We start from the raw sequence: 56,224 nt of genomic DNA, 5'->3' as shown, positions 1-56,224 counted from the left end.
GATGTGCCGACACGCTTCGGCCTCGCCACGCGCGAAGTCGATGGCGACTGGCGCGATCATATGGAAACGCTGGACGGCCCGCCGGTCAAGCTGCGCACTCAGGTGACCGAAGAACGTCCCCGGACGATCCTCAGCTTCAATCAATCGCCCGATATCGCGTTCGATCGGTCCGTGAACGCTTACCGGGGGTGTGAACATGGCTGCGTCTATTGTTTTGCCAGGCCGACGCATGCCTATCACGATCTGTCTCCCGGTCTGGACTTCGAAACGAAGCTGTTCGCCAAGCCCAATGCCGCTGAAATCCTGCGGGCCACTCTCGCCAAGGCGAAATATCGGCCGCGGCACATCGCCATGGGGACGAATACCGATCCCTACCAGCCGATCGAGCGGGATTATCGCATCACGCGCGAGGTGCTCGAAGTCTGTCTCGATGCTCGTCACCCCGTGACGATAACAACCAAATCGGATCGTGTTTGCGACGATCTGGATCTGCTTCGTGCTATGGCCGAACAGAGGCTGGTTGCGGTCGCAATATCGGTAACCAGCCTCGACCCCAGGCTATCGGCCAAACTGGAACCCCGTGCGGCGGCCCCGGCGAAGCGTCTGGCCGCCCTCGCCAAACTCGCCGAAGCGGGCATACCCGTCCATTGTTCGATAGCTCCCGTGATCCCGGCCATAACCGATGAATTCATGGAAGACATCGTTCAGCGGGCGGGCCAGCTCGGCATCGGCAGCGTCGGCTGGATACCCCTGCGCCTCCCGCACGAAGTCGCGCCCCTCTTCCGGGAATGGCTCTCGGTCCATTTTCCGGAACGCGGCGACAAGGTCATGAACATCGTCCGCTCGATCCGTGCCAAGGACGGGCAGGCGCGGGACAACGATCCCGATTTCTTCACCCGCATGAAACCCACCGGTGTCTGGGCCGATCTCTTCCGCGCCAGGTTCCGCCTCGCCTGCAAACGCGCAGGCGTGGGCAAATCGAAATTCGAACTGGACTGTACCCGGTTCCGCCCGCCGGCCGTCGGCGGTCAGTTGCGGCTATTGTGAAAATTTCCGCAGGCTTAGAGGCTAGAACCCGTCGCCCATCGCTCCTGGCTTGAAGCGAACCAGCCTGCTGTCGGCCAGCGCGGCGGTGCGATTGACCACGGCCTTCTGATACTCGGGATCTTTTACCATCTCGAAGAACGCGGCCGCACTGGGATATTGCGCGATAAAGCCATCGTGCCAGCGCATCGCTTCCGGCCCGGTCAGCACCGCCTCGAATGCCCCGCGCCAGACGATTTCGCCGCCCACGCGGCGGAAGATCGGGCCGCTGGTCTTGCCATACTCCTTGTAGGCCCGGCGCCCGCTCCAGTCCTTGCCGGCATTGTCATGGCCTTCGGGATATTCCGCCTGGTCCCGGTACTGCAGCAGGTTCAGCATATGGATCGGCTGATCGCGCGGCAGGTCCTTGAATGCTTCGAAATTGGTCTTGCTCGGGTCGATATAGCTTTGCGTCATGGTCCGTCCTCCTCAGCCCAGCGTATAGTCGCTGAAGCGCTCGCGCAGGTCTTTCTTACTGATCTTGCCGGTGGCGGTGTGCGGGATGTCGTCGACGAATTCGACCGCATCGGGCAGCCACCATTTGGCGACCTTGTCGGTAAGGAATGCGGTCACGTCCTCGGCACTGCACTCCGTCCCGGATTTCCTGACCACGAACAGAACGGGCCGCTCGTCCCACTTGGGATGGGGCATGCCGATAGCCGCCGCTTCCGCCACGGCCGGATGGCCCACCGCCGCATTTTCGAGCTCGACCGAGCTGATCCATTCGCCGCCGGACTTGATGACGTCCTTCGTGCGGTCGGTAATCTGCATCGTCCCATCGGGATGCAGGATCGCCACATCGCCGGTATCGAACCAGCCGTCCGCATCGGTCGCGTCCTCTTCCGCCTTGAAATAGCGCTTGATGATCCACGGCCCGCGTATCTGCAGCGCACCGCTTGCCTCGCCATCGCGCGGAAGAACGGTCGACCGGTCGTCCAGATCGACCGTACGCAGTTCGACGCCGAAGATCGGCCGCCCCTGCTTCATCGTCTTTTCCACCTTCTCCTCGAAGGTCAGTTCGTCCCAGTTCGCCGTTGGACCGCCGACCGTCCCGATAGGCGAAGTCTCGGTCATTCCCCATGCGTGCTGCACGCGCGTACCGTTCTTCATCAGCCGTTCGATCATGAACCTCGGTGCAGCGGAACCGCCGATCGTCGCCGATTTGAGCTTGGGCAGATCCTTGCCTTCCGCATCACAATACTGGAATGTCGCCAGCCAGACGGTCGGCACACCTGCGCTGTCGGTCACTCCCTCACGATCCATCAAGTCGCACAGCACCGCCGGGTCGTTCACGGCGGAAAAGACGAACTTGATCCCCGCCATCGCCCCCGAATAGGGCAGGCCCCAGCTGGCGGCGTGGAACATCGGGACCACCGGCAGCATGACGGACGATCCGCTGAAATTGAATGCGCTGGTCTGCAGCCCGGCCATCGCGTGCAGCAGCGTGGAACGATGTTCGTACTGAACACCCTTGGGATTGCCGGTGGTGCCGCTGGTGTAACAGATCATGCAGGGATCGCGTTCGTCCCCCTCGACCCATTCGAACTCGCCGTCCTGCTCGCCAATCCAGTCTTCGAAACTGGTCGTATGCTCGCCGCTGTCGAAGCAGATGTAATGTTCGACCGTCGGCCATTTGTCGCGCATCTTGTCGATGATCGGCTGGAACGCCGCGTCATAGATCATGACTTTGTCTTCGGCGTGATTGACGATGTATTCGAGCTGGTCCTCGAACAGACGTGGATTGCAGGTGTGGAGCACCCCGCCCATGCCCGCCACGCCGAACCAGCTCACCAGATGGCGGGAATGGTTCATCGCGAGACTTGCCACCCGATCGCCCTTTGTCAGGCCAAGCGCCAACAGCGCCTGAGCCATCTTCTGCGCGTCCAGATGGATGCCCGCCCAGTCCGTCCGCGTTTCGGTGCCATCGGCCCAGTGGGTCACGATTTCGCGACCGGATGCTTCCCGAGCCGCATGATCGATCACATGCGATATTCGCATGCTCCAGTCCTGCATCGCACCAAACGCCATAAACTCTCCTCTCACCCGTCGGTTCGACCGTCAGGCAACGAGGCGCAAGTTTGCCTTTCCTCGTCGCGCGGTCAGTTGCACCTTGGCAAGGCCGGGCACACTTGCCAAGCGTTCGGCGAGGTCACCATCGATAGAAAATGCCCGCCCCAGGCGCATGACGGGCGGCGCCAGATCGCCGGTGAGCAGCGTGGCCATCACCTCATCGCCCCCTGCGCCGTCTTCACCGAGTTCGATTGCCAACTGGTTCAGCGCGTCGACGCTTTCTACCTCGAGCGTCAGCAACATCGCCATGCTTCCCCGGACGGCATCGAGCGGGACGGCATGCCGCACGGTTATGCGGGGCGGCTCATCGGGGCTCGGACTGTCGAGCTCCACATCGAGCTTCACACAGGTTTGCTTGTCCGCCCATTCAAGGAATCTGTCGACCAGACCTTCTTCAAAGCAGGCGGCGCTGAACTGGCCCGAGCTATCGGAAAAGTCCGCGCGGATAAACGGCTTGCCGCGCTTGGTAGTGCCTTTGCTGGCTCCTTCGACCTGCACCGCCATCACGGCGGTCATCCGTCCGCCACCGGGAACGCCCCCTGTGATCAGAGATGCGTGCGAGCGGGCGCCCTGCGCGCTGGAAATTTCCCGATAAACCGCCGTGGCATGTTCCTTGAACGAAAACCCCATGTTCTCTTTCTCACGGTGACGCGCTTCACTGAGCGACCAGTCCTCGACTTCCTTGAGGCGCAATGTATCCTCGACCGGCGCGGCCTCGCCTCCGAACAATCCACCCTGACCGCTCGACCGCTCGCGCTCCGCGGCATCGGCCACTGCCAAAAGCATGTCGGCATTGGCGAACAGCTTGGCGCGGTTCGGTTCGAATTCGTCGAGCGCCCCGGCACTGATCAACGCCTCCAGCTGGCGAGAATTCATGGAGCCCTTGGGCAGACGCTCGAACAAATCTTTGAGGCTTTTGAAACGCCCTGCAGCCTCGCGCTCGTCGACGATCGCTTCCATAGCTCGCTCGCCGACGTTGCGTATGCCAGCCAATGCATAACGCACTGCATAACCGTCATCGGTTTGCTCGACCGAATACTCCGCTTCCGAATAGTTCAGCGACGGCGGCAAAACCTTGATGCCGCTACGCCGAGCATCGTCAACGAAGATCGCCAGCTTTTCGGATTGATGCATGTCGAAGCACATCGAGGCGGCGTAGAATTCTTCAGGATAGTGCGCCTTCAGCCAAGCCGTCTGATAGGCAAGCAATGCGTACGCTGCGGCGTGAGACTTGTTGAAACCATAGCCCGCGAACTTGTCGATCAGGTCGAACAGCGCGTTGGCCTCGCCCTTGTCGATAGCGGATACTCTCTTGCAGCCATCAACGAAACGTTCGCGCTGCGCATCCATTTCGGCCTGGACTTTTTTACCCATAGCGCGGCGCAGAAGGTCGGCGTCGCCCAGGGAGTATCCTGCAAGGATCTGCGCGGCCTGCATAACCTGTTCCTGATAAACGAAGATCCCGTAGGTTTCGGCCAGAATGCCTTCCAGCTTGGCATGCGGATATTCGATTTCAACCTGACCGGCCTTGCGCTTGCCGAACAGCGGAATGTTATCCATCGGGCCCGGACGATAAAGCGAAACAAGCGCGATGATGTCGCCGAAATTGGTCGGCTTAACCGCCGTCAGCGTACGGCGCATACCTTCCGATTCAAGCTGGAAAACCCCAACTGTATTGCCGCTCTTCATGAGCTCATAGACCTTGGCGTCATCGAGCGGCAGAAGCGAAAGATCGATCTCGATGTCACGCCGTTTGAGCAGGTCGGTCGCCTTCTTGAGAACCGACAGCGTCTTGAGACCGAGAAAGTCGAATTTGACGAGGCCGGAGCTTTCGACATTTTTCATGTCGTATTGCGTAACCGGCATGTCCGACCGCGGGTCGCGATAAAGCGGCACAAGCTGGGCAAGGGGTCGATCACCGATCACCACGCCTGCGGCATGGGTCGAACTGTTACGAGGAAAGCCCTCGAGCTGCATCGCGAGATCGACGAGGCGCTTCACCTCATTGTCGTTGTCGTATTCCCGTTTGAAATCGGCGGCCCCGTTCAGCGCCCTGGGCAGCGTCCAAGGGTCGGTCGGATGGTTCGGCACCATCTTGCAGAGGCGATCCACGTGCCCATAGCTCATCTGCAGGATGCGGCCGGTATCGCGCAGAACGGCGCGCGCCTTCAGTTTACCGAAAGTGATGATCTGAGCGACGTGATCGTGGCCGTATTTCTGCTGGACATAACGGATCACCTCGCCCCGCCGCGTTTCGCAGAAGTCGATATCGAAGTCGGGCATCGAAACGCGTTCGGGGTTGAGAAAACGTTCAAACAGCAGACCGAGCTGGATCGGATCGAGATCCGTGATGGTCAGAGCCCATGCAACGAGGCTACCCGCACCCGAACCACGGCCAGGACCTACCGGAATATCATGGTCCTTGGCCCATTTTATGAAGTCGGCAACGATCAGGAAGTAGCCCGGAAAGCCCATCTGATTGATGATATCAACTTCGAACTTCAGGCGATCGAAATAAATCTTTCGCTGGTCGTCGGACATCTCGCCATACGGTTCGAGACGCGCTTCCAGACCCCTGTGGGCATCTTCCGCCAACATGCGCGCCTCGCCTTCGAGGTCACCTGCAAGGCTGGGCAGGATCGGCTTGCGGTATGGCGGGGCATAGGCACAGCGTTGCGCCACGACGAGCGTGTTCTGAACAGCCTCCGGCAGATCGTCGAAAGCCTCGTCCATCATGTGATAGGTTTTTACATAGCTTTCCGGGTTCGACTTCGCCCGCTCGTCGGCGTCGATATGCGTGGATCCGGCAATGCACAGCATGGCATCATGCGCCTTATGCATGTGCGGCTCTGCAAAATTTGCAGGGTTTGTGGCGACGAGAGGGAGGTCACGGTCGTAGGCCAACTCGACCAGCGCTGCCTCTGCCCGCTCTTCCACCTCGTTACCACGGCGAGCCAACTCGATGTAAAGCCGTTCGGGAAACAACTCCTGAAGTTTTTGCAGCAGGATCTCTGCATGGCTCTGCTGTCCCTCGGCCAGAAGCTTCGTCAGCGCGCCCTCGCTTGCCCCGCTGAATGCTATGAGCCCACCGGTGTGGCCATCAAGATCGGTCAGGCGGACATGGGGTTCGAACTCGAGCGGGCGTTCCAGATGGGCGCGGCTGACGAGATGGCAGAGATTGTCGTACCCCTGCTCGTCCTGCGCGTAGAGTGGCAGGTAGTCGACCTGCTTGCCTTCGCTATCCCGCGCAACACCAAGAAGGGTCCCGATGATCGGCTGGATGCCCTCCGCCTTGCAGGCGTTCGCGAACATGACTGCGCCGTAAAGGCCGTTGCGATCGGCAATGGCGATAGCGGGAAAGCCGCGTTCCTTGGCCAATTTGGCCATCGCCTTCGGGTCAATCGCACCCTCCAGCATGGTGTAGGCGGAGAGGATGCGGAAAGGGACGAAGGGCTTGAACGACATGCACTGCAATATGCGTATTGCAGGCTCGATTCACCAGCCACTTCCGGCCTCACTTCTCCACAGCTCACCGAAAGATCAGAGGAGCTTCTCGATATCCTTTGCAATCGACTTGGGTGCGTCGGTCGGGGCATATCGTTTCACCACATTGCCCTCTCTGTCGATCAGGAACTTGGTAAAATTCCATTTGATTGTCTTCGACCCCATGAGACCGGGTTTTTCGGCCTTCATCCAGTCGAACAAGGGGCTCGCGTCGTCGCCATTCACGTCGACTTTCTCCATGAGGGGAAAGGTCAGCCCGAAGTTCACTTTACAGAATTCTGCAATTTCACTCGGGTTGCCCGGTTCCTGTCCACCAAACTGGTTGCACGGAAAGGCAAGCACTTCGAAACCCTGCTCCCGGTACTGCTGAAATAGTTCTTCGAGCCCCTCGTACTGAGGTGTGAACCCGCACTTACTCGCGGTGTTCACGACAAGAATGATCTTACCCAGCTTCTGCTTCAGATCGATCTGTTCGCCCTTGTAATTTACGACGGTGAAGTCCGCGATGGTTGTCATGGCAGGTCAGTCCTTCGAATCTGAGCTCATGGTAAGGCCGGGGTAAAACATTAACCCGGGAAGTCGTCCCGCGCGGCGAGCGCCTCTATCTCAGCCAGGTCAAGACGATGGTCTCCAGCCTTTTGAATGACGAAGCGGCCCCGCTCAGCGGGAGGATAGGCCATCACTTGCGAGACCATCTGGGCCAGAGTGCCTCCGCGCAATCCCTTGCCGCCGTCCAGAATACCCTGGCCGTCTTCGGCGGAATGAATCTCTGCGCGGTCGTCCCACTGCACGCCCTCGCGGTGGGTATCCTCGCCCTTGAATGTACTTGGATGGTCGGTCATCAAAATCTCCTTTCCCGATCAACGAGCAAAGAGCGATGTGGGTCCTCTATTCGAGCAACCCCTCTATTCGAGCAACCCTTCGTGCAATCGAACCACGCGGTCCATCTTCCGGGCCAGGCGTTCGTTATGCGTCGCGATCAGGGCCGCGCTGCCTTCGCCGCGAACGAGCGACAGGAATTCAGCCAAGACCTTGTCCGACGTCTTTTCATCCAGATTGCCAGTCGGCTCATCCGCGAGCACCAGATCCGGCTTGTTCGCAAGACCTCTGGCTACGGCCACGCGCTGCTGCTCCCCGCCCGAAAGCTGGCTGGGGCGATGGTCGAGCCGATGGCCCAACCCAAGCGCAGTCAACAATTGTTCTGAGCGCGCTTCTGCTTCGGCGCGCGGGGTGCCCGCAACCAGTTGCGGCAGGATCACATTCTCACGCGCATCGAAATCGGGCAGCAAATGGTGGAACTGATAGACGAACCCCAGATGTTCGCGGCGAAGCACGGTGCGCGCGCGCGAATCTGATTTCTCGGCAGATTGACCGCCGATCACGATCTCGCCGCCAAAGCCGCCTTCGAGCAAGCCAACAGCCTGCAACAGGGTCGACTTACCCGAACCCGAAGGGCCAAGAAGGGCTACAATCTCGCCGGGCATAATCGCCAGATCGACCCCGCACAGAACGTCGATCTTTACGCCGCCCTGCTGGAAGCTGCGTGTCAGTCTTTTAAGTTCGACAACTGGTTCCACACCGCGCCTATTCATAACGGAGCACCTGTACCGGATCGGTACTTGCGGCCTTCCATGCAGGGTAAAGGGTTGCAAGGAAGCTCAGCAGAAGCGCGAGCAGCACGATCATGCTGACCTCCATACCGTCTATCTTGGAAGGGATTGTCGTCAGAAAACGATACTGCGGGTCCCAGAGGTTTTGCCCGGTCAGCGCACCGATGACCTCGACGATCTGTTTGCGTCCGGCAAGTATCAGGAAGCCGAATGCAAGTCCGGCCAATGTCCCCATGGCCCCGATCGTAAAGCCCGTTGTCACGAAAATCTTCATCAGGCTCTGCCTGGTCGCGCCCATGGTGCGCATGATAGCGATGTCCCGGGTCTTTGCGCGAACCAGCATGACGAGGCTGGAAAGAATGTTGAATGCCGCAACCAAGACCATGAAACTCAATGCGAACGCCATTGCGGCTCGCTCCACCTGCAAGGCCTCGAACAGGGTCGCGTTTATGGTCTTCCAGTCCGATACCACCGCACGTCCCTGGAGCGAACGCTGTACAGGGGCAAGGATTTCGCCGACCTTGTCGGCATCGTTGACGGTGACCTCGATCATCTGAACGGTATCGCCGAGTAGCAGCAGCGTTTGCGCGTCCTGCATCGGCATGACCACGAAGGCCCCGTCGTAGTCGTAAACGCCGACTTCGAAGATTGCGGCCACTTCGTAACCGACCTGTCTGGGCAGTGTGCCAAATGGAGTGGAACGTCCTTGCGGATTGATGACGGTAATGGTGTCGCCGACGCGCGCACCGATATTTTCCGCGAGGCGAATGCCGATGGCGACCTTTCGCGCTCCAGGCGCAAGCTCATCGATATTGCCGCTCACGACCTTGGACGACAGATTGCGGATGTCCTGCGGGGTGTTGCCGCGCACCAGAATCGCCTCGACCCTTCCGTTGAAACTGGTCAAGAGGGGCTGTTCGATAAGAGGCGAGGCACGCACCACGCCCGGTGTCTGCCGCACTTCCTGAAGGATGTTTTCCCAATCGTCCATGCGCCCGCCGTAGGCCTGAACGATGGCATGGCCATTGAGGCCTACGATCTTGTCCAGCAGTTCTGCGCGAAAGCCATTCATGACGCTCATCACCACGACGAGCATGGCAACAGACAGCATCACGACGCCAATGGAGATGCTCGCGACAAGCGCAATAAATGCCTCGCCCTTGCCCGGAAGCAAGTAGCGTTTGGCGATGGTCCATTCGAAAGGAGAGAGGATCAAGACGTCCCTTGTCTTTGCCTGCAGGTAACAGGCCTGTAGGCAGACGAACCTTTCCGCGCAATGAAATCATGCGGCGGGACAGGTCAACCGTCGCACTGCCCTTGTAATCGACGCGTAACATCGCCATTGGAGCGCGCATCCCGATCAGCCGCGGCAGACAGGCCTTCCGATGAATATTACCCACCCGTTTCTCGACGAGGATGGCGACAAGCTGCGCGAAGAGTGTGGCGTCTTTGGTGCCATCAATGCGACCGATGCCGCTGCCGCTACCGCGCTCGGCCTGCATGCGCTTCAGCACCGCGGTCAGGAAGCTGCCGGCATAACAAGCTTCGACGGCGCCGAATTCTACACGCGCCGCGGCCTAGGTCACGTGGCGGAGAATTTCTCCTCACAAGAGGCAATCGCCGAATTGCCCGGTACGATGGCCGCAGGGCATGTGCGGTATTCGACGACGGGCGGTTCCGGCCTGCGCAACATTCAGCCGCTGTATGCCGATCTTGCGAGCGGCGGTTTCGCTGTGGCGCATAACGGCAATATTTCCAATGCGGGCATGCTCCGCGAAGATCTCGTCCGGCGTGGGTCGATTTTCCAATCGACCAGCGATACCGAAGTGATCATCCATCTCGTGGCAACCAGTCGTTATCCGACGACGATGGACCGGCTGATCGATGCCCTGCGTCTGCTCGAAGGCGCTTACGCGCTTATCGTCATGACTCCGGAAGGAATGATCGCCTGTCGCGACCCGCTCGGCATTCGTCCTTTGCAGATGGGCCGGATGGGCGATGCGACCGTCTTCGCTTCCGAAACAGTCGCCTTCGACGTCGTCGGTGCGCAATTCGTCCGCCAGGTCGAGCCAGGCGAAGTGATCAAGGTGGGTTTCGATGGCAACGTCGATTCGCTTCATCCCTTTGGCAATTACGCCCCACGGCCCTGCATTTTCGAGCATGTCTACTTCAGCCGTCCGGACTCAGTGTTCGACGGGCGCAGCATCTACGAAGCGCGCAAGGCCATCGGCGCAGAGCTGGCTCGGGAAAAGCCGATCGAAGCTGATCTCGTCATTCCCGTGCCCGACAGCGGCGTTCCGGCAGCCATCGGTTATGCGCAGGAATCTGGAATTCCTTTCGAGCTTGGGATCATCCGTTCGCACTACGTTGGACGCACCTTCATCCAGCCTAGCGACGGCGCCCGCCATGCCGGGGTCAAACGCAAGCACAATGCCAACCGGGCTCTTGTAGAAGGCAAGCGGATCGTGCTCATCGACGACAGCATCGTTCGTGGCACCACCAGCCTGCAGATCGTGGAGATGATGCGCGATGCTGGGGCTACGGAAGTTCACTTCCGCGTGGCGAGCCCACCGACGGCACACAGCTGCTTCTATGGTGTCGATACGCCTGAACGCAGCAAGTTGCTGGCAGCACGCATGGATGTCGAACCCATGCGCGAATTTATCAAGGCCGATAGCCTGGCCTTCGTGTCGATCGACGGGCTTTACCGTGCGGTTGGTGAAAAGCCGCGTAATTCCGCCTGCCCACAATTCTGCGATGCTTGTTTCACGGGCGATTATCCGACCTCGTTGACCGATCTGTCGCGGCGCGAGGATCGACAGCAGCAACTTGCGTTCCCGGCGGAGCAGGTCGCCTGATGACCAAACCGATGGAAAACCGCCTCGCGCTGGTAACGGGGGCCAGCAAAGGCATCGGCGCTGCGACCGCCACTGCACTCGCTTCAGCCGGGGCGCATGTGGTCCTCACCGGACGCGATGTCCGCGCTTTGGAAAAAGTGGAAGACTCCATTCACGAAGCCGGTGGCGCTTCGACAATCGCGCCGGTCGATCTGGCTGAAAGTGACGGAATTGCGCGCCTAGCCTCGGCGATCGGCAGCCGGTGGGATAGGCTCGACTATCTTGTTCTGTCAGCAGCTTATCTGCCAACCCTTACACCGGTTACGCAAATCGATGGGAAGCAGTTGAGCCAGGCGCTGACAGTGAATTTCCTTGCCTCCCAAGCACTACTCGCCAATTTCGATCCGCTGTTGAAGCGCGCCGACGCAGGGCGGGTTATAGGCCTGACAAGCAGCGTCGGTGCATCCCCGCGCGCGTACTGGTCCGCCTACGCATCCACCAAGGCCGCGTTCGACAATCTGCTCGAAAGCTATGCGCAGGAGGTCGAGAAGATTTCGAAGGTACGCGTGGCCGTGCTCGATCCTGGCGCGACTCGTACCGAAATGCGCGCGAAGGCTTATCCGGGTGAGGATCCGAAAACGGTAAAGGCGCCCGAAGAGGTTGCAAAGCGCTTGGTCGAGTTACTCGTTAACGATTTCGAGGGCTTCCACCGAGAGCGCGTCGAAGGCTGAATTAACCAGCCGTCCTAACGAATTTGCAACCCTGATACGCGATATTCGATAGTGCGCGTCGCGTATACGCGAGACGTTTCGATTTCGAATTTACCGCGGAAGGGCGAAAGCCATGATCCACCATACACACGACCGCTACTCCTTCGTAGCGCAGGAAGATCGCTGTGCTCCGCGTACGAAGCTCACCATCCCGGGCCAGTTGCGTGCTAGCGGCGGGCGGGCGTTTCAGACCGTTGTGCACGACCTCTCGATTTCGGGGTTTTCGGCGGCAGCACTCAATCGCATGCACGAAGGGCAGCTTTGCTGGCTTACCCTTCCCGGTCTGGAATCGCTGCAGGCGCAGGTTGTCTGGTGGGAAAGCTGCATGGTCGGCTGCGCTTTCAGCGAATTGCTGAGCCCGATTGTCCATGAGTCCATTCTTGCCCGGTATAGCGGCGACGGAGCTTACCGCTCCTACTGACATTCCGCTGCGAGTATAGCGAGTAGCACGTTGGGCGCCCCATCCGATGATCGGACAGGGATCTATCCGAATGGCGAGCGATGACGGCGCGCCCCGAGGCCACCGTCATCATTCTTCGCCGATCTATTCCTCAAGTGCTTCGGTGATTTTTCCAACCAACTCCCGAAATCCTTCTCGGTCGGTTCTGCTGGTCGCGGTCTCCCAGTTGCTCACAACCGCAACGACCAGCTTCTCTTTTGGTACGATCGTAATGGCCTGACCAAAAATACCCTGTGCGCCGTAATTGCCGCCTGGATAAGTCCACCACTGATATCCGTAGCCGAAACCTGGAGCTTGGGGACCAAAGTTGACCAGCGGCGATCCGGCGGTGACAAACCAGCCTTCGGGCACCACTCCTTTGCCTCCCTCGAGTGCAAACTGGCCCATTCGTGCATAATCGGCGAGCCGCAACGAAAGGCAACAACCGCCGATATTTCCGCCGGTCAGATCCTGCATCCAGAATAGGCCACCTTCGAAACCGGCCGGCTCAACGATCTTTTCCGCTGCATAGGCCGCGAGGGACTTGCCAGTCGCCTCTTCCACGATCAGCCCAAGAAGGTTGGTTTCGAGGGTCTTGTAGACCCATTTCTCGCCCGCAGGCGCTTCGCGCTGGAGTGTGCGGGCGTAGGTAACAGCCTGCGATTCGCCAGCTACTGGCGTGATGCCGAGCATCTTGGCAACATCGCTGTCGGGGTCGCTGTAATCCTCGTTCCACGCCACCCCCGAGGTCATCGTCGCGATCTGGCCGACGGTTACGCCTTCATACGCCGTGCCAGCGAGGGCCGGAATGATCTGGGTAACGGGAGTATCGATGCTTTCGATAAAGCCATCCTTGATCGCCGCGCCCAGCAGAGTCGATGTGAAGCTCTTTGCAACCGAAAAGCTGGTCCAGCGCCCGCTTGGACCGAAACCAAGACCGTAATCTTCGAACACGATCTTTCCATCTTTCAGCACCATAAACCCGGCAGCGTGACTGCTCGTCATATAGGTTCGGATCGAACTCTGAAGCGTGTCCGGCAAGGTCTGTGTCGAACGTGGCAAAGGGCGTGGGACAGATGCCGGAGCAACTTCGAGACCGGGGAAGTGCGCCTCCATGGCGCGAAAGGCTTCAGATCGGCGGTCGTCGCTCCAGAACAGTATGGAATCGCTTGGATCCAGGCTCGCCATATGCTCGGGCGTCGACTGCGTAACTGTTGGCGTTTGTGCTGCCGAGCCAAGCGTATCGGTATTAGTCGAAACGCAGCCGGCCAGCGCCAATGCGGCAGTCGAAATCAAGAGCCGTTTCATTTGTCTTCTCCCTGTTTGACTAGCGTGACCTGGTGCACGTCGATCCCGCCACCACGAAAACCACCTTCGCAATATTGCAGATAATACCGCCACAGATCGCAGAACCCATCATCAAACCCTTGCGGCAGCCGCCCTTCTGCCTGCGCGGCATCGAAGTTGTGACGCCACTCCTTCAGCGTTTCGGCGTAGTCCAGACCGAAGTCTTTCTGATCCTGCCACGACAAGCCTCGCTGTTCGGCAAGTTGCCGGAACTCGCTGGTTCTGATGAGAAGACCGCCGGGGAATATATAGGCCTGAATGAAGTCCGCGCTTTTCGCGTAGTCTTCGAACAGGTCGTCGCGCATCGAGATGTACTGGATGGCCGCCCGGCCACCCGGTTTCAGATTCCGCGCCACGCAATCCATGAAGGTGGGCCAGTATTCACGCCCAAGCGCTTCGACCATTTCGACGCTGACGATGGCGTCATATTGCCCGGCGGTATCGCGATAATCCTGCTTGCGGAAATCCACTGCGACGTCGTGATGGTCGCGCGCCCATGTCAGTTGCTCATCGGACAAACTGATCGCGGTGACAGAAGCGCCTCGAGAGGCAAGATGCGCGGCGAGCGCACCCCATCCACACCCTATCTCAAGCACTTTCGGCGCGTCGTTGATGCGCGACGCCAGTGCATCCCATTTACGCCGCTGCGCCGGTTCAAGCCCGTCGTCGCGCAACTCTAGAGCGGATGAGTAACTCATCGTCGCGTCGAGCCATGCCTGGTAGAAGTCGTTCCCCAGATCGTAATGCGCGCTGATGTTTTTCTGCGCGCCTTCATGGGTGTTTCGATTGATCAGATGGGCCAGCTTAAGCGCATGGCGAAAAGGGCCCTTGGCGCGCGCCGTATCGCCCAGACGCCCTGCATGCTGCATGAAAAGCGCGAAGAGCGGAACCGGATCCGGGCTCCACCATTCACCCGCTTCCCAAGCCTGGTACCAGCCGACCGAGCCATTGCTGGCGAGACGAACGAGAGCGTTCCAGCTGCGCAGCTGCACTTCGCAGTCGAAGCCTGGGGCACGGCCGCCGAGCACGCGACGAGTTCCATCCGGCAAAACACCGTAAATTGCACCGGAAGTCAGCGCGGCGTCTATCCGGTCCAGTATCTTGCCGAACCCCGGCGCGGTGATCCTGGCAAGCCAACCGGGCTTGCGCGCAAAACGCTGGGATCCGGAAAGCAGCTCGCGGCCGCGCTGGGTTGTCGGCATGTCCATCGCCGGTCCTATGGCGCGTCCGGCCGTCCCGCTCAAGCATCACTTGGCCGCGCGATACGCCTCCAGTGCCCGTTCGCGCGCCTCCTTGTGACCAATCATCTTGGACGGATAATCTCCGCGCTTTTCATCGGGCGGATCGTGAACACAATCGTCGGACAGGTCAGCCAGTTCGGGCACATACTCCCGGATATAATCTGCTGAGTTGAATTTCTCGCTTTGTGTGAGCGGCGCCATGATCCGCACGAACATATTGCTGTCCACCCCGGTACCGGAAATCCACTGCCAGTTGACGCCGTTGTTGCCGTAGTCCGCATCGACGAGACAGTCCCAGAACCATTGTTCTCCGTAACGCCAATCGATCAGCAGGTGTTTCACCAGAAAGCTTGCCGCGATCATCCGGACACGGTTGTGCATCCAGCCGGTCTTCCAAAGCTGTCGCATGCCGGCATCGACGATCGGATAACCAGTCATGCCCTTCTGCCAGCATTCCAGATCCTCTTCGATCAGGTGCCCCGCGTCCGGGTTGCGCCACAATTTGCGCTCATCGTAATCGCGGTAACTTTCGCGCGGATAGTCGGGGAATTGATCGATCACATTCTGCGCATAATCGCGCCAGATCAGCTCCTTCGCAAACGTACGCCATCCGTCGGAGCGCTTATCCTTGAGCTTGTGCCAGACCTGCGCCGGACTGATCTCGCCCCAGTGGAGGTGCGGCGACAGGCGGGAGGTAATGTCCTGCGAAGGCAGGTTCCGCCCCTCGTCGTAATCGGCCACTTCGTTGGCCCACCAATCGAGCCGATCGTGCGCTGCGGTCTCGCCAAAATCCCAGAAGTCGGTGATCCCGCCCGCCCAGTCTGGCTTTGCGGGCAGCAATTGCCAGTCATGCAGATCGGCACTGTCTGGCCAGCTATCGGGCGAATGAATCGTGCCTGGTTCCGGCAACGGATCGCGCGGCGGCATGACGTCAAGCATCGCCTTCGAAAAGGGCGTATAGATCTTGTACGGGCTTCCCGAACCGGTCGTCACACTACCAGGGGGAAGAAGATAGTTGCCGTCGTAGAGACAGAGCTTGCAATCGTCCCCTAGCGCATCGCGCAGTTCGTCCTCTGCCTCTTTCCACCAGGGTTCGTAATGGCGCATTGCATGGATGCAGGCCGCACCCATTTCATCGGCCAACGCGGCGAGCACCTGCGGTGCATCACCCCGGCGCAGCACGATGCGCGAACGATGCGCTCCCAAGCTGCGCGCCAAACTATCTAGCGAGTGATGCAGCCAGACCCTGCTCGCCCCGCCATAGGCATGGTCCCCGGCCCGATCGTCATCCAGAACATAGACCGGGACGACCGGACCGGCTTGGGCGGCGGCGTGGAAAGCGGGCTGATCGGCCAGACGCAAGTCGCGCCGAAGCCACACAATCTGAACAGAACTCATGCCTGCGGAACCCGGATCACGGCGCGCTTGTTCCTGACTGCATGAGCGACATCATTCACGATTCCGAGCATCTGGCCGCCGAAACTGTTGTTCTGCCGGAGCGCGGCTTCACGATTGACCGTGGCAAAGCCTTGTTGGCGGCAGCAATACTGTGGGTCGGCTGGGCGCTCATGGTCTATCTGGTCACACATGCACAGACCGGCGCATTCGATGAGTGGGGCCTTCATCTGTATCGTACCGGCGCCGCACTGGAACCCATCGGCAGTCCACGCATCCACGAGGCAGTCCGCGACGTGACTTCCCTGGGCGGCATCTTCCTGAGCACTCTGATAGTGATCGGCGCGGTAACGGCATTGCTGTTCCTGAGCTTGCGACGCGAGGCGTTCCTGTTCGCGGCGACCGTCTTTCTTGGCTGGATGCTCAACAATGTCATGAAATGGCTGATCGGGCGGCCACGCCCGGAAATCGTGCCACACCTGACCGAGGCTGGCGGCAACAGTTTCCCGAGCGGGCACAGCTTCGGATCGGCCATGATCTATATCGGTATGGCGCTGGCCTTCGCGTCGCTCAGCAACCGGCATTCGGTGCGCTATACACTGGTTGGCGCGGCGATGATCATATCTGCGATGATCGCCTGGAGCCGCGTGATGCTTGGCGTGCACTATCCGAGCGATGTCGTTGCTGGATGGATGGGCGGTGCTGCCTGGGCGTTCACGGCTGCCGCGCTGCTATATCGTCCGGTACGGGCAGTGGCGGATCACGAGTTGGGGGAGCCGAGCCCCCAGACCGTTCGTTGAAATAGCTGCTGCATACCTCCTGCGGCAGCGGAACGGAAAAGCGACCGGCGGCGCGCGGGTCCGTGAACCTTGCATCACGTAAGGTTAGTGACCCGTCGCTGCCCTGCTCGATAAAAGGGGTGCGCGACCAGAACAGAAATGCACCGACCTGGCTGTCGGTCTTGGCCAGTTCCGCCAGTTGACAGGACGGAAGGTAGACATCACCCAGATGTTCCACCTTCTGGCTGGCGGACGACCCCGAAAATCGTGGCAGGATTTCATATCTACCATTGGGATCGGGAAAGATGATATCCCTTTGCCAGAATGCGAACGGCACCGGTGAGGCGATCGGCTTGCCATAAGCGACGTTGAGATTGCCGAGTTCGCTCATGGAACGCGACGTAGCCCAGTTGCCGCCGATATAGGCCAGCGCGATCACTATCCCCAATTGGGCGGGCTGCATCCAGTTTCCACCGCGCTTCTCACGGCGAAGCGAAAACCACAGGGTGAAGCCCATAAGAGCCCACAACCACACATCGATGATGAACAGCGTATCACCGTAAAACCAGCGGTGGCTGAAGGGTTCGAGCAGGCGAATGCCGTATGAGTTCAGCCAGTCGAACGCCGGATGCGTCAAGCAACCGATAAGACTGAGCAGATAAAGCCATTTGAAATTCACCGGTCGCCGCGCGGCTGGCCGCCTGCCACGCCTTGCCTGCCAGCGATCAAAACCCCAGAGCAATCCAGCGAGGATCAGTGGCAGAAGCACCAAGGCGGGCGGACCGTGGGTAATACCACGGCGAAAGCCGAGATGTTCGACACCATCGAGCCAGAAAAAACAGGCCGCATCCACATCAGGCAGGTTCGCGCCGATGATCAGTGCGGGCATGGCCAGACCCGTCTTCTTCTTGAGACCTGCCTGACCGAGCAATGCCCCGACCAAGCTGTGCGTCAGATTATCCATCGGCGTTCAGATCAAGATTCGCGGGCATTTTCCCGCCGCAGGTTGACGGAGTTGACACAGTCCTGATGCAGGATTCCCCCCCACCAAATTTGGACGCAGGAGCCCTGCCCTTACGGACATATTCGCCAGAACATGACTGAAAGAAAACCATATCCAAGCGCGTAACTGGTACGCTGCAAGTAGGAAAGACACAAAACGGGGCGACGAAATATCGCCGCCCCGCAGTAAATCGGCTTCGATTCAATATTTACATGCTGGAAGAACCCGGCGTGCGCGAGCTGTCCCGGGCAGCCGAGAATTCGCCGTCGCTAAGGTAGCTGTCGCCATCTTCATCGAAGTAGAAGAATGTCTGTCCCGCTTCGTTGATCTGTGCCGTCGTAATGTAAGGCTTCGTCTGATCGTTGGAGACAGGTGTATTCGGATTGGCGGGTACAGCCCAAATCGCATATTCCGCAACCGACAGCTTCCCGTCCGAATTACGGTCAAGATAGGCAAAATCCATTTCCGAGCGCGGCGGTATCGGGTTCACGTTCGCATCATCGCTGGACTGCGACGCGTCCATAGAAGGACTGCTGTCACTTTCGCTCGCGCTGGCCATTTCCGCGTCGCGATTGGCGTCATATTCGTCGCTCACAGCCTGGCGGTCCATGGCATCATATGCAGTCTGCTGATTTTCGGACAGTTCGCCGCCTACTGGCATCGCGTCATCTGCCATCATGCCCGTTTCGGTCGCCATTTCGGGTGTGTCGGTAACGGCCGTCTCATCGGCGTCGTTATCCGCACAGGCGGAAAGGGCCAGGGCAGCACTGGTCAGGGCGAGAATAGTGAGATTTTTCAAAACGTCCTCCTGTTCTAGAGATCGTCGCAAAACGCGACGTCTTCACCTTCCCAACGGGACAGGAGGCTAATCGTTCATATTAAAGCAATATTCTGCCGAAGCGGTTTCAGACCGGGCCCTGAGCCGTGCCGCTCACCGTCCAGGTCTGTCCCTTGCCGAGCAGCTTGGCGAGATTGGCTTCCTTGCCTTCGCTCGCCGCAGCCTTTTCGGCCATAGCGGCAGCTTCGAAGGTCGGACGTGGATCGTCATAAAGCACGCCGAGCGCCATCGGGAATGGACCGAATGGCATTTCGACCAGCATATGCGCGATCGAGCGATTTGTGACATCGTGCACGATCACCTTCGCCGCTTCCCAATCGCCATCAGTCACATCGACCACTTCGAGGCTGAGAGTGTCATGGTTCAGGGCGATGCCCTTGGCGCCGCCGGCGAACAGCATGGGCTGGCCGTTTTCGAGCCAGAGCTGCTGATCTTCCGCGCCCTTGGGTGCCGCGAAGTCGTTGAACACATCCTTGTTGTAGACGATGCAGTTCTGGAAAATCTCGATAAACGCAGCGCCCTGATGGCCATGGGCCGCCTTCAGTACATCGGGAAGGTTCTTGGACACGTCGAACCCGCGCCCCACGAAGCGCGCCCCGGCACCGAGCGCAAAAGCGGCTGGACGTGCGGGATGATCGTAACTGCCGATGGGGGTCGAAGGCGACTTGGTCCCTTCCCGGCTGGTCGGCGAAGCCTGGCCCTTGGTGAGGCCATAGATCTCGTTGTTGAACAGCATGATCTGCATGTTCACGTTTCTGCGAAGAACGTGCATCAAGTGATTGCCGCCAATCGACAATCCGTCGCCATCACCGGTCACCAGCCAGATATCGAGCTCCGGATTGGCCAGTTTCGCGCCCGTCGCAAAAGCGGGCGCACGGCCGTGGATGGTGTGGAAACCGTAGCTCTCGACGTAATAGGGAAACCGGCTGGAACAGCCGATGCCGGAAATGAAGACGGTGTTCGCCGGATCCGCGCCAAGCTGCGGCAATGTGCGCTGCACGGCCTTGAGGATCGCATAGTCCCCGCAACCCGGGCACCAGCGAACTTCCTGGTCGGTTTCCCAGTCCTTGAGCGTGGTTTCGATCTTTACAGGAGCGTTCATTCTGCGCCTCCATCGGGGCTCGGCAACTGGTCGTCGTTGACCAGGACCTGCCCGCCTTCGTTATCGGGAATGCCATCGAAATATTTGCCGATCGCTTCTTCCAGTTCAGCGATCTGGAACGGCTGGCCGCTGGTCTTGGTCAGCGGCTGCGCATCGACGAGGAACTGGTCGCGCAGCACGGTCTTGAACTGCCCGGTGTTCATTTCGGGCACGAGGATGTTGTCGTATTTCCGCAGCAGCTCGCCGGTGTTGGAAGGCATCGGCCAGATGTGGCGGACGTGGATGTGGCTGACGTCCATACCCTTGCGGCGGCAATTGTCGACCGCGCGGCGGATCGGGCCGAAGGTCGAACCCCAGCCGACCACGGCCAGTTTGCCGCCGGCATCGTCGCCGTCCGGGCCGAGAGTGACGCCTTGCGGGGCCAGCTCCTTCGCGATCCCGTCGATCTTGTTCTTGCGCGCATCGGTCATGCGCTGGTGGTTGTCGGGCGAATAATCGATATTGCCGGTAAGCTCGTGCTTCTCGATCCCGCCGATGCGATGCATCAGGCCCGGTGTGCCCGGCTTGACCCAGGGGCGTGCGCCCTTCCCGTCCCGCTTGTAGGGCAGGAAATTCTCACCGTCATTGGGCTGGTCGAGGAATTCTACCGGGAACGGCGCGAAATCGGCCGGGTCCGGCACCTTCCACGGTTCGGCGGCATTGGCGATGTAACCATCGGTCAGCAGCATGACCGGGGTCATGTACTGTACCGCGATCCGGCAGGCCTCGATCGCGCATTCAAAGGCATCGCCCGGGCTGCTGGCAGCGATCACCGGCATCGGCGCATCGCCATTGCGGCCATAGACCGCCTGATAGAGATCGCTCTGCTCGGTCTTGGTCGGCAGGCCGGTGGACGGGCCGCCGCGCTGCGAATTGACGATGACCAGCGGCAGTTCGGTCATGATGGCAAGGCCCATCGCCTCGCCCTTGAGCGCAATACCCGGTCCCGACGAGGAGGTTACGCCGAGACTGCCGGCATAGCTCGCGCCGATGGCGGCACAGATCGCGGCGATTTCGTCTTCCGCCTGGAAGGTGGTAACGTCGAATTCCTTGAGCCGTGCCAGATGATGCAGGATCGCAGAAGCAGGGGTGATCGGATAGCCGCCGAAGAACATCGGCATTTCGGCAAGCTGCGCGCCTGCGACGAGGCCGAGGCTGACGGCTTCGGCACCGGTGACGGTCCGGTAGAGACCGGGGTCGCTAGGCACAGGTTCGATATGAAGCTGTTTAAGCGGGCCAGACAGTTCCGCCGTTTCGCCATAGGCATGGCCCGCGTCGAGCGCGGCGATATTGGCGTCGGCAATATCGGGCTTGGACTTGAACTTGCCCCTCAGCCAGTCGTGGATCGGCTCGCGCGGGCGATCGAACATCCACAGCGCAAGGCCGAGCGTCCACATGTTCTTTGACCGCAGAGCATCCTTGTTGCCGAGGCCATAAGGCTTGACCGCCTCGATAGTCTTTTCGCTGATGTCGAAGGCGAGCACATCGAACTTCGCCAGGCTGCCATCCTCCAGCGGATTGGCATCGTATTTCGCCTTGTCGAGGTTGCGCTTGGTAAAGGCACCGGTGTCGGCGATGATCAGCCCACCAGGCTTGAGCGCTGCTAGGTTCACCTTCAGCGCGGCGGGGTTCATGGCGACCAGCACATCGGGCGCATCGCCCGCGGTGTTTATTTCGCGGCTGCCGAAATTGATCTGGAATGCCGAAACCCCGAACAGCGTCCCTTGAGGAGCGCGGATTTCTGCCGGAAAATCGGGAAAGGTCGCCAGATCGTTGCCGGCCAGCGCAGTCGACAGAGTGAACTGCCCGCCGGTCAGCTGCATGCCATCGCCAGAGTCGCCGGCGAAGCGCACGACAACGCTTTCGGGATTTGCGGGGAGGCCGTCCTGGGTCAGGTCGGCGTCATTCGGGGCGACTGTCGCCATCCGGATCTTCCTTGTCTGCACCGCCAGTTTGCGGTGCCGTTTCTTCTGGGATGCGCCACCTAGGCCCCACCCCATCCTCTCGCAATGAAGTTTCTCTGCTAGGCCAAAAAAGACGCATGGAAAAGCGCTGTGAACAGGCTAAGTCCCGAAACGCAACGCAACTGGGAGAGATACCGATGGCCGATACCGAACATTACGTCCGCGACGATGTGCGCGGGTTTCTCGACATGCTCGAACAGATGGGCGGAAAGGGCGTGGAAGAAGTCGGTGCCGACGAAGGCCGTGCCCAGATGCGCGCCATGAGCGCAGTAGCCGAAGCAGAACCGCGCGCGATGGCGGTCCAGAAGGATCTGACCTGCCCCGGACCTGCCGGCCCGGTTCCCATCCGTTTCTACGACGTGAAGGCCGAACGAGGCCCCAGCCCCTGCGTGATTTTCATCCACGGTGGCGGCTTCGTGATCGGCGATCTGGACGTCTACAACGCGCTGTGCACCGAGATTTCGCATCATCTCGACCTGCCGGTGGTATCGGTCGATTATCGCCTTGCACCCGAAAATGCCTTCCCCGCTGCGCCCGACGATTGCGAAGCGGTGGCACGCTGGGTTGCATCATCGCCGGACGAGCTGGAGCGCGACATTACCGGGTTGATCATTACCGGCGACAGCGCGGGCGGCAATCTGACGATCGTCACCACCAACCAGCTTATGCGCGATCCCGCAGCTGTTCCGGTGATCGTCCAGGCGCCGATATATCCGGTGGCAAGCGACGTATCGAAGCACAAGAGCTTCTCGCTGTTTGCAGATGGCTTCTTGCTGACCGGCGCGGCGATGGCGTGGTTCACCGACCAGTACAAAGGCGATGCGAACGACCCGCGTCACACCCCGATGGTAGGCGACTGTTCCAATACGCCGCCGACGGTTCTGTGCACCGCGGGGCTTGATCCGCTGCGCGATTCCGGCCGGGAATACGCCGCACACCTGGTGCAACTCGGCACGGAAGTGGTCTTTCTCGAGTTCCCCGGCATGATCCATGGCTTTACGACGCTGCGAAAAGCGATACCGAGCGGCCAGACCGATCTCGAGGCCTTCCTCGATGCCGTGAAATTGATGGTGGAGCGTTACAGGTGAGCGAACTCGGGTACCGACCCTGCGTGGGCGTGATGCTGGTGAATGGCGATGGCAAGGTATTCGTCGGCCGCCGCATCGACAACAAGGAAGGCGACTGGTGGCAAATGCCCCAGGGCGGCGTCGATGAGGGCGAAGACCTCAAGGATGCCGCCTTGCGCGAACTGGGCGAAGAAACCGGTGCCAGGCCCGAGCACGTTACGATCCTGAAGGCGATGGATGAGCCGATACGCTACGATCTGCCGGAAGAACTGATCGGCAAGCTGTGGGGCGGGAAATATCGCGGGCAGGAACAGGTCTGGTATTTCGCCCGCTTCAACGGCGCGGACGAAGATATCGACCTGGAAGCGCACGATCCGCCCGAATTCTGTGACTGGAAATGGGTCGAACCCGAGCAGCTCCCGGAGCTGATCGTTCCGTTCAAGAAACGCGTTTACCGCACCGTGGTCGATGCCTTTCGCGAGCTGGTCTAGCTCAGTTCTGCTGCGTCGCCCCATCTTCGGGCAGCACTACTTCGGCCGTCTGAACGCGCTTGGGCGGACCGGCGGCGATGCTGGCGGAAAGCTGTTCGGTTTCGGCGCAGTTCTGGCCGCACATCGATTGGAGCTTGGCCAGATTGCCCTTGGCCTTTTCGACCGCGCCCTTTTCAACCATCGCCTCGCCTTCGCCCGCAAGGGCGGCGAGGTTGCGCGGATCCCGGTCTAGCGCTTCGCGGTAATAACGGATTGCCTTGCCCTGCAACTGGTCCGCACGCGCGGCTTCGGCGAGATGGAGAAGGATCGGCGTGTAACCGGGATCGACGGCGAGCGCGGCTTCATACGCATCGATCGCGCCCTGAACATCGTTCTGCGCAAGAGCTGCTTCCCCTTCCGCGATTAGCACCGCGGCGCGCTGAGCCGGTTCGCGTTGATCTGCCCAACCCACGCTCGAAGTTGCGGCAAGGGCCAGCGAAAGGGCAGCGGCGGCGGGTGCGAAACGCATGAGAGTCTCCAGCGGGGTATTCCGTCCAATGGGCGGCGTATCAGCCATAATCGGTATGGCTAACATGTTCATTCTGCACAGGCGATGAAAAAACCGTCGGTGCCATCATGAAACGGTGACAGGCGTATTCCTTTCCCGCGCGGGCGACCAAGAGGAAGGGTCAGCTCTTTCGGCCGAAGTTCGGAGTGGCGGCCGAGGAAGGCATCGAACTGCCCCGCCCCTTCTTCGTCCAGGAGGGAGCAAGTGACATACACGATCCGACCGCCAGGCTTGACGAGTTTCACCGCCAGATCGAGCAGGTAGGACTGGATGTCGGTAAGGCGGGCCAGTTCCTTTTCGTCGAGACGCCAGCGGGCTTCGGGATTGCGCCGCCAGGTGCCGGTGCCCGAGCACGGCGCATCGATCAGGACCGCGTCCGCCTGCCCTGTGAAATCTGCAAAAGCGTCAAGTTCCTGCGCCGGATTTAGCAGGATCGTCTGAATGTTCGTCGCCCCGGTCCGCTCGGCGCGCGGGGCAAGGCGAGACAGGCGATTGCGGTCCGTATCCGAGGCGATGAGACGGCCCAGATTATCCATCGCGGCAGCAAGAGCGAGCGTTTTGCCGCCGCCGCCAGCGCAAAGATCAATTACGGTTTCGCCCGATTGCGCCGCGACCGCCATGCAGGCGAGTTGCGAACCCGTATCCTGTACTTCGATCGCACCATCGCGAAATGCCGACCATTGTTTCACCTGGGTGCCCGGCTCCACCCGCAACCCATTCGGCGCCGCGGTCGTGATGGCAGGTGCCGGAAGCTCCAGAGTGGCGCGGTCGGCCTTGAGCGTATTGACCCTCAGATCGAGAGGCGCGCGTTCGAGCAGAGCCTCTGTTTCCGGCCCTGCCATATGGGATGCGGCCAAGCGCTGTTCGAGCCATTCGGGAGCAACCCCGCCCGGGGCTGCGCTTTCCCCGTCGCGAACGACCGCGGGCCCGTAGTTCGATCCGTCGAATAGAGCCGGAATGTTCTCGTCGACCTCGCCGAGGCGCAGCATAGCGGATCGCCCGCTTGCCGGCATCGGGCCACAGGCGCGGATAGCGGCAAACACCAACTCACGGATGGCACGGCGATCTTTCGATCCGGCGAACCGATTGTTGCGGAACCATTCCGCAAGGATGCGATCGGCCGGCGCGCCTTTGTTGCGCGCGGCTTCGATGATGCTGTCGAGCAGCTCTATCGAAGTCTGAACCCGTGCGGCGGGGGTCATGGCCTATCGCGTCGGATAGTTCGGCGCTTCCCGGGTGATGGCCACGTCGTGGACATGGCTCTCGGTCAGACCCGCATTGGTAATACGCACGAATTTTGCATTCTTGCGCAAGTCCTCGATCGAAGCGCTGCCGGTATACCCCATGGCCGCCTTTATTCCGCCGACGAGCTGGTGGATCACAGCACTTGCGGGGCCTTTGTAGGGCACCTGGCCTTCGATCCCTTCGGGTACCAGCTTCTGCTGACTTACGTCCGCCTGGAAATAGCGATCGGCGCTGCCACGCGCCATCGCACCGACGCTGCCCATGCCGCGATAGCTCTTGTAGCTGCGCCCCTGATAAATGAAGGTTTCGCCCGGGGCCTCTTCGGTTCCGGCGAGCATCGATCCGACCATGATCGTCGAAGCACCTGCGGCAAGCGCTTTCGCTGCATCGCCGCTGGTGCGCAGACCACCATCGGCAATGGCGGGTACACCAAGCTTTTCTGCTTCTTCCACGCAATCCATGATCGCGGTCAGCTGGGGTACGCCAACACCGGCCACGACGCGCGTGGTGCAGATGGAGCCGGGGCCGATGCCCACTTTCACGGCATCGGCACCTGCGCCGGCAAGCACCTTGGCCGCTTCGCCCGTGGCAATATTGCCGGCAATGACCTGAACGCTGTTGGAGAGCTTCTTCACACGCTCGACCGAACGAGCGACATCGCGGTTATGGCCGTGGGCCGTGTCGATGACGACAACGTCCACTTCGGCATCGATCAGCGCTTCGGTGCGTTCGAAACCCTTGTCGCCAACAGTGGTTGCTGCGGCAACGCGCAGGCGCCCGGTCGCATCCTTGGTTGCATCGGGATAGGCCACGGCCTTCTCGATATCCTTGACTGTGATCAGACCAACGCAGCGCCCGTTATCGTCCACAACCAGCAGCTTTTCGATGCGCCGTTGGTGAAGCAGCTTGCGCGCTTCTTCCTGGCTGGTGCCGAGCGGCACGGTAGCGAGGTTTTCGGTGGTCATCAGTTCGCTGACAGGCTGGCGCGGATTTTCCGCGAAACGAACGTCGCGATTGGTCAGTATTCCGACCAGCTTGCCGCTGCGATCCGTGACAGGGATCCCGCTGATGCGATGCTTGGCCATGATTTCCTGAGCCTGCCCCAGCGTTGCATCCGGGTGGATGGTGATAGGATTGACCACCATGCCGCTTTCATACCGCTTTACCGCGCGAACAGCGGCGGCCTGTTCGTCGACCTCGAGATTGCGGTGAAGAACGCCGATCCCACCCAATTGCGCCATGGCGATGGCCATGTCGGCTTCCGTCACCGTGTCCATCGCGGACGAGATGACGGGGATATTCAATGCGATTTCGCGCGTCAGCCACGTGGTCGTATTGGCCATGGATGGCAGGATCTCACTCTCCGCCGGTACAAGAAGTACGTCGTCGAAAGTAAGACCGAGGGGAATGTCGAGATGTGCCACGTAGAGAATCGCCTGCCGGAGGAAATGTGGCGGCCCATGTAACGACGGTTTGTTGCGGGCGCTAGTGGCTCAGGCCGAGTGGCTCCCTGCCGAGCTGCTACGGCGATGCCAGTACAGGCGCCCCAGCACCAGCAAAGCTCCGACAGGGAATAGAAAACGGATCAACACTGGTTCCCAGCTTCCGTCACCAGTCGAGAAGGACACGGTCGGCAATGCGATTCCGAAGAACCAGTACACTTCCTCTGGCGTCGACCAGACCGTTACTGCACCTCCAACCCCGACGAAGGCGAGAACCATCCACAACGGCTTCAGTGCGAGCCCGGGTTCGCGCAGCGCCAGCACCATTGCAGTCAGGCTGACCAAGAGGCACGCGAAAGCCGCGGCGAGGAAAGCGGTGAGTGACAAAGATACGATCTGTCAGTCCGCCGTCCAGCCGCCATCCACGCTCCAGTTGGCGCCGTTTACATTCTGCGCCTCGTCACGGCACAGGAACACAGCCATCGCGCCGATTTCCGCCGGTTGAACGAATTTCTTGGTCGGCTGTTTGGCGAGGAGCACCTCGTTCATAACCTGCTCGCGTGTCATGCCGCGCGCCTTCATCGTGTCCGGAATCTGGTTCTCGACGAGAGGCGTCCAAACATAGCCGGGGCTGATGCAATTGGCCGTCACGCCGTGCTCCGCCACTTCCAGCGCCACCGTCTTGGTGAGGCCGTCCAGCCCGTGTTTGGCTGAAATATAGGCGCTCTTGAACGGGCTTGCGACCTTGGAATGGGCGCTCGCAGTATTGATGATACGGCCCCAGCCCTTAGCCTTCATCCCCGGGATTGCGAGGCGCGTGGTATGGAACGCGGCGGTCAGGTTCAGCGCGATGATCGTATCCCACTTTTCGACCGGGAAATCTTCCACCGGTGCAACATGCTGCATACCGGCATTGTTCACGAGGATGTCGATCCCGCCCGCTTCTTCCATCATCGCTTCGATCTGCGATACGTCGGTCAGATCGGCCCCGCTGTGAGTTGCGCCCAGCTCGTCGCACAGTTTCGCGATCTCGCTATCGTCCCCGAAGCCGTTGAGTACGACGCTTGCGCCTTCGGCTGCGAGCGCCCGTGCGATCGCGAGGCCGATGCCGCTGGTCGACCCAGTGACGAGTGCGCGCTTACCATCGAGAAACATTTGAACCTCCGGCCGTTATAGGGAATATCGATTCAGGCCATCGCGCACATAGTGAGCGCTGTAAAGCCGACAGCACAGGGGGAACGGATGCGGCTAAATCCTTTCGATACCGGTAATATCAATGTCCGATCGAGCGGCGGAGGCATGCCCGGCGGCAAGGCGGGCGGTATCGGTTGCGGCACGATCATCATCGCGGCGCTGGGCTATTTCGTTTTCGGCCTGGATCCGATGCAGACTGCGGGAATGGTCGAGAGCGTGCAGCAAGGTCAGCAGCAGGCTGGGCCGGCCAATACCAATGAGCAGGAAGTCTGCACCAGCAGCGAGTATGCGACCGAAGCGTGTAATGCCCTGACATCGCTCAACACAACGTGGTCCCAGACCTTCCGTGATCAGGGATACGATTTCCAAGAGCCTACGCTCGACCTGTTCGGCGGCGGCGGCGTCCGTACGAAAGGGTGCGGAAATGCATCTTCGGCAGTCGGCCCGTTCTATTGCCCGGCAGACCAGACAATCTATATCGATACGAGTTTCTACGACACGCTGGAAAGGCAGTTGGGCGCTGGCGGGGATTTTGCCCGTTATTACGTTCTCGCCCACGAATACGGCCATCATATCCAGACGATAACGGGCATTTCCGACCAAATGCGCAGCCTTCAGCAGCGGAACCCGCGCCGGGCGAACCAGCTTCAGGTGCTGATGGAATTGCAGGCAGATTGTTACGCGGGTGTATGGGCCGGGAAGAACCGCAATCTGATCGAACCGGGCGATATCGAAGAAGGCATGAACGCTGCGGCCGCCATCGGCGACGATCGGCTAACGGGCGGACGGGTCTCGTCTGAAAATTTCACCCATGGTACCAGCAAGCAGCGCAGCGACGCGCTGCGCATGGGTCTGCAAGGTGATGACCGGGCCTGCGATCGCATCACGAACGTAGGCTGACCGTACTTCGAAAACCGAAAAGGGCGCGGCACAATGACCGCGCCCTTCGTCTACGCGCCTGTGGGGGACCTAGCGCGAAAGTCCGGAGATTTCGGCGTCGAGTTCACGCAGCGCTTCTGCGCGCTGACGATCGGAAAGGTTGCGCTCGAGGGCGAGTGCCTGCCGCGCAGCCTTCAGCGCCTTGAGTGCAATGCGATCGCCATATTCTTCGCAAACATACATGGTGGTGCGGCCCTGAGCGTCGGTGACCGATGTAACCGGCGCATCGTAACCGCGGCACTGGTTCACGACGCGCGGCGCCGAAGCACGGGCACGCGCAGCTACTGCGCGAGCCTGCACGCCTGCCGCGGTGGCCGATGCCATTGCGACCCGCATTTCGGAATTGGCGCGCGCTTCTGCTGCCCGCTCGCGAGCCAGCTCTGCGGCTTCTATCCGAAGTTCGCGCTGCTCGCTCAGGCGCTCCTGCAGATCGCTGTTCCGCTCTGCACGGTCTGCTTCCAGTTCGGCCATTCGCGCTTCGTGTTCTGCCATGGCTGCCTGGTGATCCGCTTCGTCGCCTGCGGTCATTTCCGACCATTCACTATCGCCGTAACGCACAGTCCGCCGCTCGGTCACATTGCCGTTGTCATCCACGCGCTCAATGCGGACCGTGCGATCGCCAGGTTCGACTGCCGCAACTTCCTGGGGCGATAGAGGCGCCGAAGGTGCAGCTGGCGAAAGCGGAGAAGCGGGAATCTGCGATTTGGTGGAGGGCGCAGCAATTGCTTCGGAATAGTAGACGCTGGCAGTCATCGGCAAAGCGACCAGAGCAGCCGCGACCGTGCCGCGTGCCACCAGGCGGCGCCGGCGCGAATGGTCCGTCATCGGCAGACTACGCAGGCGATGAATGATCGATTTGTCGCCGAGCACCGGACAGGCCATCGGCGCAGCCAGAGCGGGTCGCGGGGCAGGCCCGGAGCGGCGGGCATAGTCGGCGATAACCGCCGCATAGGCCGCCCGTTCGTCACGGCTGCGGCTGGCGACTACACGGGCGTCGCAGAATGCTTCCTGGTCCCGGCGCATGGCCGTCCAGCCCATCCAGCCGAGCGGATTGAACCAGTGCAACGCAAACAGCGGCTGGATCAACATGTTTGCAAGTATGTCGTGTCCGCGATGGTGGGCCACTTCATGCGCGATAGCGAGATCGCGGACCTGCCGTTCGCGGCTGACCATGAAGCCATCGGGAAGCGCAACGACCTTGTCTAACACGCCGAAAGCCATGGGACCTGAAATCGCAGGCGTTTCGATGAGGCGGATATTGCCCACCTCGCCCACCGGCCGCGCATCCACGAGCAGTTCCCTGCGCAATTCGCCATAGAGCCAGAAGCGACGGCCCATGAAGATCGCCGCGCCGACCAGCCAAACTATCACCAACGGAACCACGAAATCGATGGGAGAGCTCGCCGGCATCGGCATCGCCGGCGCGACGAATTCGGTGTAGGAAAAGCCGACGTCCACACCGGGTGCAGAAACCAGCCCCGACCGGACAGGCTCTATCAGTGCCCCGCTCTCGGACGAGGCAGGCCGCATCCATGCCGGAAGGGTCACGGGAGGGAATAGCAGACGCGCGAGTGGCAGAAACCAAAGGGCGTAGGCCGCGCCCGCACCAAGGTGCTTTGCCACGGGGCGGCGCAAAAGTAGCGCCAGCGCGATGAGACCACCGGTCCATAACAGCGTGTCGAAAAGGAACAGTTCCCAATAATCGCGAACAAGTTCGGTCATTTGCGCATCTCCCTCAAGAGCGCCTCGATTTCGGCAAGATCGTCATCGGTCAGCGCTTCGCTTTCCGCAAGCTGCGCAAACAATGGAGCTGCACGGCCACCAAATAGTCGATCGACAAGGCGACGGCTTTCGCCTCCGACATAATCGGAGCGTTCGATCAGCGGGCGATATAGAAATTTGCGTCCGTCGGGTTCGGTGCCGACAGCCTCTTTCTGAACCAGGCGACTAAGCAAGGTCTTTACCGTAGCGATGGACCAGTCGCGTTCGTCACAAATGGCGTCGCAGACGTCGGTCGCGGACACGGGGTTCTTGTCCCACAACACTTCCATAATGGCGTGCTCGGCATCGCTGATCCGCTCACCGGTATCCTTGCGCCTGGACATTGCCTGCTCCCATTGGTTCGATTGCTAGCGAAGTTTATATCGACTTCGATTACGCATGTAAACACTCGATTCCGTGTGATCATCGGTCTGGAACCACCTCCCCCGCGGTGCGCTGGGGAGAATACTCGACCAATAGGAAACCGGACCCGATGAACGACGACGATCGAAATGCCATTCTTGCCGCGCCGCAACTCCGCCTCGTCGGGAGTGTCGACGAGGCCATGTATGCCGAATTCCGCGATCAGCTGAGCGCAGCACCGAAGGAAGGCCTGCTCGTGATTGCGCTCACCACCTTGGGCGGAAATCCGGAAATCGCGAGAACGATGGCCGACGACGTTCGCCTCCTCCGCAATGCCGGTCGGACGATCTATTTCCTCGGAAAATCCGCTGTCTACTCGGCGGGCGCGACATTCATGGCCGGATTTCCCGTAGAATGCCGCTACATGACCGAAGATTCCTCGCTCCTTCTGCACGAGCGCCAGATTGCGAAGACGATCCAGTTAAACGGGCCGCTGAAAAGCTGCATTGCTCAGCTCAAAGCAGCGTTGAACGAAATCGAACATTCGATCGCCATCGAAGAACAGGGTTTCCGGGCGATCGTGGACGGGGCCGACGTCGAGTTCGAGGAGGTCCGCGACAAGGCGCCGGACAATTGGTACATTGGATGCAAGGAAGCCGCGGAGCGCGGCCTTATTGCGGGTGTGATCTGACAGGCCACCATGTCATGCTGACGGCATGATCCGTCGATTCGCCCTCGCCGCCGCCGCTCTACTGGTTACGTCTCCGGTTTTCGCCCAAAGCGAGCCGGAGGTACAAAGCCGTGAGTATGCCACGCAACTCGTCCTGATCGAGACCACGATGGGCGATATTACGGTATCGATCGAGACCGAGCGAGCGCCGGTCACCGCGGCAAACTTTCTCCGCTATGTCGACGAGGATCGGTTCGACGGCACGCATTTCTACCGCGCAATGCACCTCGATTGGGGTGAACCTCCCAACGGCTTGTTGCAGGGAGGCACGCAGATGAACCCTGATCGCGTCCTCGATCCGATCGCACATGAGCCGACCAGCCAGACGGGACTGAGCCACACGAATGGCGCACTATCGATGGCGCGCTACGATCCCGGGACGGCCACGGGCGACTTCTCGATCATGATAAAGGACCAGACGGGTCTCGATGCCGATCCCACCTCATCCGATCCCAATCTTCAGCTGGGCTTCGCCGTCTTCGGTTATGTCGTGGACGGTATGGATGTCGTGCAGGCGATCCATGCGTTGCCGCCCGACCCAGAAAAGGGAGAGGGCTGGATGAAGGGGCAATTGTTGGCAGAGCCTGTCGAAATCGTGGATATGCGCCGCGTAGAAGCCACCCAGCCCGACTAGCACACCTCAGCGGTGTTTAGCGGAGGCGGCCCCGGAGGGACTCGGGCGGGATGCATGTAGAATGGGTCCGACTCAAGTTCGTGGCTGTCGCCGTAAGCTTCGGCCAGGACCGCATAGAGCTGCGGATCGTAATCGGCCAGATCGCGAGCGTTCAGTATCCGGCGTCCATCGAAGGCCTGGAGACGGTTCGAATTGAACCAGAACTGCGTTCCTTCCGCCCAATATTCCTGTATCGTCGTGGTGTTGTATTCCTCAAACCACAGGTCGTTTGCCAAGGCATTTGCGTAGGCTGCCGTGACCCTTTCATAAAGGACCGGATCTGCACCCTCGATCGCGAACAGCACATTGTGGGCAAATTCGTGAACGAAGATCGTCTCGCCCCAATACCGGCTTATCGGCAGGCCCAAAACGTCCTCTTCGGACCCGACCATGCGTTCACCCCCGATTCCCCGCGCCCGTTCGTCCCAATATTCCCGGTCGGTCTTCGAGCCGATCCGTTCGTCGTAATGCTTCAGTTCGCATCGGGTCAGGCGCGGATCGTCACGGGCCGGCTTGGTCCAGTTCGCATTTTCCGGCAAATCAAGCAGCGCTTCGTCGCGGGAAATGAGCGCGATGCGATAATCGTTGGAAACGAGCCATGCCGCGAGATCGGGCCGGTGAGCGAGCATGCCGCGGACCATGTCGCGTGCCGCGAAAAGTGCCGCGTCCGGGACGCGGGCGGAGGAGAGGATAGGTATGCCCGCCGCGTCCACGTGCTTGCGGTAGAAAGGATCCGCCGCAAGCCGCGCGGTCGGCGCAGCTGCGATCGTTGCGCAGGCCGTCAGCAGCGTCGCAGAAACGATAGTGGCGAGAAACCGCATTGCCACGCCTAATCGTCGGGACGTTCCTGAGACAGTCGGCTCATCAGAATGGCTGTGCGCTGTGCCTGCCGAATGATGGAGCGCAGTTCGATCGTCTCACCTTCCGCGTGGCTTCCGGTGCCGGCCGGTCCCATTCCCGCGAGCCCATCGGTGTAGGGTGCAACGAAGCTGATATCGGCCGCCCCGCGAAGCGAAGGAGGATAAGGTTGCATCGCTTCGCGACCCAAGTCCGCGTTGATCAGATTGAGCTTGTCCAGCAACGCACGGTTACCATCGGTCGGTGCCATCGGGGGATAGCGAAACTCGATGGCAATCTGCGCCTCGGTTCCGGGGAGGTGGTCGGCAACGATAGCCCGCATTCTCTCGGCTACACGCTCGTTCTGTTCCTGCGTCAAAGCGCGCAGATCGCCGCGGGCTACCGCGGTAGAGGGAATGATGTTCGTCTTGCCGCTAGTGGTGGCAGAGAGGCCGTCTTTGGATAAATGCGCCGGTGTCCCGCCGGCCATAAAGCCTACATTGTAGGTCAGATCTTCCTCGGCCAGCTCCCTGCGAAACGTATCGAGAATACGGGCCATTTCATAAATCGCGCCATAGCCTGCGTACTCCGAGAAAATCCCCGAACTGTGGCCGCTTCTCGCGCTGGTGGTCAGCGTCCAGCCTCCGGATGATCGCCGTGCAATGACGCCCATGTCCTTGCCGTCGCGGATCGACAAACCTTCGAAGCCGAGCGCTACATCAGACCATTTTCCCGCTTCGACCAGATCCTTGCGCGCCGCTTCGAGCGGTTCACCAGCATCTTCCTCGTCCCCTGTCAGCGCGACGACGATATTGGCATCGTCGAGCGTGCCGGCCTGTTTCATAGCGCGGAGAGCGGCAATGATTACGACGATCCCGCCCTTGTCGTCCAGAATGCCGGGGCCGACCGCAGTGTCACCCTCGCGAACGAAGCCGGTGAACGGAGAATCGGGCTCGAACACGGTATCCAGATGCCCGATAAGCAGCATCTTGGTGGTGCCAGCCACACCATCATGGCGCGCAAACAGATGCCCCGCTCGCCCATTGCCCGATTGGTCGATCCATTCGGTCGTGAAGCCAAGCGCTTCGAATTCCGGGATGAGCGCATCGGCAACAGCCTTCACCCCCGCATGATTATGCGACCCCGAATTGATCAAGGTTATCTCTTCGAGCAGCGCCACATCGCTTTCGAACCCGTCCTCGACGGTTGCAACGATAGCTTGCTCTGCGGGCTGGAGTTGCGCGGCAGCGGGGGCGGCGGCGAACGCCGCGACACCCGCGGCGAATGCCACCACCCTCGCTCGCATCAATAAACCCGCTTTTTCGGTTCGATATATTTCACGTCATCGGTCAGCGTGTATTCGTGGACCGGACGGTAGTCGATCTTCACGCCGCCGCCGTTGCCGCCCCAGCCGTCGAACCAGGCAATGGTGTGCTTCATCCATTCGGCATCGTTGCGATCGGGGTAGTCTTCGTGAGCGTGCGCGCCGCGGCTTTCCTTGCGGTTCTCCGCACTCGCCATGGTCACGTTCGCCTGTGCCATGAGATTGTCGAGTTCGAGCGTTTCGATCAGATCGCTGTTCCAGATCAGCGAGCGGTCGAAGACCTTCACGTCTTCCATCCGCTTGTTGATCGCCGTCAGTTCCTCGACGCCTTCAGCCAGGAGCTTGCTGTCGCGGAAAACGGCCGCGTGGCGAGTCATCGACTTCTGCATATCCGAACGCAGCTTGGCGGTCGGGGTGCTGCCATCGGCATAACGGAAATGGTCGAGACGAGTCAGGGCGAGATCGGCACTGTCGTTCGGCAGTTCGTCGTGGCTGGTACCCGGCTTGATCAGTTCCTTCAGGCGATGGCCAGTAGCACGCCCAAAGACGACGAGATCGATCAGCGAGTTCGAGCCGAGCCGGTTGGCGCCGTGCACCGACACGCAGGCTGCTTCGCCCACTGCAAACAGACCGGGGACGATCTTCTCGGGATCGCTGGTATCGCCCGCCATTACTTCGCCGTGGAAGTTACAGGGAATGCCGCCCATGTTGTAATGGACGGTCGGCGTAACCGGCAGCGGTTCGCGGGTCAGATCGACACCGGCGAAGATCTTTCCGCTTTCGGTAATGCCAGGCAGGCGTTGGGCCAAGACGGTCGGATCGATATGGTCGAGATGGAGGAAAATGTGGTCCTTTTCCGGGCCCACACCGCGGCCTTCACGCATTTCGAGCGCCATCGAACGGCTGACGACGTCGCGCGAGGCCAGATCCTTCGCGCTCGGGGCGTAGCGTTCCATGAACCGCTCACCTTCGGAGTTGGTCAGATAACCGCCCTCCCCGCGTGCGCCTTCGGTGATCAGTACGCCCGCACCGTAAATGCCTGTGGGATGGAATTGTACGAATTCCATATCCTGCAAGGGCAAGCCAGCGCGAAGCACCATGCCGCCACCGTCACCGGTGCACGTGTGCGCGGAGGTCGCAGTAAAATAGCAGCGGCCATAACCACCGGTTGCCAAAACCACGGCTTTCGAACGGAAACGATGGATCGTCCCGTCATCAAGGCACATGGCGATCACGCCGACGCAGACGCCATCTTTCATGATCAGGTCGAGCGCGAAATATTCGATGAAGAAATCCGCGTCGTACTTCAGGCTCTGTTGATAGAGCGCGTGCAACATGGCGTGACCGGTACGGTCGGCCGCGGCGCAGGTACGCTGCACCGGCGGGCCCTCGCCCATGTTCTGCATGTGCCCGCCGAACGGGCGCTGGTAGATCGTGCCGTCGTCGTTGCGGCTGAAGGGCACACCGGCGTGCTCCAGCTCGTAAACCGCCTGCGGTGCTTCGCGGACCATGTATTCGATCGCGTCCTGATCCCCGAGCCAGTCGGAACCCTTGACGGTATCGTACATGTGCCACTGCCAGTGATCGGGCGTGTTGTTGCCCAGGCTGGCGGCGATGCCCCCTTGCGCGGCAACCGTGTGCGAACGCGTCGGGAAGACCTTGGTGATGTTCGCGGTCTTGAGGCCACTTTCGGCTGCACCCATGGTAGCGCGCAAGCCCGAACCGCCCGCGCCCACGACGACCACGTCATACGTGTGATCGGTGATCGGATATTCGCGTCCGTTGATGCTGAAAGTCTGATTGAAAGCCATCAGGCGGCTCCTCCAAGGGCGAGGCGTGCTATCGAAACAAGGCCGAACGCGCCGCCGCCGATGGTTGCAAGGTTGAGAAGGGCGAGGACGCCGAACTTGGTTCCGGCGTCGTGGACATAGTCTTCGATCAGCACCTGCAAGCCGATGCGTGCGTGCCAGAAGACCGAGATTATAAGCAGCGCCAGTGCCGTGGCGGGCAACGTCTGCGATGCCCAGCCCGTGACGGTGGCGAAGCTGTAATTCGGCAGCAGCGCGAGGCTGACCGCCAGAAACAGTGCGAGGACCAGATTGCCGATCGCGGTGAAGCGCTGCAGCAGCCAGTGATGCGCGCCTTCGTGTGCCGAGCCCAGCCCGCGCACGCGTCCGATGGAGGTTCCGTTACCCATGGGTCTTACCCTTTAACGAAGCAGAATGAGGGCCCAGAAGCCCGCCGTGAGAAGAATGCCGAGCAGCGGCGCGAGAATGGACCACGTCTTGTTCGTGTCGAGTTCGTAACCGGCACCGATGTCCATGACGAAATGGCGAAGGCCGCTCATCATGTGTGAAAAGAAAGCCCAGCTGAGGCCCACCAGCACGACCATACCCAATGGCGAGCCCATGACCGTCTGGAAGGTCGCGTACGCATCCGGACCGGCTGCCATTGCGCCCAGCCACCAGAGCAGGACGGCCAGGCCGACCAGGGCGAGACCATCGCCGGTTACGCGATGGAGGATGGAGATCGCCATGTGCGGTCCCCATTTCCAGATTTGCAGATGTGGTGCGATCGGGCGGTTGGCCATCATTCTCGTCCGGTTGGATAATTTGAAGGCCTTCCCTTAGCGAAGCTGACGCGTGGCGCAAGGATGGCAATGCGGCTTTCCCTTCGATACAGCGGCGTAATGACTACCATCCTCCTTACAGGTTCCTCCCGCGGCATCGGCGCCGCTGCCAAGGCATCGCTCGAAGCACGCGGTGCGAAGGTTATCGGTCAGGCGACGTCGAGCAAGGCTGTCGACACCGTCCCTGCAGATTTCTGCGAGCCGGGTGCTCCGCACGAATTGTGGGAGGCCGCGCTCGCCAGGACTGGCGGCGAAATCGACGTCCTGATCAACAATGCTGGTCTTTTCGATCCGAACCCGCTCGATAGTTCGGATATCGAATGGCTCGACGCATGGGAGGACACCATGCGGATCAACCTGACCGCTTCGGCGCAGTTGAGCCGGTTTGCAGTCAAACACTGGCAGGAACGCGGCTTTTCCGGCCGCATCGTTCACGTCGCCAGCCGAGCGGGCCATCGCGGAGATTCGCCTGCCCACTGGCATTACGCCGCGAGCAAGGGGGGGATGCTGGCCATGCACAAGACCATCGCCCGCCAATATGCGCATCAGGGTATCCTCAGCTTTGCCATCACACCCGGATTTACGGATACTGCGATGGCGGGCGATTACCTCGAGAGCCGTGGCGGTGCAGGCCTTCTTGCCGATATTCCTCTTGGCCGGGTAGCCGAACCCGAAGAAATGGCGCGGATCATAACCTTTTGCGCGCTTGATGCTCCTGCAAGCATGACGGGAGCTACACTCGACGCCAACGGAGCCAGCTATGTTCGCTAGATTGCTACCAGCGCTGTTGCTTGCCGGCTGTGCTGCGCCCCCCACGCCCGATGCCGTGTCGATGCCAAGCCTGGCGGCGGCCAACCTCGCGGACGCCTCGTTTTCCGAAAGCTGCGAAGACTGGGACGAGTGGGACAAGGCAGCCCCGCCCTTCCGAATTCTCGGCGATAGCTGGTACGTCGGCACCTGCGGGATTGCCGCAATCCTTGTTGCGAGCCCTCAAGGCCATGTTCTCATCGATAGCGGTACCGAGGCAGGTGGCGAACTGATCCTCGCAAATCTGCGCCGGATCGGCGTGGATCCAGAAGATGTTCGGTACATCCTCGCCAGCCACGAACATTTCGATCATGTCGGTGGGCATGCAATTCTCGCCAAGGCGACCGGTGCACAGATTATCGCCTCGCCCCTCGCAGCCCCTGTTCTCGAAAGCGGGATGGTTTCGGATGAGGACCCACAGGCGGATGCCGGTCATCCGGCTATGGCGCCTGTGAAAGTCGCCCGCATCATCCAGGATGGAGAGACCCTCACGCTGGGCGACATTGCCATTACCGCGCACGCCACCCCGGGCCACACACCCGGAGCCATGAGTTACACCTGGACCGCCTGCGCCTCCGATGACGAGCCGCCCGCCTGTCGTCGCATAGCCTATGTCGATAGCCTTTCACCCGTCTCGGCGGACAATTACCGCTTCAGCGACCACCCGCAGACCATTGCCGCTTTCCGCACGAGTATTTCCAAAGTGTCTCAATTGCCTTGCGACGAATTGCTGACGCCCCATCCCTCGGCCAGCAGCCTGATCGAGAAATTGCGCGACGGCACGCTCGGATCGCCGGGTCAATGTCAGCGTTATGCTGGCGCTCTCACTTCCGCACTGGACAAGCGCCTTAGCAAGGAACGTGCGGGTGGCTGATAGCTGGAAGATCGTTGCGGAAGTTTCCAAGGATGTCGCCAGGGCGGCATTGGTCGCGCACGAAGACGCGATCGACTGGCCGCCTGAATGGATCGTCACCGGCATGGAAGTGGCCGATGATCGCCCTGAAGAATGGACGGTCGAGGTCTATCTGGAACATAAGCCAAAGAAGGCTGAGCTCAGACGCGTCGCCGCCTTGTTCGATAGCGATGCACCAACCCTGGCGGTCGAGAAGGTGCCCGAAGCCGACTGGGTGACCGAAAGCCAAAAAGGCGTCGAGCCGATCCGCGCGGGCCGCTTCCACGTCCGCACGCCTGATCATCCCGCCGATGCGGGGATGGTGGATTTCGCCATTCCTGCCAGCCAGGCCTTCGGAACCGGGCAGCACCAGACCACCGCGGGCTGCCTCGCCATGCTCGACCTGATGAAGCGCGAAGGCGTGGTCGCCCGCAACCATGCCGATATCGGTACCGGCACAGGACTGCTGGCCTTTGCTGCCATGTATCTCTGGCCAGGCGCAACCGCCACCGCATCGGATATCGATCCGGTCTGCGCGGGCGTGGTGCGGGACAACATGGCGATGAACGGCATCGTCGAAGGCGACCGCGCAGGCGAGCTGATCATGGTCATCGCCGACGGAATGGACGACCCGCTGCTCAAGCTGCGCGGCCCGTACGACCTGTTCATTGCCAACATCCTTGCCGGACCGCTGGTCGAACTGGCGCCGTCCTTCGCTTCCGCCGTCACTCCAGGTGGCAATCTGCTGCTCGCAGGGTTGCTCGAAACGCAGGAAACACGCGTGCGGACCGCCTATCGCAAACTCGGATTTCGTCTTGGTCGCCGGTTGGTGAATGGTGACTGGTCGATATTGTGGCTGCGCAAAAGTCGCCACCGATGAAGCGCGCTGCGCGTGTCGGCGCGTGGGCACTGGCCGTGCTCATCGGCCTGTTCGTGCTGTTTCTTATGGCTGCATGGATCGGCAGCGCCATTCCGCGGAATTCGGGCTGGACCGAACCCGATAGCGGTATCGAAATCATGATCGAAACCAACGGCGTCCATACCGCAATCGTCATGCCGCTCGTCACACCGCAAAAGGACTGGCGAGCGGATTTTCCAGCCGGCGATGTAGACGATTTCCAGCGCCCCTATACGCATGTCTCGGTGAGCTGGGGGGAACGCGAGGTATTCCTCAACACGCCGACCTGGGCCGACATCACCGTGTCCACCGCCATAGGGGCGATCATCAGCGGCGACAGTCTGCTGCATGTCGCCCATTATGTGCGCCCGGCCCCCGGCGCGGATCTGCGTCCGCTTGTTATTTCTCCAAGCCAATATGCCCGGCTCGTCGCCGCTGTCGAACGCCAGATCGTCCCACCGGACAAGCGCACTTTGTATCACGGGTATTTCGGGAATGACGTTTTTTACGACGCGCCCGGCACTTATCACCTCGGCAACACCTGCAACCAGTGGACCAGCGACACCTTGGCCACCGCCGGTATTCGCGTGGGCCTGTGGACGCCGCTCGAAGGTGGCGTCATGAAATGGATACCCGAACCGTTGCAGGCCGGTTCGCGGTAGCAATCGGTTCAGTCAGCCCCGCCTTCTTCTGGCATTCGCCTGTCCACATCTCGATCCTCGGCGATTGTCGTATCGTAGTTCACCACCGCGCGCACGACCTCCTGCATCATCGCCATGCGTTCCGGAATGGACACCCGCGTGCGGGCGATCATGACAGCAATGGCATAGGTCCGCCCGTCAGGCGATGTGAACAGCCCGATGTCGTTATATCCGGACTGCTCCCCGTCATAGACCTGACCCGTTCCGGTCTTGTGGCGGACGATCCAGTCTTGCGGTGCACCGGCCTTGAGGCGTTGAGGGCCGCTCTTCGTGCGCGACATCGTGGCCAGAAGCAATGCGGTAGACGGGCCGGAAAGTAGTTTTCCCTCGTGCAGGCGGGCCAGCGCCTCCACGATGGCAACCGGCGGGGCACCATCGATCGGATCGGCAAGATAGGCCTCGAACGCATTGCTGCGCCTCTGGCCGGGCACCTGTTCGCGCGCATCGAAGAAGGCAGCTCCCTTCGAGTAGGCTTGCGTCCACGTCAGCCCCGCAATGCCGCTCTGCTTCGTCCGTTCGTCGGTACCGAAACGGATGCTGGACAGTCCATGATCGTCGAGGAACTTCTGCACCACATCCGGTCCGCCGACGCGGCGCAGGATGCGGTCGTTGGCCGTATTGTCACTATGGGTGATGGCCCGTTCGATCAGATCGGCATAATCGGTCGTAAAACTACCTCGCCGGCGAACGATGTCGCGGATCGGCTGGTGGAAGACGGTCAGGTCCGGATCACGGATTTCGACCTTCTCGGTCAATTCGAGCTGCCCCGCATCGACCTCGCCGAGAGCAGTCAGCGTGACCCAGAGCTTGCTCACGCTCTGCTGAGGGAAAAGCTGAAGGCCGTTGAAATGAAGCGTCCTGCGTGCAGCAATGTCGCGCACGGCAATGCCTACATGGCCGGGAAATGTACCACCGATACGGCTGATTTCTCGGTCCAGCTCGCGCTGTTCAGGTGTCATCGGGGCCGGTCGGACCTCGTCTGCCGCCTGTTCGACAAGCGGATCGCCATCGACTTCCGGATGGCTGCGCGGTGTCCACACCAGGATCAGCGCCAGCAGCATGACGGGAACGGCGAAAATTATAAACCGGAATGATGCGCTCACCCCGGTTCAACGCAGTGCTGACAGCTTGTTCCTGAATCAGCGATTTAGCGCTTCCTCCAGCGTTATCAGTGCCTCCGTAGCAAAAGCTTCCATGTTGGCGATCCGGTCGTCCCTTCCGGTTTCGATTACCCGCGCGAGCTCGAAACCATCCGGCCCCGCCACTGCGGAACAGCTCCTCCCGGCCGGCGCGCCGCTTGGGTGGTTCGATCCGCCGACCGAACCGCTTTCGGCCAGGCCCCACTCCGCTCCGAAATTGTCCCGAATGGCGCGCGCCTGAAGCAGCGCATAGTCCTCGCTCGCCCCGCGCATTCCGTCATAGGCATCACGCGGAAGATCGAAGAGCACGTCGCGCGCGCGAAAGGAATACACCACCCCGCCCCCGACGAAGAAATCGAGCGCCCCCGGAACGGTGAGTATCGACGCGGCGATCAACCCGCCTGTTGCGCCATCGGCGACCGCGATTTTCTCACCACGTTTGCGCAGCAGTCCGGCTATGCGGAGCACCCGCGGCTGGATAGCTGCCAGCACCTACTCGGCCGCCTTGACGATGTCGGCCCACGCCGCCTCGTCGATCACTTCGATACCAAGGTCAGCGGCCTTTTTGAGCTTACTGCCCGCGCCCGGGCCAGCCACGAGCAGGTCGGTCTTTGCACTGACCGATCCGCTGGCCTTGGCTCCAAGACGTTCGGCCTGTGCCTTTGCCTCATCCCGGCTCATGGTTTCCAGTTTCCCGGTAAAGACAACTGTCTTGCCGTTGACCGGACTATCCCGGGTTTCGACGACATAGCGAGGCGGCGCTACTTGCGAGAGGATATCGTCCCACACCGCCTTGTTATGATCTTCATGGAAAAAATCGCCGAGCGCCTCGACAACCGCACTGCCGATACCATCGATGGAAACGAGCGAAACCAGCGCGTCCTCATCACCCGCATGAGCCTTCTCCGCCGTACTGCGCAGCGCGGGCAATTCGTGAAAGTTCTTCATCAGATCGCGCGCGGTCACCGACCCGACGTGGCGAATTCCCAGTCCAAACAACAGGCGCGCGGCATCGGGCTCCCTGCGGGCTTCCACAGAAGCCAACAGGTTGTCCACAGACCGCTCCTTCCAGCCGTCGAGGGCTAGAATATCGGCGCGCCGGTCTTTTAGCCGGAAGATGTCGGCCGGGCTTTCCAGCCAGCCAAGTGCAAAGAACTGATCGATCGTCTTTTCGCCCAGCCCGTCGATGTCGAGCGCCCCACGACTGACAAAGTGTTTCAATCTTTCCGTACGTTGCGCAGGACAGATAAGGCCGCCGGTGCAGCGCACGTCGACTTCACCTTCTTCCGCCACCGCCTCGCTGCCACACTCGGGGCAGCGGTCGGGAAATTTGAACGGTGTGCGCTTTTCGTCCCGGGTCAGATTATCCACAAGCTGTGGAATAACGTCTCCTGCACGCTGCACGACCACGCGGTCGCCGGGACGTACGCCCAGGCGCTCGATCTCGTCGCGATTGTGAAGCGTGACATTGGTAACCGTCACGCCGCCGACCAATACCGGTGCAAGACGCCCGACCGGTGTCAGCTTGCCCGTGCGTCCGACCTGGATATCGATGTTTTCCAGCGTGGTCTCCGCCCGTTCGGCAGGAAACTTATGTGCCAGCGCCCAGCGCGGGGCTTTCGCAACAAAGCCGAGCCGCTGCTGGTAATCTAGCCGGTCCACCTTGTAGACGACGCCATCGATTTCATACGGAAGTTCAGGTCGCGCTTCGCCGATGGCCTCATAACTGCCCAGTAGTCCTTGCGTATCCTCCACGCGACGAAACAGCGCAGATACCGGGAAACCCCATTCGCGTAACACGTCGACCACTTGCTGTTGCGTCGCTCCCGGCACAGCCGACGCTGCGCCCCAGCCATGCGCCCAGAACTTCAGCGGGCGCTTTGCCGTAACGGTAGCATCCTTTTGCCGTAGCGAGCCGGCCGCAGCATTGCGCGGGTTGGCGAAAAGCTTGCCGCCTGCCTCTTCCTGCGCCGCATTGAGGGCAAGGAAATCGGCCTTCGCCATGTAGACTTCACCGCGGACCTCGAAGACGTCGGGTACTTCGCCGGCAATCGATTGGGGAATGTCTGGAATGAAGGCGACATTGGGGGTCACGTCTTCCCCCACCTGACCGTCGCCGCGGGTGGCCGCGCGAACCAGAACGCCTTTCTCGTAACGGAGCGCGCATGACAGGCCGTCGATCTTGTCCTCCGCCGTGAACGCCAGCGGCGCGTCGTCCGCAAGCGACAGGAATCGACGAACGCGCGCGACCCAGTCTTCAACCTCTTGAGCACTGAAGGCATTATCGAGGCTCATCATGCGAACCTCATGTTTTACTTTGGAAAGCGGCGAGGAAGCGATGGCATGGCCGATCTTTCGGCTCGGAGAATCCTCCCGTACCAACTGCGGAAATGCGGCCTCCAGTTCGGCATTGCGCCGCACCAGCGCATCGTATTCCTGATCGGTTATCTCAGGCGCGTCCTCGGCATGGTAAAGTCGATCATGATGCGCAATCTGCTTGGCCAGCCGCATCAACTCGTTTGCGGCATCGGCCTCGGTGAGGTCTGGCGTCATCAGAAAACATACTCATCTTGAAAAAGGCAGGCCAGCAGTGGCAGCATTTTACACGCCTTCCAGCAGACGGTCGGCTTGCGCCCGCGCCTCGGGGGTTACTTCCGCGCCGCTTAACATCCGTGCGATCTCTTCCTTGCGTCCGGCTTCGTCCAGCAGGGCGACACCGGTCTTGGTCACGGTGCCATTTGAGCTTTTTGCGATCATGTAGTGCGTACGCCCCCGCGCCGCGACTTGCGGGCTATGCGTCACGGCAAGCAGCTGCCCGTCGGCTGAAAGGCGCGCCAGTCGCTCGCCGATCGCACTCGCAACCGCGCCGCCTACGCCGCGGTCGATCTCGTCGAAAATCACCGTGGCCGCACCGCCCTGCTCCGCCAGCGCGACCTTCAACGCCAGTATGAAGCGCGACAATTCGCCGCCGCTGGCAATCTTGTTGAGTGGCGCGAAATCAGCTCCCGGATTGGTTGCAATCAGGAATTCGACGGAATCCATTCCCGCAGCCCCCCATCTCTCCTCTGGCAACTCGGTAACCGCCGTTTTGAAACGCGCCGCATCGAGCTTGAGCGGAGCGAGTTCACGCGCCACCGCCTCGTCGAGCCGCAGTGCTGCAGCAACCCGTGTAGCATGCAACGCCTCGGCCTCGGCGCGATAGCGCTGGCCCGCGTCCTTTGCCGCAGCCTCCAGCGCATCCAGCTGCGCTTCCCCGCCTTCGATGCTTTCCAGCCGGCTGCGCATCTCGCGCATCTTGGCGGGCAGTTCATCCACCTCGCAGCGATGTTTTCGTGCGATTGCACGCAATTCGAACAAACGGGTTTCCGCTGCGTCAAGCGCAGCAGGATCGTGAACCAGTGCTTCCGCGGCGGCTGAGAGCTTGTCTTCTGCTTCACCCGCTTCGATCACCGCACGGTCCAGCGCTCCGAGCGCCTCTGTAAGCAACGGGTGCTCCGGGGCTATGCGGTCGAGCCGCCGCGCGGCTACGCGCAAAGCCGCTAGGGGTGAATCCGACCCCTCCCAGATGTGCCGCAATTCGTCGAGATCGCCCGACAGCTTCTCGCCTTTCTGCATGTCCGCGCGCGTTTCGGCCAGCCGCGCTTCTTCGCCAGCCTGCGGTTCGAGCGCCGTCAGTTCAGCAAGGTGGGCCAGTAGGAGGTCCTGGTCGGCCTTCGCGGCCTCGACCGCCTCTCGTGCCTCTGCCAGTGCGTCTTCGGTGGTGCGCCATTTCGACCATGCCGCTGCCACACGCCCGGCATCACCGCCCGCGAACCGGTCCAGCAAGGCCCGGTGACCGCGCGGGTTCACGAGGCCGCGATCGTCGTGCTGGCCGTGCAGTTCGACGAGATACCCGGCCATTTCCCGCAGCAAGCCGACACTGGCCGACTGATCGTTGACGAAGGCTTTGCTCTTCCCATCCGCCTTGATCTGGCGACGCACGATCAGCGGCTCACCTTCCTCAAGTTCGATGTCGGCATCGTCCAGCAATTGCACCAGACCGCCCGGCAGGCTGTTGAATTCGAAACTGGCCGAAACGCTGGCCTTGTCCTCGCCGCCCCGAACCAACCCGCTATCCGCACGATTGCCCAGCACCAGACCAAGCGCGTCGAGCAGGATCGACTTGCCTGCCCCGGTTTCGCCCGTCAGCACGCCCAGCCCCCGACCGAAGGCGAGATCGAGGGCTTCGATCAGGACGATGTTGCGGATGGATAGCCGGGTCAGCATGCAGGCACCTCCTAGCGGCTGCCGCGAGCCGAGTCAGCAGGGCACGCACGCCAATCGACACCCTTTCGATGCCTGACCGATGTAAACGGCGCATGAGCTTTTGCCCTGCTTGCCACTGATGAGCGATCCTGCCGGTTGGGACGGCTTGTACGGCCAAGCGGATCGCGCGCTGTATCGAGCGAAGAATGATGGCCGCAACCGCGTGCGGTCCCACAAGATCGAAGCGAAGCCGAGTTACAAACCGAAGAGACCCAAACCGAAAGCCCGGCTTGGCTGAATGGATCAGCTCGGCGTCACGCCTGCTGCGTGATCCTGCACCAGATCATACGCCTTGTCGTACCATTCCGTGCCCGGGTAGTTCGCACCCAGCACCGCCGCATACTTCACCGCTTCGTCCGGAATACCCAGCGCGAGGCTGGTTTCCGTGAGACGGTACAGCGCTTCGGGCGCGTGGCTCGTAGTCTGGTAATTGTCGACTACGTTCTGGAAGCGGATCTGTGCGGCAATCCAGCGGCCAGCCCGTTCGTAATGGCGGCCGATTTCCATTTCCTTGCCCGCCAGATGGTCGCGCACGAGGTCGATCTTGAGACGTGCATCGGACGCATAATCGGAATTGGGGAACCGACGATCGATTTCCTGCAGCGCCGTCAGCGCCTGTTCGGTCACCTTCTGATCGCGCTGCACATCGCTGATCTGTTCGTAGTAGCTCAGCGCGATCAGATAGAAGGCATACGGCGCATCCTTGTTACCCGGATGGATCTGGAGGAAACGCTGCGCCGACTGGATCGCCTTGTTGTAATCTTTGGCCACATAATAGCTGAACGAGCTCATCAGCTGTGCCCGGCGGGCCCATGGCGAATAGGGATGCTGGCGTTCCACCTCGTCGAACAGGGCCGCCGCAAGAGTCGCCTGGCCACTGTCGAGCCGCCGCTTTGCCTCGCCATACAGCGATTCCACGTCGCGAGCGACATAGGAAGTATCGGCTGGGCCGCTGCTGCGGCCGGCGCAGGCCGCGGTCATCAGAGACGCGCCTGCAAGCGCGGTGCCGAGAATGAGCTTCGTCGTGGAACGGGTCTGGTTCGTCATGGGTAGCAGCCTATAGCCACCGCCCCCATGAACGCCAAGTGAAGTTAGCAGCCCTGTCCCCCGGCAGCAGCCACTATCGTCATCCAACGGCAGGCTGGTCCCAATCCCGGCGCGCGATTTCTTCCGGAGCGTCCCACAGCAGGTGGCGATGTTCCAGCATCACCAGATTGGCACTCCGGATGACTTCGCCCTTAGTGCGATAGCCCAGAAGCTGTTCGGCCTGAGTATCGGGATTGTTGGTCAGCACGCGCAATTCTTCCGACGTGAAATCGCTCAATCCGCGTGCACGCTCGATACCCTTGCTGTCGTAGATATGCAGCACATCACCGCGCGTGAAATCGCCGGTCATCGAGATGACATCCTGCCGGCGAATCGGCCGATCCCCACTCAACGCCGCGGCGATCGCATCCGAAATCACGATGCTACCCGCCATTTGCAGCCGGTTGGCGATCCAGCTGTCCCAGCCGGACAACGGGTTGGGATGCGGCAGGATCTTGGTCGACCGGCGCGATCCATTGAGCACTTCGGAAACCGGATGGTCTACCTCGCCCTGCGCGATCCAGGTGGTGACGCCTGCCTCCTGCGCCATATTGGCGGCTAGAAGTTTGGTTTCCATGCCGCCGGTGCCAAGCGTGCTCTTGCCCTTGGTCGCGTCCATATACATGCCCACGTCCTCGACCTCGGGCACGAACTGCGCCTCGGGATCGTCGGGATTTCGGTCATACAGACCATCGACACTGGTCAGGATGACGAAATCGTCAGCCCCGACCATCTGCGCGACCTTCGCTGCCAGCCGGTCGTTGTCGCCCACGCGAATTTCTTCCGTGGTGATCGAATCGTTCTCGTTCACGATCGGAACGACATCGGATTCAAGCAGGCGGTGCACGGTGTTGCGAGTGTTGAGGAAGCGGCGGTGGTCCTCGAAATCGCCCAGCGTCAAAAGGACCTGTGCGATATCGAAACCGAATTCGTGCCCCACCTGCTTATAGGCGTTGAGCAGCAAGGGCATTCCACAGGCGGCAGCCGCCTGTTTGTCGGAAACACCGGCGCTTTCGGGCGTTTCACCGATAATACGCAGACCCAACGCCACCGAACCGGAGGAGCAGAGAATGACGTTGCTACCCTGCGCCCGCAATTGTGCGATATCTTCCAGCAGGCGCTGGAGGAAACCATAACGCGGCGTGAGGAGTTCCTGGTTGGCAAGAAGGGCCGAACCGATTTTGACGACAATGGTAGGTTTTTTAGTCATGTTCCCAAATATTGCGCAGCCTTGAAATTTTCTGAAAAGAATATAGATCGTAATGGTGCGGCGCACAACCGGATTTTTGAAAATATCCATACGTCGTTGATAAATAGGTATTCTCCAGTTTAGCCGCTTAACGCTCAAATAATTCGACACGAACACAAAGTATAAGACACATTTAAATAGAGCCGTGACGCTCGGAAACGGAATTTAGACATTACAAAAACAGTTTGCATTGTCGGCTGCGGGAAAATGGGTTCCGCTTTACTGTCCCAATGGGTCAACGGCCCCGAAGCCATCACAGTGGTGGACCCCGCCGGCAGCGACGTTCCCGACGGTGTCGCGCTCGTCACCGATCGTTCGGAAATCGCGGATGACCAGTTCGATTGCATCATTGCCGCTGTAAAGCCGCAGTTGATTGACGACATTCTGGCAGATTACGTGAGCAACCTGGCCGCCGGCGGTTACGTGTTATCGATTGCTGCAGGCTATTCGGCCGCACGCCTGTCAAAGCTCATGGGCGATGCACCCGTCATTCGCACGATGCCCAATCTGCCCGCTGCAATCGGTCGCGGGGTCAGTGGAATTTGCCCCGGCCCGCACGCAAGCGATGACCACCTTGCCCATGCGCAGGATTTCATGAGCCGAGCCGGGTCGACCGTGACGGTCGATAGCGAAGATAAGCTGGACCGGGTGACCGCCGTTGCAGGCTCGGGCCCGGGCTACGTGTTCGAAATTGCCCGCGCCTATGCGGAAGCCGCCATGAAACAGGGCTTTACCGAAGACGAAGCGCGCGAAATGGTTCTCGGCACCATTGGCGGCGCGATCGCAATGGCCAGCGAACCGGGCGCCCCAAGCTTGGAAGAACTGCGCAATTCCGTCACCAGCAAGGCCGGAACGACTGCCGCCGGCCTTGATGCGCTCAATGGCGATGGTGGCCTTTCCACCCGCCTCCATGATACGTTGCAGGCAGCTTACGACCGGGCGGTAGAGTTGCGCTGACCTTCAGCGCCTCCCGTTCCGAATACAAGACAAGAGAGAAACTATGACCGACCAAGCACTTGATCCGCAAATTCACATTCACGAACTTGGCCAGCGCGCTCGCAAGGCCGCTCGCGGCCTCCTGTCGGCCACCACAGACGCAAAGAACAATGCTCTGCGCGAAGCGGCAAAGGCCCTTCGGACCCGCAAGAGCGAACTGCTCGAAGCCAATGCAGAAGATGTGAAGAGTGTCGAAGGCAAAAAGCCCGACAGTTTCATCGACCGGCTGCGTCTGACCGACGACCGGATCGACGGCATGGCCGGTGCGCTGGAAGAAATCGCCGAACTGCCCGACCCCGTTGGTCGCGAGCTTGCGACGTTCGAACGACCCAACGGCTTGTCCATCGAACGTGTCGCCGTGCCGATAGGTGTGATCGGCATGATTTACGAAAGCCGCCCCAATGTCGGGGCCGATGCCAGCGCGCTCTGCCTCAAGTCTGGCAATGCAGTCATCCTGCGCGGCGGCAGCGAAAGCCGCAACTCCACACGCGTGATCGTCGAATGCATGCGCGCCGGGCTGAAGGCAGCCGGTCTCCCCGAAGACGCCGTCCAAACCGTTGGCACGACCGACCGCAATGCCGTCGCCGCGCTTCTGAAAGCCGACGAATTCGTCGACTTGGTAATTCCTCGCGGCGGGCGTGGACTCGTCGAACTGGTGAGAGATCAGGCCAGCGTCCCCACCCTCCTCCACCTCGACGGGAACTGCCACAGCTACGTGCATTCGGCCGCCGACGTCGACAAGGCGGTCAAGGTCGTCCGCAATGCGAAGCTTCGCCGCACAGGCGTATGCGGCGCAACGGAAAGCGTCGTGGTCGATCGGTCCGTGGCGGAAGCATTCATTCCCAAATTCGCCGATGCAATGGCCGGCGATTGCGAGTTACGCGGCGATGCCGACGCCGTCGCAATCGACGATCGCCTCAAGCCGGCGACCGAGGAAGACTGGAGCACTGAATATCTCGACCCCATCGCATCGGTGAAGATCGTCGATGGACTGGACGAAGGCATTGCTTGGGTGGAAGAACACTCCAGCCATCACACCGATGCCATCATCACCGAAGATGCTGATGCAGCACGTCAGTTCATGACATCGATCGATAGCGCCATCGTGATGCATAACGCGTCCACCCAATTTGCCGATGGCGGCGAATTCGGCATGGGCGCGGAAATCGGCATCGCGACCGGCAAGATGCACGCCCGCGGTCCTGTTGGCCTCGAGCAGCTGTGCAGCTTCAAGTACCTCGTCCACGGCGACGGCCAGACCCGTCCCTGATTCCGGGACGTTCGCGCTGCGGTAAAGGCCGCCCGATCACCGTATCGGGCTGCCCGCCACCACGGCCGGATCGATGACGTCCGGCGGTATTTCTACATGGACGGTTTCCGGCCGATAGACTTCTATCAGAGCCGGTGTGACGGGCGGGCTACCTGCGAACCATTCGGCGCCGTTCTCATTCGGCACATCCACAGATTGTCCGATTTGCTGCTGCGCGCCGCGAATTTCGGCCAGTCGGTGCGCGTTTTGGCCTTTCGTATCGATCATGCGATCCACGGGCCCGCCCTCGGCCATCGTCAATGCGACAGTCAGCAGGATACCGCCAGCCAGCATCAAGGCAAATTTCTTATCCATGGCAAATTGCCTTTGCGAATAATCGATTGATTTAGGTCAGCAGGAATTGGTCGCGAGGCGCTGCGTATTGGTTATGTCCTGATTGGTCCGTTCACGCACGTTGAACGCGCTTTCGTATCGCAAATCCAACCCGCTGCTGACGATGCTTGGCAGGATCTTGGGCGTGTAATGATAGGATACCTCGGCAAACATTACCGCTGTGCCCTCGGCAGCCCTGATCCGCGTTGTGGCAGGGCCCATTCCTGCAGCGAGGGAAGAATCATTTCGTCCCTTGTTCTGCAAACCGTAACGTGGGGCGACCGCGAGCGACCCGAAGCATCGTTGCCAATTTATCATCTGGCCGGCGTTGCCGCCGGTTTTGCCATTGGGTTGCAAGGAAGATAGGACCACCCGGCCATTGCTTGCAAAATCCAAGCCAGTTCCTGCCTGCGTAGCCCCGGCAAATACTTCGTAAATATCTGCCTCGTCGATTCCCGATCGTGCACGTCCGGCGTTGTCCGCCACCGTGATTGCAATCTGATTGATCCGCATGTGCGCCATCACCAAATTGATTATTTCCAGCCCGCCGAATAGCAGGGTGATGAAAATCGGGAGAGAGAAGGCGAATTCGGTAAGGGCCAAACCGCTTTCCGACAAACGGAGCCGGCGCAGAAAGCGCCGTGGCAAGATTGCTTCACGCATCATCACACACACACCGTTGGTGGTTTCTTCTGAACAGCGTAGGGCTGGTTCCGGATCGCACTGGTCGCGTTGATGGAATAGTTCGGCGATACGTCCAGAAATCGATGGATCGGAAACAGGCGGGGCATGGACAGGTTCACTTCATAGAACACGACATCGTCCGCGCCGCCGATATTATTGCGCCCCGCACTTGCATCGAAAGCCCCATTCTCGTTGAGGTCGATGAAGCAATCGCCCGGATCGTACTGCCCGTTGGAATTATAATCGGTCACGAGTTTCTCGCTTCGCCCGATGCTGGAAAAATCATAGAAGCTGCGCATGGTGATCTGATAGGTGGCATTGCGCGCCACCACGTCGGAGCGGGTCCTGATCGCGCAACCGATCTTCGCCTCGACGCTATCGCCGCTGCAGGCAAAACCCGGCGCCTCGAGCGAGCCCGTTCGCGATACATCGTTGAGCGCACCCTGCACCACTGAGCGAAGATAAGCCTGATAGCCGAGATCCAGACCACCCAGGAGGAAGAGCATCAGCGGGGTCAGGACGAAGGCAAACTCGATTATCGCCGCACCCTGCTCCTCCTTGCGGAGGCGTTTGAACAGCCCGATCATTGCGTTAGCCTCAGTGCGCCGATCTGGTTGCCGATCTCTCGGAACTTGGCGATCAGAGCCGTGCGGTTGGCGGCCGTGTCCGCCTGCCCCGGGCTGCTCGCGCAGCCGGTGAGATTGGAATTGAGCGCCGTGTCGAACCCGATGACCCAAACCGAGGTGTTCATATTCTTTGCCGCGTTGCACGCCATGCGAAAGCGCTGCTCGTGACGAGCGCGTAACTGGGCAGTGACGGAATTGCCCTGATCGTCGGACGTGCAGTTGGTTGCGCCTTTCACCCGCATATCGTTGCGCTCGACGCCGTAAGAGCCGTACACATTGCAGTAGGCAGTCTGGTCGCCGTCCGTCATGAAAATGACGTGGCGGTTGCACGGCATGCCGTTGTAGACATCGCAGCTATCGCCGAAGATCCCACCCGTGGAGATAAAGCGGGCGCCCCAGATCATGCCAATGTCGTGATAGGTGCCGCCTACGGTCTCCAGCCCTTTGACGTAGGTATCCAGAGCCGAGCGGTTCCACACCGCAAGACGGCGCGCTTCCGAAGGGCAGGCCCAGTAACCACTGCTGTAGGAATTGTTCATGATGGAGCCCGAAGTGGTTCCGATCGATGTCGATGTGCCTGAGGTGGTGCCGGCATTGCGGGTGTAGATGAGGTTGGGCACCATCGGTCGCCAGCGCGTCGCATCGCTGTTGGGTATCAGATCGATATTAAGATCGTTCGCGCCCGAGGGGATCGTCATGCTGGTGCCGCCATCGATGCTGGTCACCGTGTCGCGTTCCTCGATACATCCGTTCCAGGTCATGTCGGCAACGCTTCCACCGGTCACCGCGGCGGCAAGGTCCTTCAGATTGAACGGGCCGGGCGTGCTGGTTCTGCCGGTACCATCGGTTGCGAAGGTCAGCTTCCCGTTTGTCTTGAGATACTCAGTGACGTCATACTCTGTCTGCTGGTAGGTCCAGCTGCTGAACTGCCTCTTGCTGGTGTCGTAGGTTGTCGTTTCGAGGACCCTCCAACGACGACAACTTTGATTGCTGCCCGAGCGGTCGGATGCTCCGGTGTAGCCCCAGTTCTCGGACTGGACGTAGGCATCGCTCGATGACGTTCCCTGATATTTGACTGCAGTCGTCGCGGTCGGAGGAGGGCCACCACCCGGAACATCATCGGCATTCACATAATTCTGACACTGATTGTTGCTGATGGAACCGCTGTAATATTCCCATTGCCCACCACTCAGTGTCGGCGGCTTCGGCGCATAGTCATCGAACCTTGCCACGCGTGACGGCACCGTCGTGTTCTTGCGCATGTAGTTGGGGTTCTGCGCATAGACCAACCGCCCAACATTCACCGTGCTCGAATAAGGCACGACACCGTACCGCAGCCGCAGACCCTGCGCGGTCAGCTGCGTCTGGATCGGGGCGAGCTCGTCGTAGAGCGCCATCACCGCATCCTGCAGCGCCTCGATCTTGCGCGTGCCATCGACGGGATCGTTCATCGACCCCGTCACGTCCAGCACCAGCACGATATCCGTGTTCACGAAGTTGAGCGAGGCATCGCAGCTCACCGCCACCGGCAGCGTTTCGAAGCCGAACAGGCGCATGATCGCGGTCGGGATCGCGGTCGAGGCGTTCACCCGGATCACGCCCGCTTCCGGCCTGGTGATCACCGGGGTGAAGGCCTGCGCCCCGTACTGCCCCTGCGGGAAGTTGAACGTAAAGAACTCCTGCCCCGTATTGCGCACCGTATCGTTGAGGGAATCGTTCTTCATCACCCGCCGCGCGGCCAGCGAGGCGGCGTCGCAGGCGCTCTGCATCTTGCTCTTCGCCATATAGGCGCGGCTGAGGTCCACCCCGCTACCGATCATGATGGTCAGCGGGACCAGGCCCGCTCCGACTATCGCCAGCACGTTGCCTTTGTGGTCGTGCAGCAGCCGGGCCAGTAAACGACACAGGAATGCCATCGCATCACACTTTCGCAAAGCGGGGTATGTCGACGCATGATGCATCGCCCCGCCCGACCCCTATCCTGTTCCGGTTAAGAAAAGCCTATGTCGCTCGGTTAAGCGAACCTTACCGCGCCCGGCCCGCCTGCGGCCGCAACCGCGTGTAGGAGCGACCCGCGCGCCGATCCTATTTCCCTTTCCTACAGCTGTCCGCCTGGCCCATGCCCGCGCGCCCATCTTTCAGGAGAGCCCGCATGACCCGCCGCAAGGACCCCGCCGAAACCCGCATCCCCGTCGCCGCCGAAGACCTCCCCGCCTTCGACAGCGTCCCCGTCAAATACCGCCACGATGGCTGGACCCCGGCGCGCCAGAAAGCCTTCATCGGCGCCCTCGCCGATACCGGCAGCGTCAGCCGCGCCGCGCGCTACGTCAACATGAGCCCCGAAGGCGCCTATTACCTGCGCCGCCGCCCGGGCTCGGAAAGCTTCCGCCGCGCGTGGGAGGCCGCACTCGATCTCGGCGTGCAGCGGCTCAAGGACATCGCGTATGAACGCGCGATCGACGGCCAGCTCAGCCCCGTCTTCGTCGCCGGCAAGCTGAAAGGCTTCCGCCGCATCCGCAACGATCGCCTGCTGATGTTCTGCCTCCGGATGAACGCCCGCGACGAACGCGGCAAACGCCTCGCCGCCAGTTACTTCGACAGCGACGCCGCAAGGCTGCATGGGGGGACGGGCACGTCCTCAAGCAGCGTAGCGATAGGACAGACAGGACCGTCCTCAAGCAGCGTAGCGATAGGACAGACAGGAACATCCTCAAGCAGCGTAGCGATAGGACAGACAGGAACATCCTCGAGCAGCACCGCCCCGCTCCCGAACCCGAAACCCGTCCGCCTCGGCGTAAGCTACACCCTCCCCGCGCTTTCCCGTGCGGAAAAGGACGACATGAACGCCGCCATGGTCGAACATTTCGATCCGGTGGACATGAGCCTGGCAGAGATCGAGGCCATGCAGACCCAGCTCGCCGAAATTGCCCGCCGCAAGCGCGACGAGGAAGACGGCCCGCCCGATCACGCCATCGACACCCCCTTCACCCAGCTAACCAGCAGCGACTGGAAGGCGGCGGGAGAGCTGGAAGACCTGATCGAGGTCGAGGACGAACTGGAACAGTGGAACGAGGAGGAAGACCACTGGCGCGACAATCCGGGCCGGGAGTGAGGCGCCCCCTCCCGCCTTCAGGAGGGGCAGCGAGACTGGGCCGCATAGCGGTCTTAATCGCAGCGGGGTGGGTTGAGTGGGAGGAGGCCCGGCGCGACACTGAGGCCCGCCTCTCGGAAGCCCTCGACCGGGAACCGAGCTACGATTGAACCAGTGACCTGAAGCATCCGCTCTATATTGATACGGATGAGCAGCGGTTCGACGCCGGGGAGGAGGAGCCCATAACCCCGCCCAAATGGGCCGAGCGCGCGCCAGTGAAGAGGAGGGGGAGCCGGAACCGCCGGGAGCTCGGCGCTGACGGTCGCTCAAGGATGAGGGGTAGTGGTAGTGACCCCTCCAGTTTCTTTCGAGAGAACTTTTACTCGCGCCAATTGACAATCGAGAAACCACCTCCTTATCAATTCTCTCCGCAAGGAGGGGGCAACCCAATGGAATTAATCAATGAGTTTGGTAGCGAAATTATATCAGCAATAGTTGGAGCGATATTTGGCGCGACCGTCACTTTCAAGATAACAAAAAATAGCGACAAGAATACGGTCACACAAAAGCGCATCCGCGCAAAAGGCAATGTCGCGGGCCGCGACATTCGCGGGGAATAAGGGATAGGTCACGCTCAAGTGGGCTACTCGGAAAATCGTGTAAACCAGCGTGACATCACGGCTGACGGCGACGTCGTAGGCCGCGACAAGTACATAAATATTGACCGGCGCAAATCGCAGGTGGATGGTTGGTTAGAGAAGCTCAACAAGGAACTTTCTGAAAAGCCCGAATTCCGAGAGTTTGTGGACAGCCTTCAATATTACCTGAAGAAATACGAATATGAT

General features: G+C 60.6%; 55 protein-coding genes (1 of these 55 cut by a window edge). 19 read left to right on the top strand and 36 right to left on the bottom strand.

Features of this window, described 5'->3' with window-relative positions:
• On the top strand, window positions 1-1,047 hold the 3' portion of the coding sequence (locus KYK83_RS09440) for a PA0069 family radical SAM protein (protein WP_222828040.1). It extends 51 nt beyond the left edge of the window; only the last 1,047 of its 1,098 coding nucleotides appear in the window; the start codon falls outside the window, past its left edge; it ends in the stop codon at window positions 1,045-1,047.
• Window positions 1,048-1,068: 21 nt separating this feature from the next.
• Here KYK83_RS09440 and KYK83_RS09435 read toward each other — a convergent pair whose 3' ends face one another.
• The 7 genes from KYK83_RS09435 to KYK83_RS09405 all read right to left on the bottom strand — a co-directional run bounded on the left by KYK83_RS09435 (window position 1,069) and on the right by KYK83_RS09405 (window position 9,483).
• Window positions 1,069-1,500 (bottom strand): DUF1330 domain-containing protein, encoded by a 432-nt coding sequence (locus KYK83_RS09435; protein ID WP_222828039.1) that lies wholly within the window; start codon window positions 1,498-1,500, stop codon window positions 1,069-1,071.
• A gap of 12 nt (window positions 1,501-1,512) precedes the next feature.
• Window positions 1,513-3,111, bottom strand: coding sequence for a long-chain fatty acid--CoA ligase (locus KYK83_RS09430; RefSeq protein ID WP_248284375.1), 1,599 nt, complete (start codon window positions 3,109-3,111; stop codon window positions 1,513-1,515).
• A gap of 30 nt (window positions 3,112-3,141) precedes the next feature.
• Entirely contained in the window at window positions 3,142-6,618 is a 3,477-nt protein-coding gene (dnaE, locus tag KYK83_RS09425; RefSeq protein ID WP_222828038.1) for a DNA polymerase III subunit alpha, read from the bottom strand.
• 75 nt (window positions 6,619-6,693) lie between these two features.
• A complete protein-coding gene (locus tag KYK83_RS09420; RefSeq protein WP_222828037.1) occupies window positions 6,694-7,173 on the bottom strand; it encodes a glutathione peroxidase in 480 nt (159 codons plus the stop codon).
• Between the two features lie 50 nt (window positions 7,174-7,223).
• Window positions 7,224-7,499 carry a hypothetical protein gene (locus KYK83_RS09415; RefSeq protein ID WP_103023710.1) on the bottom strand — a complete coding sequence of 92 codons (276 nt, stop codon included), beginning with the start codon at window positions 7,497-7,499 and terminating at the stop codon, window positions 7,224-7,226.
• Window positions 7,500-7,562: 63 nt separating this feature from the next.
• Window positions 7,563-8,249 carry an ABC transporter ATP-binding protein gene (locus KYK83_RS09410; RefSeq protein ID WP_222828036.1) on the bottom strand — a complete coding sequence of 229 codons (687 nt, stop codon included), beginning with the start codon at window positions 8,247-8,249 and terminating at the stop codon, window positions 7,563-7,565.
• A complete protein-coding gene (locus KYK83_RS09405) occupies window positions 8,242-9,483 on the bottom strand; it encodes a lipoprotein-releasing ABC transporter permease subunit (RefSeq protein ID WP_222828035.1) in 1,242 nt (413 codons plus the stop codon). Before KYK83_RS09405 ends, KYK83_RS09410 begins: the two co-directional genes overlap by 8 nt.
• 169 nt (window positions 9,484-9,652) lie before the next feature.
• On the opposite strand from KYK83_RS09405, the gene purF reads away from it, so the two are divergent.
• The 3 genes from purF (at window position 9,653) to KYK83_RS09390 (ending at window position 12,295) form a co-directional block, all read left to right on the top strand.
• Window positions 9,653-11,125, top strand: coding sequence for an amidophosphoribosyltransferase (gene purF, locus KYK83_RS09400; protein ID WP_103023707.1), 1,473 nt, complete (start codon window positions 9,653-9,655; stop codon window positions 11,123-11,125).
• Window positions 11,125-11,835, top strand: coding sequence for an SDR family NAD(P)-dependent oxidoreductase (locus tag KYK83_RS09395; RefSeq protein ID WP_221598313.1), 711 nt, complete (start codon window positions 11,125-11,127; stop codon window positions 11,833-11,835). The genes purF and KYK83_RS09395 overlap by 1 nt, the downstream gene beginning before the upstream one ends.
• Before the next feature lie 112 nt (window positions 11,836-11,947).
• The gene (locus KYK83_RS09390; RefSeq protein ID WP_221598312.1) at window positions 11,948-12,295 is read left to right on the top strand and encodes a PilZ domain-containing protein; all 348 of its coding nucleotides are present in this window, start codon (window positions 11,948-11,950) and stop codon (window positions 12,293-12,295) included.
• A 123-nt stretch (window positions 12,296-12,418) separates the two neighbouring features.
• On the opposite strand, the gene KYK83_RS09385 is transcribed toward KYK83_RS09390, so the two are convergent.
• Genes KYK83_RS09385 through KYK83_RS09375 form a run of 3 tightly spaced genes read right to left on the bottom strand, consistent with a single transcriptional unit; the run spans window position 12,419 to window position 16,299 of the window.
• A complete protein-coding gene (locus KYK83_RS09385) occupies window positions 12,419-13,621 on the bottom strand; it encodes a serine hydrolase domain-containing protein (RefSeq protein ID WP_222828034.1) in 1,203 nt (400 codons plus the stop codon).
• On the bottom strand, window positions 13,618-14,868 hold the full coding sequence (locus KYK83_RS09380) for an SAM-dependent methyltransferase (RefSeq protein WP_222828033.1): 1,251 nt from the start codon (window positions 14,866-14,868) through the stop codon (window positions 13,618-13,620). The genes KYK83_RS09385 and KYK83_RS09380 overlap by 4 nt, the downstream gene beginning before the upstream one ends.
• A 39-nt stretch (window positions 14,869-14,907) precedes the next feature.
• Window positions 14,908-16,299 carry a cryptochrome/photolyase family protein gene (locus KYK83_RS09375; protein WP_222828032.1) on the bottom strand — a complete coding sequence of 464 codons (1,392 nt, stop codon included), beginning with the start codon at window positions 16,297-16,299 and terminating at the stop codon, window positions 14,908-14,910.
• Between the two features lie 41 nt (window positions 16,300-16,340).
• Between KYK83_RS09375 and KYK83_RS09370 the strand changes: the two genes are divergently transcribed.
• Window positions 16,341-17,096, top strand: a complete 756-nt coding sequence (locus KYK83_RS09370) for a phosphatase PAP2 family protein (RefSeq protein WP_222828031.1) — start codon at window positions 16,341-16,343, stop codon at window positions 17,094-17,096.
• On the opposite strand, the gene KYK83_RS09365 is transcribed toward KYK83_RS09370, so the two are convergent.
• The 4 genes from KYK83_RS09365 to KYK83_RS09350 all read right to left on the bottom strand — a co-directional run bounded on the left by KYK83_RS09365 (window position 17,011) and on the right by KYK83_RS09350 (window position 21,982).
• Window positions 17,011-18,039, bottom strand: coding sequence for a metal-dependent hydrolase (locus KYK83_RS09365; protein ID WP_222828030.1), 1,029 nt, complete (start codon window positions 18,037-18,039; stop codon window positions 17,011-17,013). The genes KYK83_RS09370 and KYK83_RS09365 overlap by 86 nt on opposite strands.
• A 247-nt stretch (window positions 18,040-18,286) precedes the next feature.
• Window positions 18,287-18,877 carry a hypothetical protein gene (locus KYK83_RS09360; RefSeq protein WP_222828029.1) on the bottom strand — a complete coding sequence of 197 codons (591 nt, stop codon included), beginning with the start codon at window positions 18,875-18,877 and terminating at the stop codon, window positions 18,287-18,289.
• A 106-nt stretch (window positions 18,878-18,983) separates the two neighbouring features.
• The gene (locus KYK83_RS09355; RefSeq protein WP_222828028.1) at window positions 18,984-20,018 is read right to left on the bottom strand and encodes a 2-oxoacid:ferredoxin oxidoreductase subunit beta; all 1,035 of its coding nucleotides are present in this window, start codon (window positions 20,016-20,018) and stop codon (window positions 18,984-18,986) included.
• A complete protein-coding gene (locus KYK83_RS09350) occupies window positions 20,015-21,982 on the bottom strand; it encodes a 2-oxoacid:acceptor oxidoreductase subunit alpha (protein WP_222828027.1) in 1,968 nt (655 codons plus the stop codon). Before KYK83_RS09350 ends, KYK83_RS09355 begins: the two co-directional genes overlap by 4 nt.
• Before the next feature lie 176 nt (window positions 21,983-22,158).
• On the opposite strand from KYK83_RS09350, the gene KYK83_RS09345 reads away from it, so the two are divergent.
• Window positions 22,159-23,109 carry an alpha/beta hydrolase gene (locus KYK83_RS09345; RefSeq protein WP_222828026.1) on the top strand — a complete coding sequence of 317 codons (951 nt, stop codon included), beginning with the start codon at window positions 22,159-22,161 and terminating at the stop codon, window positions 23,107-23,109.
• Window positions 23,106-23,579 (top strand): RNA pyrophosphohydrolase, encoded by a 474-nt coding sequence (locus KYK83_RS09340; RefSeq protein WP_222828025.1) that lies wholly within the window; start codon window positions 23,106-23,108, stop codon window positions 23,577-23,579. Before KYK83_RS09345 ends, KYK83_RS09340 begins: the two co-directional genes overlap by 4 nt.
• 1 nt (window position 23,580) lies before the next feature.
• Here KYK83_RS09340 and KYK83_RS09335 read toward each other — a convergent pair whose 3' ends face one another.
• From KYK83_RS09335 to KYK83_RS09315, 5 genes are all read right to left on the bottom strand, one after another.
• Window positions 23,581-24,087, bottom strand: coding sequence for a tetratricopeptide repeat protein (locus KYK83_RS09335; protein WP_196846012.1), 507 nt, complete (start codon window positions 24,085-24,087; stop codon window positions 23,581-23,583).
• Between the two features lie 68 nt (window positions 24,088-24,155).
• Window positions 24,156-25,328, bottom strand: coding sequence for an RsmB/NOP family class I SAM-dependent RNA methyltransferase (locus KYK83_RS09330; protein ID WP_222828024.1), 1,173 nt, complete (start codon window positions 25,326-25,328; stop codon window positions 24,156-24,158).
• Window positions 25,329-25,331: 3 nt separating this feature from the next.
• On the bottom strand, window positions 25,332-26,795 hold the full coding sequence (gene guaB, locus KYK83_RS09325; protein ID WP_103023693.1) for an IMP dehydrogenase: 1,464 nt from the start codon (window positions 26,793-26,795) through the stop codon (window positions 25,332-25,334).
• Window positions 26,796-26,864: 69 nt separating this feature from the next.
• A complete protein-coding gene (locus KYK83_RS09320) occupies window positions 26,865-27,200 on the bottom strand; it encodes a hypothetical protein (RefSeq protein ID WP_222828023.1) in 336 nt (111 codons plus the stop codon).
• Window positions 27,201-27,212: 12 nt separating this feature from the next.
• Complete coding sequence (locus tag KYK83_RS09315; protein WP_222828022.1) at window positions 27,213-27,968, bottom strand: 3-hydroxybutyrate dehydrogenase; 756 nt, start codon at window positions 27,966-27,968, stop codon at window positions 27,213-27,215.
• A gap of 87 nt (window positions 27,969-28,055) precedes the next feature.
• On the opposite strand from KYK83_RS09315, the gene ypfJ reads away from it, so the two are divergent.
• Entirely contained in the window at window positions 28,056-28,907 is an 852-nt protein-coding gene (ypfJ, locus tag KYK83_RS09310) for a KPN_02809 family neutral zinc metallopeptidase (protein ID WP_222828021.1), read from the top strand.
• Window positions 28,908-28,976: 69 nt separating this feature from the next.
• Here ypfJ and KYK83_RS09305 read toward each other — a convergent pair whose 3' ends face one another.
• The gene (locus KYK83_RS09305; RefSeq protein WP_222828020.1) at window positions 28,977-30,668 is read right to left on the bottom strand and encodes a M56 family metallopeptidase; all 1,692 of its coding nucleotides are present in this window, start codon (window positions 30,666-30,668) and stop codon (window positions 28,977-28,979) included.
• Complete coding sequence (locus KYK83_RS09300) at window positions 30,665-31,051, bottom strand: BlaI/MecI/CopY family transcriptional regulator (RefSeq protein WP_196846005.1); 387 nt, start codon at window positions 31,049-31,051, stop codon at window positions 30,665-30,667. Before KYK83_RS09300 ends, KYK83_RS09305 begins: the two co-directional genes overlap by 4 nt.
• A gap of 149 nt (window positions 31,052-31,200) precedes the next feature.
• On the opposite strand from KYK83_RS09300, the gene KYK83_RS09295 reads away from it, so the two are divergent.
• Window positions 31,201-31,761 carry an ATP-dependent Clp protease proteolytic subunit gene (locus tag KYK83_RS09295; RefSeq protein WP_103023687.1) on the top strand — a complete coding sequence of 187 codons (561 nt, stop codon included), beginning with the start codon at window positions 31,201-31,203 and terminating at the stop codon, window positions 31,759-31,761.
• 25 nt (window positions 31,762-31,786) lie between these two features.
• Window positions 31,787-32,434, top strand: coding sequence for a peptidylprolyl isomerase (locus KYK83_RS09290; protein ID WP_222828019.1), 648 nt, complete (start codon window positions 31,787-31,789; stop codon window positions 32,432-32,434).
• Here KYK83_RS09290 and KYK83_RS09285 read toward each other — a convergent pair.
• The 5 genes from KYK83_RS09285 to sdhC are packed head-to-tail and all read right to left on the bottom strand — an operon-like array spanning window position 32,431 to window position 37,224.
• Entirely contained in the window at window positions 32,431-33,294 is an 864-nt protein-coding gene (locus KYK83_RS09285) for a glycoside hydrolase (protein WP_248284374.1), read from the bottom strand. The genes KYK83_RS09290 and KYK83_RS09285 overlap by 4 nt on opposite strands.
• An 8-nt stretch (window positions 33,295-33,302) precedes the next feature.
• Window positions 33,303-34,616, bottom strand: a complete 1,314-nt coding sequence (locus KYK83_RS09280; protein WP_222828214.1) for a M20/M25/M40 family metallo-hydrolase — start codon at window positions 34,614-34,616, stop codon at window positions 33,303-33,305.
• Window positions 34,616-36,445, bottom strand: a complete 1,830-nt coding sequence (sdhA, locus tag KYK83_RS09275; RefSeq protein ID WP_196846001.1) for a succinate dehydrogenase flavoprotein subunit — start codon at window positions 36,443-36,445, stop codon at window positions 34,616-34,618. The genes KYK83_RS09280 and sdhA overlap by 1 nt, the downstream gene beginning before the upstream one ends.
• Complete coding sequence (gene sdhD / locus KYK83_RS09270) at window positions 36,445-36,831, bottom strand: succinate dehydrogenase, hydrophobic membrane anchor protein (protein ID WP_103023683.1); 387 nt, start codon at window positions 36,829-36,831, stop codon at window positions 36,445-36,447. Before sdhD ends, sdhA begins: the two co-directional genes overlap by 1 nt.
• Window positions 36,832-36,843: 12 nt before the next feature.
• Window positions 36,844-37,224, bottom strand: a complete 381-nt coding sequence (sdhC, locus tag KYK83_RS09265; protein WP_103023826.1) for a succinate dehydrogenase, cytochrome b556 subunit — start codon at window positions 37,222-37,224, stop codon at window positions 36,844-36,846.
• A 99-nt stretch (window positions 37,225-37,323) separates the two neighbouring features.
• Here sdhC and KYK83_RS09260 point away from each other — a divergent pair, with 99 nt between their 5' ends.
• From KYK83_RS09260 to KYK83_RS09245, 4 genes are read left to right on the top strand one after another with little or no spacing between them, the layout of a single operon-like run.
• Window positions 37,324-38,034: an SDR family NAD(P)-dependent oxidoreductase gene (locus tag KYK83_RS09260; protein ID WP_222828018.1), complete on the top strand. Its 711-nt coding sequence runs from the start codon at window positions 37,324-37,326 to the stop codon at window positions 38,032-38,034.
• Entirely contained in the window at window positions 38,024-38,944 is a 921-nt protein-coding gene (gene bla / locus KYK83_RS09255) for a subclass B3 metallo-beta-lactamase (RefSeq protein ID WP_222828017.1), read from the top strand. The genes KYK83_RS09260 and bla overlap by 11 nt, the downstream gene beginning before the upstream one ends.
• Complete coding sequence (locus KYK83_RS09250) at window positions 38,937-39,842, top strand: 50S ribosomal protein L11 methyltransferase (RefSeq protein ID WP_346729446.1); 906 nt, start codon at window positions 38,937-38,939, stop codon at window positions 39,840-39,842. The genes bla and KYK83_RS09250 overlap by 8 nt, the downstream gene beginning before the upstream one ends.
• Window positions 39,839-40,522 carry a DUF2459 domain-containing protein gene (locus KYK83_RS09245; protein ID WP_222828015.1) on the top strand — a complete coding sequence of 228 codons (684 nt, stop codon included), beginning with the start codon at window positions 39,839-39,841 and terminating at the stop codon, window positions 40,520-40,522. The genes KYK83_RS09250 and KYK83_RS09245 overlap by 4 nt, the downstream gene beginning before the upstream one ends.
• Before the next feature lie 8 nt (window positions 40,523-40,530).
• On the opposite strand, the gene KYK83_RS09240 is transcribed toward KYK83_RS09245, so the two are convergent.
• The 6 genes from KYK83_RS09240 to proB form a co-directional block, all read right to left on the bottom strand.
• On the bottom strand, window positions 40,531-41,664 hold the full coding sequence (locus tag KYK83_RS09240; protein ID WP_346729445.1) for a serine hydrolase: 1,134 nt from the start codon (window positions 41,662-41,664) through the stop codon (window positions 40,531-40,533).
• A gap of 36 nt (window positions 41,665-41,700) precedes the next feature.
• Entirely contained in the window at window positions 41,701-42,192 is a 492-nt protein-coding gene (locus tag KYK83_RS09235; protein ID WP_222828014.1) for a CinA family protein, read from the bottom strand.
• Window positions 42,193-44,253, bottom strand: a complete 2,061-nt coding sequence (gene ligA, locus KYK83_RS09230; RefSeq protein ID WP_222828013.1) for an NAD-dependent DNA ligase LigA — start codon at window positions 44,251-44,253, stop codon at window positions 42,193-42,195.
• Between the two features lie 48 nt (window positions 44,254-44,301).
• The gene (gene recN, locus KYK83_RS09225) at window positions 44,302-45,966 is read right to left on the bottom strand and encodes a DNA repair protein RecN (protein ID WP_222828012.1); all 1,665 of its coding nucleotides are present in this window, start codon (window positions 45,964-45,966) and stop codon (window positions 44,302-44,304) included.
• A gap of 282 nt (window positions 45,967-46,248) precedes the next feature.
• A complete protein-coding gene (locus KYK83_RS09220) occupies window positions 46,249-47,052 on the bottom strand; it encodes an outer membrane protein assembly factor BamD (RefSeq protein ID WP_103023675.1) in 804 nt (267 codons plus the stop codon).
• 79 nt (window positions 47,053-47,131) lie between these two features.
• Window positions 47,132-48,301 (bottom strand): glutamate 5-kinase, encoded by a 1,170-nt coding sequence (gene proB / locus KYK83_RS09215; protein ID WP_222828011.1) that lies wholly within the window; start codon window positions 48,299-48,301, stop codon window positions 47,132-47,134.
• A 210-nt stretch (window positions 48,302-48,511) separates the two neighbouring features.
• Here proB and KYK83_RS17540 point away from each other — a divergent pair, with 210 nt between their 5' ends.
• Complete coding sequence (locus KYK83_RS17540; RefSeq protein ID WP_345725405.1) at window positions 48,512-49,297, top strand: pyrroline-5-carboxylate reductase family protein; 786 nt, start codon at window positions 48,512-48,514, stop codon at window positions 49,295-49,297.
• 43 nt (window positions 49,298-49,340) lie between these two features.
• On the top strand, window positions 49,341-50,606 hold the full coding sequence (locus KYK83_RS09205; protein ID WP_222828010.1) for a glutamate-5-semialdehyde dehydrogenase: 1,266 nt from the start codon (window positions 49,341-49,343) through the stop codon (window positions 50,604-50,606).
• Window positions 50,607-50,642: 36 nt separating this feature from the next.
• Here KYK83_RS09205 and KYK83_RS09200 read toward each other — a convergent pair whose 3' ends face one another.
• Genes KYK83_RS09200 through KYK83_RS09185 form a run of 4 tightly spaced genes read right to left on the bottom strand, consistent with a single transcriptional unit; the run spans window position 50,643 to window position 54,204 of the window.
• On the bottom strand, window positions 50,643-50,960 hold the full coding sequence (locus KYK83_RS09200; protein ID WP_222828009.1) for a hypothetical protein: 318 nt from the start codon (window positions 50,958-50,960) through the stop codon (window positions 50,643-50,645).
• A 36-nt stretch (window positions 50,961-50,996) separates the two neighbouring features.
• Window positions 50,997-51,644 (bottom strand): TadE/TadG family type IV pilus assembly protein, encoded by a 648-nt coding sequence (locus KYK83_RS09195; protein WP_345725389.1) that lies wholly within the window; start codon window positions 51,642-51,644, stop codon window positions 50,997-50,999.
• A complete protein-coding gene (locus KYK83_RS09190; RefSeq protein ID WP_222828008.1) occupies window positions 51,644-52,249 on the bottom strand; it encodes a TadE/TadG family type IV pilus assembly protein in 606 nt (201 codons plus the stop codon). The genes KYK83_RS09195 and KYK83_RS09190 overlap by 1 nt, the downstream gene beginning before the upstream one ends.
• Window positions 52,246-54,204 carry a Tad domain-containing protein gene (locus tag KYK83_RS09185; protein ID WP_222828007.1) on the bottom strand — a complete coding sequence of 653 codons (1,959 nt, stop codon included), beginning with the start codon at window positions 54,202-54,204 and terminating at the stop codon, window positions 52,246-52,248. The genes KYK83_RS09190 and KYK83_RS09185 overlap by 4 nt, the downstream gene beginning before the upstream one ends.
• A 236-nt stretch (window positions 54,205-54,440) precedes the next feature.
• On the opposite strand from KYK83_RS09185, the gene KYK83_RS09180 reads away from it, so the two are divergent.
• From KYK83_RS09180 to KYK83_RS09170, 3 genes are all read left to right on the top strand, one after another.
• Window positions 54,441-55,400 (top strand): hypothetical protein, encoded by a 960-nt coding sequence (locus KYK83_RS09180; protein WP_222828006.1) that lies wholly within the window; start codon window positions 54,441-54,443, stop codon window positions 55,398-55,400.
• 428 nt (window positions 55,401-55,828) lie between these two features.
• On the top strand, window positions 55,829-55,999 hold the full coding sequence (locus KYK83_RS09175; RefSeq protein ID WP_222828005.1) for a hypothetical protein: 171 nt from the start codon (window positions 55,829-55,831) through the stop codon (window positions 55,997-55,999).
• 18 nt (window positions 56,000-56,017) lie between these two features.
• Window positions 56,018-56,224 (top strand): hypothetical protein (locus tag KYK83_RS09170; protein ID WP_222828004.1); only part of this gene is annotated, 207 nt, incomplete at its 3' end.

Origin of the sequence: Qipengyuania pacifica (assembly GCF_019857205.1) — a bacterium.
Classification (GTDB): domain Bacteria; phylum Pseudomonadota; class Alphaproteobacteria; order Sphingomonadales; family Sphingomonadaceae; genus Qipengyuania; species Qipengyuania pacifica.
Note: the sequence above shows the minus strand (reverse complement) of the source record. Positions and strands in the feature narration are given on the sequence as shown.

What these genes read in the sequence shown, in the direction of transcription:
- KYK83_RS09435 (WP_222828039.1), bottom strand. Translation starts at nt 1,500, where the DNA reads ATGACGCAAAGCTATATCGACCCGAGCAAGACCAATTTCGAAGCATTC.
- KYK83_RS09430 (WP_248284375.1), bottom strand. Translation starts at nt 3,111, where the DNA reads ATGGCGTTTGGTGCGATGCAGGACTGGAGCATGCGAATATCGCATGTG.
- dnaE (WP_222828038.1), bottom strand. Translation starts at nt 6,618, where the DNA reads ATGTCGTTCAAGCCCTTCGTCCCTTTCCGCATCCTCTCCGCCTACACC.
- KYK83_RS09420 (WP_222828037.1), bottom strand. Translation starts at nt 7,173, where the DNA reads ATGACAACCATCGCGGACTTCACCGTCGTAAATTACAAGGGCGAACAG.
- KYK83_RS09415 (WP_103023710.1), bottom strand. Translation starts at nt 7,499, where the DNA reads ATGACCGACCATCCAAGTACATTCAAGGGCGAGGATACCCACCGCGAG.
- KYK83_RS09410 (WP_222828036.1), bottom strand. Translation starts at nt 8,249, where the DNA reads ATGAATAGGCGCGGTGTGGAACCAGTTGTCGAACTTAAAAGACTGACA.
- purF (WP_103023707.1), top strand. Translation starts at nt 9,653, where the DNA reads ATGAATATTACCCACCCGTTTCTCGACGAGGATGGCGACAAGCTGCGC.
- KYK83_RS09395 (WP_221598313.1), top strand. Translation starts at nt 11,125, where the DNA reads ATGACCAAACCGATGGAAAACCGCCTCGCGCTGGTAACGGGGGCCAGC.
- KYK83_RS09390 (WP_221598312.1), top strand. Translation starts at nt 11,948, where the DNA reads ATGATCCACCATACACACGACCGCTACTCCTTCGTAGCGCAGGAAGAT.
- KYK83_RS09385 (WP_222828034.1), bottom strand. Translation starts at nt 13,621, where the DNA reads ATGAAACGGCTCTTGATTTCGACTGCCGCATTGGCGCTGGCCGGCTGC.
- KYK83_RS09380 (WP_222828033.1), bottom strand. Translation starts at nt 14,868, where the DNA reads ATGGACATGCCGACAACCCAGCGCGGCCGCGAGCTGCTTTCCGGATCC.
- KYK83_RS09375 (WP_222828032.1), bottom strand. Translation starts at nt 16,299, where the DNA reads ATGAGTTCTGTTCAGATTGTGTGGCTTCGGCGCGACTTGCGTCTGGCC.
- KYK83_RS09370 (WP_222828031.1), top strand. Translation starts at nt 16,341, where the DNA reads ATGAGCGACATCATTCACGATTCCGAGCATCTGGCCGCCGAAACTGTT.
- KYK83_RS09365 (WP_222828030.1), bottom strand. Translation starts at nt 18,039, where the DNA reads ATGGATAATCTGACGCACAGCTTGGTCGGGGCATTGCTCGGTCAGGCA.
- KYK83_RS09355 (WP_222828028.1), bottom strand. Translation starts at nt 20,018, where the DNA reads ATGAACGCTCCTGTAAAGATCGAAACCACGCTCAAGGACTGGGAAACC.
- KYK83_RS09350 (WP_222828027.1), bottom strand. Translation starts at nt 21,982, where the DNA reads ATGGCGACAGTCGCCCCGAATGACGCCGACCTGACCCAGGACGGCCTC.
- KYK83_RS09345 (WP_222828026.1), top strand. Translation starts at nt 22,159, where the DNA reads ATGGCCGATACCGAACATTACGTCCGCGACGATGTGCGCGGGTTTCTC.
- KYK83_RS09335 (WP_196846012.1), bottom strand. Translation starts at nt 24,087, where the DNA reads ATGCGTTTCGCACCCGCCGCCGCTGCCCTTTCGCTGGCCCTTGCCGCA.
- KYK83_RS09330 (WP_222828024.1), bottom strand. Translation starts at nt 25,328, where the DNA reads ATGACCCCCGCCGCACGGGTTCAGACTTCGATAGAGCTGCTCGACAGC.
- KYK83_RS09315 (WP_222828022.1), bottom strand. Translation starts at nt 27,968, where the DNA reads ATGTTTCTCGATGGTAAGCGCGCACTCGTCACTGGGTCGACCAGCGGC.
- ypfJ (WP_222828021.1), top strand. Translation starts at nt 28,056, where the DNA reads ATGCGGCTAAATCCTTTCGATACCGGTAATATCAATGTCCGATCGAGC.
- KYK83_RS09305 (WP_222828020.1), bottom strand. Translation starts at nt 30,668, where the DNA reads ATGACCGAACTTGTTCGCGATTATTGGGAACTGTTCCTTTTCGACACG.
- KYK83_RS09300 (WP_196846005.1), bottom strand. Translation starts at nt 31,051, where the DNA reads ATGTCCAGGCGCAAGGATACCGGTGAGCGGATCAGCGATGCCGAGCAC.
- KYK83_RS09295 (WP_103023687.1), top strand. Translation starts at nt 31,201, where the DNA reads ATGAACGACGACGATCGAAATGCCATTCTTGCCGCGCCGCAACTCCGC.
- KYK83_RS09290 (WP_222828019.1), top strand. Translation starts at nt 31,787, where the DNA reads ATGATCCGTCGATTCGCCCTCGCCGCCGCCGCTCTACTGGTTACGTCT.
- KYK83_RS09285 (WP_248284374.1), bottom strand. Translation starts at nt 33,294, where the DNA reads ATGCGGTTTCTCGCCACTATCGTTTCTGCGACGCTGCTGACGGCCTGC.
- KYK83_RS09280 (WP_222828214.1), bottom strand. Translation starts at nt 34,616, where the DNA reads ATGCGAGCGAGGGTGGTGGCATTCGCCGCGGGTGTCGCGGCGTTCGCC.
- sdhA (WP_196846001.1), bottom strand. Translation starts at nt 36,445, where the DNA reads ATGGCTTTCAATCAGACTTTCAGCATCAACGGACGCGAATATCCGATC.
- sdhD (WP_103023683.1), bottom strand. Translation starts at nt 36,831, where the DNA reads ATGGGTAACGGAACCTCCATCGGACGCGTGCGCGGGCTGGGCTCGGCA.
- sdhC (WP_103023826.1), bottom strand. Translation starts at nt 37,224, where the DNA reads ATGGCCAACCGCCCGATCGCACCACATCTGCAAATCTGGAAATGGGGA.
- KYK83_RS09260 (WP_222828018.1), top strand. Translation starts at nt 37,324, where the DNA reads ATGACTACCATCCTCCTTACAGGTTCCTCCCGCGGCATCGGCGCCGCT.
- bla (WP_222828017.1), top strand. Translation starts at nt 38,024, where the DNA reads ATGTTCGCTAGATTGCTACCAGCGCTGTTGCTTGCCGGCTGTGCTGCG.
- KYK83_RS09245 (WP_222828015.1), top strand. Translation starts at nt 39,839, where the DNA reads ATGAAGCGCGCTGCGCGTGTCGGCGCGTGGGCACTGGCCGTGCTCATC.
- ligA (WP_222828013.1), bottom strand. Translation starts at nt 44,253, where the DNA reads ATGACGCCAGACCTCACCGAGGCCGATGCCGCAAACGAGTTGATGCGG.
- recN (WP_222828012.1), bottom strand. Translation starts at nt 45,966, where the DNA reads ATGCTGACCCGGCTATCCATCCGCAACATCGTCCTGATCGAAGCCCTC.
- KYK83_RS09220 (WP_103023675.1), bottom strand. Translation starts at nt 47,052, where the DNA reads ATGACGAACCAGACCCGTTCCACGACGAAGCTCATTCTCGGCACCGCG.
- proB (WP_222828011.1), bottom strand. Translation starts at nt 48,301, where the DNA reads ATGACTAAAAAACCTACCATTGTCGTCAAAATCGGTTCGGCCCTTCTT.
- KYK83_RS09205 (WP_222828010.1), top strand. Translation starts at nt 49,341, where the DNA reads ATGACCGACCAAGCACTTGATCCGCAAATTCACATTCACGAACTTGGC.
- KYK83_RS09200 (WP_222828009.1), bottom strand. Translation starts at nt 50,960, where the DNA reads ATGGATAAGAAATTTGCCTTGATGCTGGCTGGCGGTATCCTGCTGACT.
- KYK83_RS09195 (WP_345725389.1), bottom strand. Translation starts at nt 51,644, where the DNA reads ATGATGCGTGAAGCAATCTTGCCACGGCGCTTTCTGCGCCGGCTCCGT.
- KYK83_RS09190 (WP_222828008.1), bottom strand. Translation starts at nt 52,249, where the DNA reads ATGATCGGGCTGTTCAAACGCCTCCGCAAGGAGGAGCAGGGTGCGGCG.
- KYK83_RS09185 (WP_222828007.1), bottom strand. Translation starts at nt 54,204, where the DNA reads ATGGCATTCCTGTGTCGTTTACTGGCCCGGCTGCTGCACGACCACAAA.
- KYK83_RS09180 (WP_222828006.1), top strand. Translation starts at nt 54,441, where the DNA reads ATGACCCGCCGCAAGGACCCCGCCGAAACCCGCATCCCCGTCGCCGCC.
- KYK83_RS09175 (WP_222828005.1), top strand. Translation starts at nt 55,829, where the DNA reads ATGGAATTAATCAATGAGTTTGGTAGCGAAATTATATCAGCAATAGTT.